This window comes from Mesorhizobium sp. M1A.F.Ca.IN.022.06.1.1 (assembly GCF_003952605.1).
In the GTDB taxonomy this organism is placed as follows: domain Bacteria; phylum Pseudomonadota; class Alphaproteobacteria; order Rhizobiales; family Rhizobiaceae; genus Mesorhizobium.
Genome location: NZ_CP034455.1, coordinates 3,451,628 through 3,507,599 on the forward strand (window position 1 = coordinate 3,451,628; position 55,972 = coordinate 3,507,599).

Below are 55,972 nucleotides of genomic sequence, written 5' to 3' on the forward strand. Positions count from 1 at the left end.
TTCCCCGGCATGACGCTCGTCGGCGTGGTCGACGCCGATCTCGGCCTCGCCAATGGCGATCCGCGCGCCGCCGAGCGCACCTTCCAGCTGCTCAGCCAGGTGACCGGGCGCGCGGGCCGCACCGGCAAGAAGAGCCTCGGCCTGCTGCAGACCTACCAGCCCGACCATCCGGTGATGCGGGCGATCGTCTCCGGCGATTCGGAAGCCTTCTACGAGCGCGAAATCGCGGAGCGGGAGCGCGCCGCGCTGCCACCGTTCGGCCGGCTCGCCGGCATCATCGTCAGTGCCGCGACACGCGCCGAGGCCGAAACCCATGCGCGGGGCTTGCGGCGCGCGGCACCTACAGCCTCCGATCTCTTCGTGCTCGGACCGGCCGAGGCGCCGCTGTCGCTGATCGGCGGCCGCCACCGCTTCCGCTTGCTTGTCCAGGGCGGGCGGCGCGCGGACATGCAAGGGTTTATTCGAGCCATGCTGGCGGAGGGGCCGAAGCTGCGCGGCTCCGTCAGGGTGCAGGTCGACATCGACCCGCAGAGCTTCCTATAAGCGAGAAAGACAGTCCCAACGGAGTGCTCGCTTTATGAAAACCCTCGGCCTTATCGGCGGCATGAGCTGGGAATCGACGGCGATCTACTACCGACTGCTCAACGAGATCGTGCGCGAGCGGCTGGGCGGGCTGCATTCGGCCGAGCTGTTGCTCTGGTCGTTCGACTTCGCCGAGATCGCCGAACGCCAGCATGCCGGCGACTGGGACGGCGCCGGTGTCCTTCTGGTAAAAGCAGCGCGCAAGCTGGAGGCCGGCGGCGCCGAGGGCTTGATGATTTGCACCAACACGATGCACAAACTCGCCGACACGGTGCAAGCGGCCATCTCGATTCCCATTATCCATATCGCCGACGCAACTGGACACGCTGTTGTCGCCGCAGGCGTGAAGCGCCCGGCGCTGCTGGCGACACGCTTCACCATGGAACAGGATTTCTATAAAGGGCGGCTCGCCGACAAATACGGCCTGCAGCCGGTCGTGCCCGCCCAGGCCGGCCGCGACATGGTGCACCGGATTATCTATGATGAGCTCTGCCAAGGCGTCGTCAAAGCCGACTCGAAGTCCGCCTACGTCGAGGAAGTCGGCCGTCTGCGGCGCGACGAAAAGATCGACGGCCTCATCATGGGCTGCACCGAGATCACCATACTGATCGGCCAGGGCGATTTCGACATGCCGGTGTTCGACACCACGCGCATCCATGCCGAGGCAGCGATCGACTTCGCATTGTCCTGATCGGGCGCTGTTCTGTCGCTTCTTCTCTTGCGGTCTTTTCAAATGTGCCGGCCGACATCTGGCGCGCGGATTTTCCTCGGCTAGAATGCCGGCAATTTCAGAACAAGACTTTACGAGGGGATCAGATGGAGTTCGCGTTTCCGTGGCCGGCGAGCCAGGGCGAGTGGCTGGCATGGTCGAGCGCCGTCGTGACGCTGCTCATCGGCCTCGTCCTCTTCCTGGCGCCGAATCTCGCCTTCCGCATCCTGCGCCTGCAGGCAAAGCCGGAGAAAGCGGCGGCGATCGCCGAAGGGCGCGGCCGCATGTCGGGCTTCTATCTCGGCGTCAGCCTGTGTTGCATCCTGCTCGCGCAGCCGCTGCTCTATATGGCGCTCGGCTTCTCATGGCTGTTCACCGCTTTCGGTCGGCTTTTGTCGATGATGTCGGACGGCGCCAATACACCTTTCAACTGGGCTTCCATCGTGGTTGAATTGGCCCTGGCGGCGCTGCCGCTTGCCTTCGCCTTCGGCTTCGTACCGTGAATTCGTGACTAATCCGCCGCTCAGGCTCGGCCTTCGCCGCCTGATGCGACAAAAGTGCCTGAAAACCATGCCGGACGATGCATTGCGGTCTCAAAAGGCCTGTGCTAGACGGCAATCGACTTTCGGCCGGGGATAGCGGAAGCCATCCCTCCGTGCTTGGAAAAATCGTAGTAAGGTCAAAGATTTAGCCAGAGTTTTCGCTCGCGCCAACAATCTGCGGCCTGTCAGACAAGAGAAAAGACGGTCCGTGGCCCAATCGTCATCGCCAATCTCAGCTGTCGCAGAGCGCTATGCAAGCTCGTTGTTCGAGCTCGCGCTGCAGGAAAATTCGGTCGCCCAGGTCGAGGCCGACCTCAACGATTTCGAGGCGATGCTGAACGGCAGCGCCGACCTTGCCCGGCTCATCAACAGCCCGGTGTTCTCCAGCGACGATCAGGCCAAGGCGATCGGGGCGATCATCTCCAGAGCCAACATCACCGGCCTCGTCGGCAATTTCCTGCGCGTCGTCGCCCGCAACCGCCGCCTGTTCGCCGTGCCCGGCATGATCAAGGCGTTCCGCCAGATTGCCGCCGACCACCGTGGCGAGGCGTCCGCCGAAGTCACCTCCGCGCATGCGCTGACGGATGCGCAGCAGGCCGAACTCAAGGCGACGCTGACCGGCATCGCCGGCAAGGATGTGGCCATCGCCATGACCGTCGACCCGTCGCTGCTCGGCGGCTTGATCGTCAAGATGGGCTCGCGCCAGATCGATACGTCGCTCAAAACCAAACTCAATTCGCTCAAGCTTGCACTGAAAGAGGTCGGCTGATGGACATCCGCGCCGCGGAAATTTCCGCAATTCTGAAAGACCAGATCAAGAATTTCGGCAAGGAGGCCGAGGTCTCCGAAGTCGGCCAGGTTCTGTCCGTCGGTGACGGCATTGCCCGCGTCTACGGGCTCGACAACGTCCAGGCCGGCGAGATGGTCGAATTCCCGGGCGGCATCCGCGGCATGGCGCTGAACCTCGAAGCCGACAATGTCGGCGTCGTCATCTTCGGCAACGACCGCGACATCAAGGAAGGCGACACCGTCAAGCGCACCGGCGCCATCGTCGACGTTCCGGTCGGTCCCGGCCTGCTCGGCCGCGTGGTCGACGCGCTCGGCAATCCGATCGACGGCAAGGGCCCGATCCAGGCGACCGAACGCCGCCGCGTCGACGTCAAGGCACCCGGCATCATTCCGCGCAAGTCGGTGCATGAGCCGATGTCGACCGGCCTCAAGGCCATCGACGCGCTTATCCCGGTCGGCCGCGGCCAGCGCGAGCTGGTCATCGGCGACCGTCAGACCGGCAAGACCGCCATCATCCTCGACACGATGCTGAACCAGAAGTCGGTGCACGACAACGGCCCGGAGAAGGAGAAGCTCTACTGCGTCTACGTCGCTGTCGGCCAGAAGCGCTCGACCGTCGCGCAGTTCGTCAAGGTGCTCGAGGAGCGCGGCGCGCTCGACTACTCCATCATCATCGCCGCCACCGCGTCGGATCCGGCGCCGATGCAGTTCCTGGCGCCGTTCGCCGGCTGCACCATGGGCGAATATTTCCGCGACAATGGCATGCATGCCCTCATCAGCTATGACGACCTGTCGAAGCAGGCCGTCGCCTACCGCCAGATGTCGCTGCTGCTGCGCCGCCCGCCGGGTCGCGAAGCCTATCCGGGCGACGTGTTCTACCTGCATTCGCGCCTGCTGGAGCGCGCCGCGAAGCTCAATGACGATAATGGCAACGGCTCGCTGACAGCGCTGCCCATCATCGAGACGCAGGCCAACGACGTGTCGGCATACATCCCGACCAACGTGATCTCGATCACCGACGGCCAGATCTTCCTCGAGACCAACCTGTTCTTCCAGGGCATCCGCCCGGCGGTGAACGTCGGTCTGTCGGTGTCGCGCGTCGGCTCCTCGGCGCAGGTCAAGGCGATGAAGCAGGTCGCCGGCTCGATCAAGGGCGAGCTCGCGCAGTACCGCGAAATGGCGGCCTTCGCGCAGTTCGGCTCCGACCTCGACGCCGCCACCCAGCGTCTGCTCAATCGCGGTTCGCGCCTGACGGAGCTCCTGAAGCAGCCGCAGTTCTCGCCGCTCAAGACCGAAGAGCAGGTCGCGGTGATCTTCGCCGGCGTCAATGGCTATCTCGACAAGCTGGCGCTGAATCAGGTCGGCAAGTTCGAGCATGGCCTGCTCAGCCACATGCGCTCGGCCGGCAAGGACGTGCTCGACGGCATCCGCAAGGAGAAGGCGCTGTCGGACGACCTGCGCGGCAAGCTCAAGGCCGAGATCGACGCCTTCGCCAAGACCTTCGCTTAACGAGCAGCCGGACGCACGGGATCAGGTTTGAAGCATGCCTTCATTAAAAGACCTTCGTAACCGTATCGCCTCGGTCAAGGCGACGCAGAAGATCACCAAGGCGATGCAGATGGTCGCCGCGGCGAAGCTGCGTCGCGCGCAGGAAGCGGCGGAAGCGGCGCGTCCCTATTCCGAGCGGATGGGGGCGGTGCTGGCCAACATCACCCAGGCGATCGGCGGCGGCGGCGATGCGCCGGCGCTGATGACCGGCACCGGCAGGGACGACGTGCATCTGCTCATCGTCTGCACCGCCGAGCGCGGCCTGTGCGGCGGCTTCAACTCCCAGATCGCGCGCCTGGCCCGCGAGCATATTCGTAAGCTTCTCGCCGACGGCAAGCAGGTCAAGATCATCTGCGTCGGCAAGAAGGGTTTTGACATCCTGCGCCGCGAGTACGGCTCGCTGATCCTCGAGCGCGTCGACTTGCGCGAGGTCAAGACGCTCGGCTTCGTCAATGCCGATGCGATTGCGCGCAAGGTGATCAACCTGTTCAACCAGGGCGGCTTCGACGTCTGCACGCTGTTCTATTCGCAGTTCAAGTCGGTGATCAGCCAGATTCCGACGGCGCAGCAGATCATCCCGGCGGCCCCGGCTTCCGCCGCTGCCGAGACGAGCAACGGCGCCACGGCCGTCTACGAATACGAGCCGGAGCCGGGCGAGATCCTCTCCGACCTCATCCCGCGCAACATCGCGGTGCAGATCTTCCGCGCGCTGCTGGAAAACGCGGCCGGCGAGATGGGCGCCAAGATGAGCGCGATGGACAATGCGACGCGCAACGCCGGCGATATGATCAACAGGCTGTCGATCACCTACAATCGCCAGCGGCAGGCGCAGATCACCAAGGAACTCATCGAAATCATTTCGGGCGCCGAGGCGCTCTAGGCGCGCCCCGCCGCCGAGGCCATCGACCTCGCGGCAGACGGCGTGAGCAACAGACAGACGAAAAGGGCAAAGACGATGGCGAAAGCAGCTACCCCGAAGACCGCCGCCAAGGCGGCACCGGCCCCCAAGGCGGCAAAGGCTCCGGCAGCAGCCGCGAATGCCGCTCCGGCCAAGAAGGCGGCCGCTCCGGCCAAGGCAGCGGCTCCGGCGAAGGCGGCCAGCGTTGCGGCGAAGCGGGTCGGCGCCGCCGGCAAGGTGCGCCAGGTCATCGGCGCCGTCGTCGACGTCCAGTTCGAAGATCATTTGCCGGCCATTCTGAATGCGCTGGAAACCGACAATGTCGGCAACCGCCTCGTCCTCGAAGTCGCCCAGCATCTCGGCGAGAACACCGTGCGGTGCATCGCCATGGACTCGACCGAAGGTCTCGTGCGCGGCCAGGATGTCTATGACACCGGCGGACCGATTTCGGTGCCGGTCGGCCCGGGCATGCTCGGCCGCATCATCAACGTCATCGGCGAGCCGGTCGACGAGGCCGGCCCGGTCGACGCCGTCGAAATGCGCGCCATCCACCAGCCGGCCCCGGCCTATGTCGACCAGTCGACGGAAGCGCAGATCCTGGTCACCGGCATCAAGGTTCTCGACCTGCTGGCGCCTTACGCCCGCGGCGGCAAGATCGGCCTGTTCGGCGGCGCCGGCGTCGGCAAGACCGTTCTGATCCAGGAACTGATCAACAACGTCGCCAAGGCTCACGGTGGTTTCTCGGTGTTCGCCGGTGTCGGCGAGCGCACCCGCGAAGGCAACGACCTCTATCACGAGTTTATCGAATCGGGCGTCAACAAGAAGGGCGGCGGCCAGGGTTCCAAGGCCGCGCTGGTGTACGGCCAGATGAACGAGCCGCCGGGCGCGCGCGCCCGCGTCGGCCTGACCGGCCTCACCGTCGCCGAGTATTTCCGCGACCAGGGCCAGGACGTGCTGTTCTTCGTCGACAACATCTTCCGCTTCACCCAGGCGGGATCGGAAGTGTCGGCGCTGCTCGGCCGCATCCCCTCGGCCGTGGGCTATCAGCCGACGCTCGCCACCGACATGGGCGCGCTGCAGGAGCGCATCACGACCACGACCAAGGGCTCGATCACCTCGGTGCAGGCCATCTACGTTCCGGCCGACGACTTGACCGATCCGGCGCCGGCCACCTCCTTCGCCCACCTCGACGCCACGACCGTGCTCAACCGCGCGATCTCGGAAAAGGGCATCTACCCGGCCGTTGATCCGCTCGACTCGACCTCGCGCATGCTCGACCCGATGGTCGTCGGCGAGGAGCACTACCAGGTCGCCCGCCAGGTGCAGTCGATCCTGCAGCGCTACAAGTCGCTGCAGGACATCATCGCCATCCTTGGCATGGACGAGCTGTCGGAAGAGGACAAGCAGACCGTTGCCCGCGCCCGCAAGATCGAGCGCTTCCTGTCGCAGCCGTTCTTCGTCGCCGAAGTGTTCACGGGCTCGCCGGGCAAGCTGGTCGACCTCGCCGACACCATCAAGGGCTTCAAGGGCCTTTGCGCCGGCGACTACGACCACCTGCCCGAAGCCGCCTTCTACATGGTTGGCGGCATCGAGGAAGCGGTCGAGAAGGCGCAGCGCCTGGCGGCTGAAGCGGCGTAAAGAAGCGAATAGCGAATAGGGAGTAGCGAATAGGGATCAGTGGGCCGGCCGAGTTTTTCACTACTCGCTACTCGCTATTCCCTACTCGCTAGATTGGCATGGCTGAAGCTTTCAAGTTCGAACTGGTCTCGCCGGAGCGGCTGCTCGTTTCCGAGCAGGTCGAGTCCGTCGTCATCCCGGGCGCCGAAGGCGAAATGACCGTGATGGCGCAGCACGCTCCGGTCATGACCACGATCAAGCCTGGCGTCGTCACGGTGAAAACAGCGGCAGGCAAGGAAGAGCGCTACGTCGTGTTCGGCGGCTTCGCCGACATCCTGCCCTCCGGCTGCACGCTGCTGGCCGAATCGGCGGTCGCCGTCGGCGACATCGATCGCGCTGATCTCGCCCGCCGTATCCAGGAAGCCAGGGAAGACGCTGCCGACGCCATGGACGACGAGGCCCGCAGCAAGGCAGAGCAGTTTCTCAGCCAGCTCACCACGTTGGAAGGCGCGCTGCTGCCGGCCTGACGGCGGCATCTTAGGATGGACTGAAAGAGAGCGGGCTTGCCCCCGCGGGCTTGCCCCGCTTTTTTGTTTGCCTCGTTTGCCCGTTTTCTCGTTTGGGAGACAGTTCGCCTGCTTGTCAGGGTGTCTTGCGGTTTCATGCAAACGGCGAGCCGCTCTATCTTCTTGTTTGGGTGATCGACCCCGACACGAGTTCGGCAGGCGACGACACGCCGGAAATCGTCGTGCCGCCTGATGAATATTTCATGCTCGGCGACAATCGCGACAATTTGGCCGACAGCCGCTTCACCGGCACGGTGCCGTACGGCAATCTCGTTGGCAAGGCAGTGCGCCTGTTCTGGACGGGGCCTACTCTGCCGCACGGCAGGTCGTGAACGAGTCGGGCGAGTAGTCTCGGTTCAGAGACGCGCTACTCGGCCAGCCGGGGCGGTTCCTTGCCGATGCCGAGCGCCGCGAGAGCCAGCTTCGGACCGCCCTGCTTGAAATGGACGAGATGCGTCGCGACAAACTCGATCAATTTCTGTCGCTCCGGATGATCTTTGGCAAAGCCGGCGAGGTCGAACACGGCCTCGGCCATTGTTGCCGCCGGCAGATTGCGGCCGAACAGGTTGCTGAGGGCGTCGTCGAGCGGGTCGGTGAAATGACCCTCGGGCAAGCTGCCACCGCGCGCGGAGCATGCGGCGATCCAGGCGGCGACAACCAGCGACAGATGTTCCGGCAGCAGGCCCGCCTCCAGCCGGGCAAGCGCGGAAGCGACGATGCGCTGCGGCAGCTTCTGGCTGCCATCATTAGCGATTTGCGCGGTGCGATGAGCAAGCGCGGTGTTGGAGAAGCGCTGGGCGAGCTCGGCGGTGTAGGCGGCGGTATCAAGGCCTGCATCCTGGGGCAGCGTCGGCACGGCTTCGGCCCACAATGCGTCGACAAACCGTCGGATCGACGGGTCGGCGAAGGCGCGGTCGACGGTCGCGTGGCCGCTGAGCAGCCCTAGATAGGCGATGCCGGAATGCGCGCCGTTGAGCAGTCTCAGCTTCATGTCCTCGAAGGGACCGACATGCTCGACCATGGTGACGCCGAATTTCTCCCAGGCCGGCCGCCCGGTGGGGAAACGATCCTCAATCACCCATTGGCAGAACGGCTCGGTCATCACCGGCCAGGCATCCTCGAGACCAAGCTCGCCGGCGATGCGGGCGCGGTGGGAGTCGGTGGTCGCCGGCACGATGCGGTCGACCATGGAAGACGGGAAGGCCACTTCGTTGGCGACATGGCGGGCGAGTTCGGTATCGTCCTGTCGAGCGAGCCCGGCATCGCCCTGTCGAGCAAGTCGTAAGTCGCGCAGCTTGGCAAACTCGAGCAACAGCTTGTGCAGCGTGGCGCCGTTGGCCGGAAGGTTGTCGCAGCACAGCACCGTGAAGGGCGGCGTGCCGGCGGCGCGGCGGCGCGCAAGCGCCTCGGCCAGAAAACCATGCGCCGTCCTGGGCGATCCGGGGTTTCCCAGATCGTGGACGATATCGGGATGAGTTTCGTCGAGGCTGCCGTCGGCGGCCCTCAGATAGGCCTTTTCGGTGATGGTCAGCGTGACGATGCGGGTGCGCGGATCGGTGAGCGCGGTAAGCACGGCGTCCGGATCTTCGGGCGCCACCAGCAACGACACGATCGAGCCGATGATCTGCAACTGCTCGCCGGCGCTTTCCCTCACCGCCAGCGTGTAGAGACCGTCCTGCGGCGACAGCGCATCGCGTGTATCGGGACTGCGCAGCGAGACGCCAATGATGCCCCAACCTGTATCGCCATCCGCCAGGACGGCGTCGACATAGGCCGCCTGATGAGCGCGATGGAAGGCGCCGACGCCGAGATGGACGATGCCGGGCGTCACGGCGCCGCGATCGTAGCGGGGTACGGCGATTGCGCCCGGCAGCTGCGCGATCGAGGCGTTCGACAGACGGCTGTTCATTGGTTTGAAGTCTCCGATTGGCGCGTCGAGCCTGGCAGGAATGGCGGCAGCGGCGTAGCACCCGCCGCTGCCCGGTACAATGGCCGGGCCTTATGCAAAAGTCATCATACAACTGGCTGGTTTTTGTATGTTGACAATGTTGTTTGCTAATCCACCAATGGGGCAGCCTGGGAGGAGCGAAGTGGCTGCATTGACTGATCCGGACCTGTTGTTCGCGCCGGAAACGCGAACGCTGGCTCGCGCCCTTCATGCAGGGGTCAAGGACCTGCCGATCGTCAGCCCGCATGGCCACACGGACCCGCGCTGGTATGCGCTCAACGAGCCCTTTCCCGACCCCGCGCAGCTCCTGATCGTCCCGGACCACTACATTTTCCGCATGCTGTTCAGCCAGGGCGTGCCGCTGGAAAAGCTCGGCGTGCCGACGCTCGACGGAGCGCCGGTCGAGACCGACGGCAGAACGATCTGGCGGCGCTTTGCCGAGCATTACTATCTCTTCCGCGGCACGCCGACCCGGCTCTGGCTCGACCATGTGTTCGAGCACCTGTTCGGCATCGACGAACCGCTCAACGCCAGCACCGCTGATCGGTGCTACGACACGATCGCCGCGCTTCTTCAGCGCGCCGACTATCGGCCGCGGGCGCTGTTCGAGCGCTTCAACATCGAGGTGATCGCCACCACCGAAGGGGCGCTCGACGATCTCAAATGGCATCGGATGATCCGTGACAGCGGTTGGCAGGGCCGCGTCGTTACCGCCTACCGGCCGGACGCCGTGGTCGATCCCGATTTCGAAGGGTTTCTAGCCAATCTCGATCGCCTGGGCGAAATCACCGGATGCGACACCGGCACATGGGCCGGCTATCTCGAGGCGCACCGAAAACGCCGCGCCTATTTCAAGGAATTCGGCGCCACCTCGTCCGATCACGGCCATCCGACCGCCGACACCGCCAATCTTTCCGACACGGCGGCGCAGGAACTGTTCGACAGCATCCGCCGCGGCTCGGAAGACGAGCGCGAGCGAAAACTGTTCCGCGCCCAGATGCTGACCGAGATGGCCAAGATGAGCCGCGACGACGGGCTGGTAATGCAGATCCATCCCGGGTCGTGGCGCAATCATTCGCCGGCTGTTTTCCAGAAATTCGGCCGCGACAAGGGCTTCGATATCCCGACCCGGACCGACTATGTGACGGCGCTGAAGCCGCTGCTCGACTGCGTCGGGCTGGAGCGTGACCTGACGATCATCCTGTTCACGCTCGACGAGACGAGCTATGCGCGCGAGCTGGCGCCGCTCGCCGGCGTCTATCCGGCGCTGAAGCTTGGGCCGGCCTGGTGGTTCCACGACAGCCCGGAAGGCATGCGCCGCTTCCGCGAAATGACCACCGAGACGGCGGGCTTCTACAATACGGTCGGCTTCAACGACGACACGCGCGCCTTTCCATCGATCCCGGCGCGCCACGACGTCGCGCGGCGTGTCGACTGCGCCTTCCTGGCGCGGCTCGTCGCCGAACATCGGCTGCGCGAGGAGGAAGCGCATGAGCTGGCGCGCGAGCTTGCCTACACGCTTGCCAAGAAGGCGTACCGGCTCTGAGCCGGGCGCCAGGATTTGAAGGGCATGAAGTTCGGCAAGATCACGGTCTGGGAAGCGATACGCTCGAACTGGCCGTTCTAAGGCGCGGGTATCGTGGTTCTGGCGCTGGTGACGTATATTCCCGCGATCTCGCTGTGGTTGCCAAGTGTCTTCAAGTAGGCGTCCTCAAATAGGGCGTTCAGATAGAGGAGTGCGACGGTGGCCGGGCCCATGACGGATCTCAGGGTCGAACGGAAGCCGAAGCTGTCGGAAACGGTGGTCGCGGCGATCCGCAAGCAGCTGTTGGCGGGCGAGATCCCGCCCGGGCACAAGCTGCCGACCGAAGGGCAGCTCACGGAAACCTTTGGCGTCAGCCGCACCGTCATTCGCGAGGCGCTGGCAAAGCTTGCCGCCGACGGTCTCGTCGAGGCGCGGCAGGGCGCCGGCGTCTTCGTAACCGAACACATCTCCACCACGCTCGGCGTTTTAGCCGCCGATATGGGCGCCAAGGATTCGATCGCGCTCAACGTGCTCGAGGTGCGGCTGGCGATCGAGATCGAATCGGCCGGCCTTGCCGCCATCCGCCGCAACGCGGCGCAAGAGGCGGCGATCCAGGAGGCTTTCTTCGAGTTCGAGCGGCTTCTGCTCGCCAGCCAGCCGACCGGTCCGGCGGATCTCGCCTTCCATAGGGCAATCGCCAGCGCCACCAATAACCCGTTCTATGTCGAGATGCTCGACGTGCTCGGCCGCCGCGCCATCCCCTGCGACGTCACCTCGCCCTGGTCGGCCGAGCTCGTCCAGTCCGACGAGTACCAGCGCGGCCTGCAGCGCGAGCATCTGGTGATCCTCAACGCGATTTCGGCGGGCGACGCCAACGCCGCGCGCGAGGCGATGCGGGCACATCTCACCTCCAGCCAGCAGCGCTACCGCGAGCGCCTGCAGGCGCGGCAGGCCTATTACGCAAAGTCCGTGGCGGCTGCGTCGACCGGATAATCATTCGAGCAAGGTAGAGATGGACCAGACACACACCGGCGCTTTCATCTGGGCCATGGCCGGCGACAATGTCGACCATATCGACGTCGACCAGGTGGCGATGGACCAGCTCAAGTGAGCGAGCTTTTCGCCTTCAGCCTTGCGGGAAATCGCATCCTCGTAACCGGCGCCAACACCGGCATCGGCCAAGGCATTGCAGTGTCGGTCGCGCGCGCCGGCGGCGCCGTCATCGGCGTCGGGCGCTCGGCGATGGATGAAACCGCGGAGAAGATCGCGGCCATTGGTGGCCAGTTCGAAACCGTGGCCGCCGATCTCGGCGATTCTGCTGCGGCTGCCGTCATGCTCGACCGGATATGGGACGAGAAGGGACCGCTCGACGGCTTGGTCAACAATGCCGGCATCATACGACGCGCCGACGCGGTCGATCTGACCGAAGCCGACTGGGACGAGGTGATGGACATCAATTTGAAGACGGTCTTCCGGCTTTGCCAGAGTTTTGCCAGACGCGTGCTGGCCGAGCCCGGGCGGCGCGGCAAGATCGTCAACATAGGCTCGGTGCTGAGCTTCCAGGGCGGCATCCGCGTCGCCTCCTACACCGCTTCGAAACATGGTGTGCTTGGCCTCACGAGGCTGCTCGCCTGCGAATGGGCGGCGAAAGGCATAAACGTCAACGGCATCGCGCCGGGCTATATCGAAACCAACAACACCGAAGCCTTGCGCGCCGACCCCGACCGCAGCGCCGCCATCCTCGGACGCATTCCCGCGGGGCGCTGGGGCCGGCCGGACGACATCGGCGACGCGGCCGTTTTCCTGCTCGCGCCCGCGTCGGACTACATGCATGGCGCGGTGATGCCGGTGGACGGCGGCTGGCTGGCGCGGTGACCATTCTGCCAATTCGAACGGAAGTTAAGCGATGACGCCTCTCTTTTCACATGCCGGCGAAAAAGCCTGGGAGCCGACGCCCGACGGCAACAGACGGCGCGTGCTGGTGCACACGGCCGAACTGATGATGGTCGAATTCGCCTTTGACAAGGGCGGCCTCGGCGCGCTGCATTCGCATCCGCACGTCCAGGCAAGCTATGTCGCCGAAGGCCGCTTCGAAGTCACCATCGACGACAAGTCAGAGATCCTGGCAGCGGGAAGCAGCTTCATCGTGCCGTCCAACCTGGTGCACGGCGTCAGGGCGCTGGAAGCGGGGCGGCTGGTCGACAGTTTTGCGCCTTATCGGGCCGACTTCCTATAGCGATATTCCTGTTGCCAAAGAAAAACCCGCGCCGTGAGGCGCGGGTTTGTTGCCTGGGCGCAGGTGGCGCCGCCGCGGTACTCAAACATTGCCGCAGGACGACAACGGTGCCGCAACATGGTGAAGATAGGTTTAACGAAGAGGACTGGCACTCTGCCGGCATATCGGCCAAAGAGACGGCGCGCCGCAGCTTTGGCAACGGATGAACTAAGCCGGCGGGAGCGGAAGTCGGAAATGGACGTCGCACGAAAATCAGAAGCCTTTTTGCGCAAGGCCATCAGGCGGCCGATCAGAGAGGTTCGGCGCTTGGCGCTGGATGTGAAGCGGCTGTGGCGGCTTTGGTTTGCTGGACGCTCGGCGCCTTACAAGAAGATATTCATTGCCGGTTGCGCGCGCAGCGGCACGACGCTGACCCAGCGCCTGATGGGGTGTTTCGAGGACACCTTCGTCCATCGAGCCGAAGCGAAATACACCCAGCTGGATATGTTGGACCGCTCCGAATCCAACCTTGTCGTCAAGCGCACGGATCGGGGTCATATGCATCTGGCGAAATTGCCCGCCGCCATTGGCCTGATCTATTGCGTTCGCCATCCTTTCGACGTGCTCACCAGCTCGCATCCGGAAGGCAGGGCGGAGCGCCGGTTCCATGTCACCTCCGAACGCTGGCTGGCCGAGTACGAGGCCTTGCTGCGGCTGAGAAAGGCGCAGCCGGAGCGCGCGATCGTCTATGTCCGTTACGAGGACATGATCGCTCGGCCGGACGAGGTCCAGGAGAGGATCGCGCGAGCATTCGACCTCAGGCCGCGTATCCGCTTCAGCGAGGATGCCGGCAACCCGATACGGGCAACATCGCTCAAGAAGTGGGAACGGAACGAGGAATACTTGCCTATCTCAAAGCCCTGCCCGCCGCCTTCCTCGCCCGGCTGAGAGGGTTCTGTGACGAGTTCGGCTATGACATGCCGGAGTGGGCAAACGCATGACGTCGATGCTCGGCCTTTCAGCCGAACGGCGAGGACCGTTGATTACGCCCGATATGCTGCCGGGCGATGAGGGAGCCAGCATAAACGGCCCATCGCTGGTGAGGATGCCGGCGTGGGCGACCGGCCGGCTCGCAACGTATCACCTCTATTTCGCGCATCACAACGGCACCTACATCCGCCTAGCCTATTCAGATACGCTGCAGGGTCCTTGGAGCGTTCACCCGGGCGGCGTGCTTTCGCTTGGCGAATGTCCTTTTCTGAGGGATCACATCGCCTCTCCCGACGTGCATGTCGACGAGCAGACCCGACGCATCGTCATGTATTTTCACGGCCCCGAGCGACATGGCCGCGAGCAGACGACCTTTGCGGCGACATCGGTCGACGGCCTTTGCTTCAACCCCAGTCCCCAGGCGCTAGGGCCGTTCTATGCGCGGATCTTTCGGCATGACGGCTGGTGGTATGGGCTTTTGGGCACCGGCAGTATCAGGCTTCGCCGATCTATCGATGGTCTTTCCGGTTTCGAGGAAGGGCCGGTCGTGCTGCCGGGCTCGAGCCGGGTTCGGCCGCGGCATGTGGCGGTGCAGAAGAACGGGGATTCGCTGATTGTCTATTATACGCGCAAGGGCGACGCGCCGGAGCGCGTGATTTACGGCAGCATCGACCTTTCCAAGGACTGGCGGCGCTGGGTCGTGCGCGGCAGGACCGAATTGCTGAGACCCGGCACCGACTACGAGGGCGCCGGCCTGCCGGTTCGCCGCAGCAAGGCGGGCGTGGCAAGAAGCAAGGAGAACGGGCTGCGCGATCCGGCCATTTTCGAGGAGGATGGCCGGACCTGGCTGCTCTATGCCATTGCGGGCGAGAGCGGCATCGCGCTGGCCGAAATCCGACCGGGGGAACCCCGGGCTGCCGGGCTGCGAAAATTGATTGCGGATCTATGGAGCCGGCTTGGAGTCTAACGCGCCCTGCCTTTGCTAACCTCGGCTCAGTGGGCACTGCCGACCGCCTTGCCCTGCCATCTCGGTATCGCCGGGTTGCGGCGCAGGGAGGAGCCGACACCTCCGGCAGAGACGGCGGCGCCGGCAGGCAAAAACGGCGTACAGCACGGGTTGCGATGGCGTTCGGGCGATCCGCGCCTTAAGAACGTGACCTCAGCCGAAACCGGGAATCACTCTCAAATGCAAAACGCGATGGCGGGGCGGGCATCGGTGGCGGGCATTGCGGCGGAGGGGCGCGATCCGAAGCGGCGCGTGCTGAAGGACGTGTTCGGCTTCGACGATTTTCGACCCGGTCAGGCCGAGGTGATAGAGGCGCTGCTGTGCGGCCGGCACGTGCTGGCGGTCATGCCGACCGGCGCCGGCAAGTCGCTCTGCTACCAGGTTCCGGCGCTGGTCCTTGGCGGGCTCACCATCGTCGTCTCGCCGCTGGTGGCGCTGATGCAGGACCAGGTCGCGGCGCTGCGGCTCGCCGGCGTCGCCGCCGATACGATCAACTCCTCGCTCGATCGCGATGCCAATGTCGCGGCGTGGCGCCGCGTCGCCTCGGGCCAGACGCGTCTGCTCTATCTGGCGCCGGAGCGGCTGATGACCGAGCGGATGCTCGACGCGTTGGCCAGGCTCCACATCCGGCTGATCGCCGTCGACGAGGCGCATTGCATCTCGCAATGGGGGCCAGCCTTTCGGCGCGAATATGAGGACCTTGCGCGGCTGCGGGACCTCTTTCCGAAAGTGCCGATGATCGCGCTGACCGCGACCGCGGACGAAACGACGCGCACCGACATTTCGGCGCGGCTGTTTGCCGAGCGTGTCGACACGCTGGTGCTGGGCTTCGACCGGCCGAACATCAAGCTTGCCATCGAGCCGAAGCAGGACAGCAAGCGCCAGCTGCTGCGTTTCGTCGAACGCCATGCGGGACAGAGCGGCATCGTTTATTGCCTGTCGCGCAGGAAGACAGAGGAGATGGCGGCCTTCCTCGAAAAGAACGGCGTCACCGCGCTCGCTTACCATGCCGGCATGAGCAAGGAGGCGCGGGACGCGAACCAAAACGCTTTCATGACGCTGTCCGGCGTGGTCATCGTGGCGACCATCGCCTTCGGCATGGGCATCGACAAGCCGGACGTCGCCTATGTCTTCCACACCGACCTGCCGGCGAGCCTCGAGGCCTATTACCAGGAGATCGGCCGTGCCGGCCGCGACGGGCGGCCGGCCGAGGCGCATATGCTCTACGGCCTCGGCGACATCCGCACGCGGCGCCTGTTCATCGACGACGAGGATGCCTCGCCGGAGCACAGGCGGCGCTCGCATGGCCGGCTGGACACGCTGATCGGCTATTGTGAGACGGCGCAATGCCGGCGCCAGGTCCTGCTTGGCTATTTCGGCGAAGGCGCCTCGCCTTGCGGCAATTGTGACAACTGCCTCAGCCAGGCGCCGCGCGCGGACGGAAGCATCGAGGCGCGCATCATCCTTTCGGCCGTCGCGCAAACCGGCGAGCGGTTCGGGGCCTCGCACATCGTCGACATCCTGCTCGGCCACGAGACCGAGAAAGTGCTGGCCCGAGGTCATCAAAGGCTTGCCAGCTTCGGCACCGGCGCGGCGCACAAGCGACCCGCGTGGCTGTCGCTGATCCGCCAGCTTGTGGCGGGCGGGTACCTGGTGCCGGACCCGGACGGCTATGGCGGCCTTGCCATTTCCGAGAGCGGCCGCGCGCTCGGGCGCGGCGAGATCGCCTTCGAGTATCGCGTCGAGACGCGGCACCGTTCCCTGCGCGACAAGGCGCGTTCGGCCCAGGCAGCGGCGGACGCCGAAGACCTGGACGCCGCGCTGCTCGCCACGCTCAAGGCGCTGCGGCTGCGCCTGGCGAAGGAACGCCAAGTCCCGGCCTACGTCGTTTTCTCCGATCGCACGCTGATCGCCATGGCCGAGCGCTGCCCGCGCGACCTCGCTGCCTTCGCCGAGGTGAACGGTGTCGGCGAAGCCAAGCTCAAGGAATTCGGCGAGGTCTTCTTGAGCGCGATTGCGGAGCATCAATCCGGCGGATCAGGTTGAGGCAAAATCGGCCGGCGCATCACGCTCGTCCGGCCCAACCTACAAACCGGATCACGCATTCAAACGATGATTGCCCGCAGCCGACGCGCAACGCCCGCTCTCAAGTTGCGCCCTGGATGGCCCCGACCATGGTTCTCACAGCGTCCAAGGGCTGCAAGCCGGCCTCGCGCACCAGCGTGCACGCTGGCGCTCATGCTCGGCCGGTCATTTTCGGGCGATGGTGCCGCGGCCCTGCGGGCGCTCGTTGCGCATCGCCGAAGGTGAGCCGTTGAAATGTGAACGGCGCCGATCGGTGGTTCCGCGCCGTTCCTGTGGAAACATTCCTGTTGCAATCTTCGAGGCAAACAGCTCGAATAAAGTCTTTCCGGGGGAACAAGAATTGTGAACAAGGGTGTGGTACGGCTTATTCCAAAGCCGAGGGCCTCAATATTCATCTGTGGTTGCGGTCATACCGGGTCGACCTTGCTCGCCCGGATATTGGCAGCGCATCCGGATGTCTTCAGTGTTCCGCGGGAGACAAGCGCTTTCGTCTCGGACAAAGGCGCCAGATGGACTAAGCTAAGCTTGCTTTTGCTTGAGGCGGCGATTTCGCGCCGGAGCGTCTGGGTCGAGAAAACCCCCGGGCATATTCATTACACCCGTCAGATACGCGAGACGATCCCGGACGCCCGTTTCATTGTGGTGACGCGCGATGGCCGTGATGTCGTGGCATCGCTCGGGCAGCGCTACGAGGGCGATTTCGACAGAGCTTTCCAAAGGTGGGTCGCCGACAGCAGGGCCTCGATGCTCTGCATCGAGAGGGGCGGGGCCATGTTGTGGCGCTACGAGGACTTTATCGAGTCGCCTGCGCTCTCCATCGAACGGCTATGCCGCTTCATGGATGTGGCCTTCGATGCTGCCATCCTGGACTATCACCGGCATCCGGTCGTCTGGGGAAGGGCAAGAAGAGTTCGCACGGCGCATTCGGCTCGCCGTTCGACGCAGGTCAACCAACCGATCACCGACTACAGGGGCGGCTGGCGATCGAAGCTGCCTGCGGAATTCGCCTCGCGTTTCGAGGCAGGTGAGGCCCAGGAGCTGATGACCTATTTCGGATATCGCTGAGGGCGACTGTCGCGCTCCTTCGCCAAGGCTTCGGAGGCTATCTCGCTCGCTCTTAAGGGATTTGAGGCTTGTCCTGCGAAAGCGCGCAGCTCGAAGCAGGATGGCGGAGAGGGAGGGATTCGAACCCCCGATACCCTTGCGAGTATGCCGCATTTCGAGTGCGGTGCATTCGACCACTCTGCCACCTCTCCGCGAGGTCATGGTCGGCCGTTGCCGGCGCGGCGCACTAGATAACGGCTGACCGCCGCAGTTACAAGGCCCTAGTCGACCGATTTCCCGCTTCTTGAAAAAGCGTCGGCGAGGCGACGGACCGGCGCGCGGCCCGCGGCATGCTCAGGAGCAAGGGCCGCTCGCCTTGACTTCCTTGCGACCTTCGGTTAGGGACAGCCCGCATCCGGCGTGGGGCTTCTCCGCGCCGCTTGTTTTTTGAACCCGCAGACTGACAAAAAGACGGCCGAACCGCCTGAAGCGGTTCATCGAGGCCGACCGAACAGCGAAAGGCAAAAAATGTTCGCAGTCATCAAAACGGGCGGCAAGCAGTATCGCGTCGCCGCCAACGATCTGCTCAAGATCGAGAAAGTCGAAGCCAAGGTCGGCGAGATCGTCGAGATCGGCACTGTTCTCGCGCATGGCGAGGGTGAGAATGTCACCTTCGGCGCGCCGTTCGTCGATGGCGCTCTGGTCACGGCGGAAGTCGTCGAGCAGGGCAAGAACCGCACCGTCATCGCTTTCAAGAAGCGCCGCCGCCAGAATTCGCGCCGCAAGATCGGCCACCGCCAGCTTCTGACCACCGTCCGGATCTCCGAGATCCTGCTGGGCGGCGCCAAGCCGTCGAAGAAGGCCACCGCCAAGGCTGAGGCCAAGGCGCCCGAAGCCAAGGCAGACGTCGCCGCCGAGGCGAAGGCCGAAGCCGCTCCGAAGGAGGCCAAGGCCAAGAAGGAAGCCAAGGCAGAGGCCGCCCCCAAGGAAGCTCCCGCCAGCGAAGAGGCCAAGGCCGCGCCGCTGTTCAAGGCACCGAAGGGCGAGCCGGACGATTTGACCGTGATCAAGGGCATCGGTCCCGTCGCGGCGAAGGATCTCGCCGAGCAGGGCATCGTCACCTTTGCGCAGCTGGCCAAGCTGACCGAGAAGGATGTCGCCAAGATCGACGAGCACATGCCGTTCAGCGCCGACCAGATCAAGGATTGGCGCGAGCAGGCCAAGGAGCTGGCGAAAAAGAAGTAAGGACGGTCGGCGATAATCGTCGCCGGTACGCACTTGAAACGGAACGCGAACGCGTTCATAAGACCATTCAAGCGCCTCAGGGCGCATCGGAGTTAGTTAGATGGCACACAAGAAAGCTGGCGGTTCGTCGCGCAACGGTCGCGATTCGCACTCCAAGCGTCTCGGCGTGAAAAAGTTCGGTGGCGAAGCCGTCGTCGCCGGCAACATCATCATTCGTCAGCGCGGCACGCAATGGCATCCGGGCACCAACGTTGGCATGGGCACGGACCACACCCTTTTTGCGCTCGAAGCCGGCGCAGTCACCTTCAACAAAAAAGCCAACGGCCGAACCTACGTCTCGGTAAACCCGATCACCAAAGCAGCGGAGTAGCCGGTTCCGCACCATAACACCGGCGCCCATCTCGGGAACCGGTGTCTGGCCAGGCCAGGAAAAGGATCAGGAGAGATGGGCTTCCATCTCTCCTTTTTCATTTTTCTTTGCCCTGGAGGACTAAAATGGTTGCCGAAGCGGAAGACACCGAAGACGAAAGTTACGCGATCGATTGCCCGGTGCTCGCCACCGAGCGCCTGGTCATGCGCGCTCCGCGCGAGAGCGATCTCGCGCAACTCGTCGCTCTGGCCGACAACCGTCACGTCGCCGAAATGCTGGCCCGCATGCCGCATCCTTACGGCGAAGCCGAGGCCCGCGCCTTCCTCGCCATGGCCTCGTCGCGCCGCGCCGGCATCGCCTATGCGCTGACGCTCGCCGGCACCGGCACTTTCGTCGGCTGCGCGGGGTTGAATACCACCGATCGCGGGCTGGAGCTGGGCTACTGGATCGGCGAGCCTTACTGGAAGCGCGGCTATGCGACCGAGGCGGCGCACGCGCTGGTCGACCTTGCCTTCCAGAAGACCTCGATCCAGGTGCTGCATGCCTCGACCAGGGTCATCAATCCGGCATCGCGCCGCGTCATCCACAAGTGCGGCTTTCAGTATGCCGGCCAGGGCATGCTGAACTCGATCGTCGCCGGCCAGGTGCCGGTCGAGCGCTACCGGCTGGACCGCAAGACCTGGACGAGCCTGCGCAACTGGGTGCACTTCTAGGCATGTTGAAATTCAGGTGAAGCCGGCCTGCAAATGACGGTTTCCTGCGCTTCCGGTGCTCGCGTACTTTCAGTACGCTCCGCTCCGGTTCTCGGAAGCCGTCATTTTCGGCTCAGCCTGACCTGAATAGCAACACGCCTAGGCGTCGGCGCTCAAAGACGACTCAGCCCAGTTCGACCCAGACCGGCAGGTGGTCCGATCCGCGCGCCTGCCGGTCGGCCCACAGGCGCTTCAGCGAGCCGGCGAGCGAAGCGCTGGTGAAGACGTAGTCGATGCATTTGTGGCGGCCCGCATCGTTGGGACGATTGGGGTCGATCCAGGTGAAGAGGCCGGAAACCTCCAGGCGCTGGGCGACATCGACGGCGAGATCGGCGGTGAGAGGCATGCCGAATTCATGGTCCGGACGTCCGGCGAGTTCGACATATTCGGGCGATCCGGGCAGCATGTTGAAGTCGCCCATGACGATGAAGGCTTCCGGATAGGGCAGGTCCGGCAGGCCGATTTCGGGAATGCCGGAAAGGCCGCCGCCTTCCAGCGCGTAGTTGAGCAGGCGCTGGCGCAGGAAACGGATCTGGCTCTGACGCTCGACGGGGCTGCGGTGGTCGAGATGGGTGGAATAGAAGCGGATGAAGCCGAGCGGCGTCTCGATCAGCGCCTCCAGCGCGCCGCGCTGGAAGTTCATCCGCTCCAGGCTGCGGCTGCGCGGCAGAAGGAGATTACGCGACAGATGAATGGGCGTCTTCGACAGCACCATATTGCCGAGCTGGAAGGTGCGGGTGACGGCGCGGCCGGCATCCAGGCGCGAGCCGATATTGACCTCGAAATTGCTGGCATAGGCGACAAAATAGTCCGGTAGCGCTTCGCCGATCTCGGCCACCATGTCGCGGTCGCCGTTGCGCGGGTTGTTGCGGGTGACTTCCTGCAGGGCGATGACATCGGCGCCGCGCACCGCGTCGGCGATGCGGCCGACATCGTATTTGCCGTCGAGGCCGATGCCATACTGGATATTGTAAGTGACAAGCTTCATTCGCGCCTCCCGGTCTCGCCCGCGAACAGTGCTACCGCGCCCCTGGCTAAAGTGCATCCGGCGCTTTAGTTGCAAACGGGCCTCGCCCTTGGCTCCACCTTGGTTTAGAGCAATCCCGCAAGCGCAATAGCAGAAACCTGAAAATCCGATGAAATTCCTCGACCAAGCCCGAGTTTACATCCGGTCCGGCGACGGTGGTGCCGGATCGATGTCGTTCCGCCGCGAGAAATTCATCGAGTTCGGCGGTCCGGACGGCGGCGACGGTGGCCGCGGCGGCGATGTCTGGGTCGAAGCCGTCGATGGCTTGAACACACTGATCGACTACCGCTACCAGCAGCATTTCAAGGCCAAGACCGGCATGCACGGCATGGGCCGCAACATGACGGGCGCCAAGGGCGCCGACGCGACGCTGAAAGTGCCGGCCGGCACCCAGGTATTCGCCGAGGACAATGAGACGCTGATCTGCGATTTGACCGAGGTCGGCCAACGCTTTCTGCTCGCCAAGGGCGGCAATGGCGGCTTCGGCAACCAGCATTTCAAGACCTCGACCAACCAGGCGCCGCGCCGCGCCAATCCCGGCCAGCCGGGCGAGGAGTTGAGCATCTGGCTGCGGCTCAAGCTGATCGCCGATGCCGGCCTCGTCGGCCTGCCCAACGCCGGCAAGTCGACCTTCCTTGCGGCCGTCACCGCCGCCAAGCCGAAGATCGCCGACTATCCCTTCACCACGCTCTATCCGGGCCTCGGCGTCACCCGCATCGACGGCCGCGAGTTCGTGCTGGCCGACATCCCCGGCCTGATCGAGGGCGCGCATGAGGGCGTCGGCATCGGCGACCGCTTCCTCGGCCATGTCGAGCGCACGCGCGTCCTGCTCCATCTCGTCTCGGCGCAGGAGGAAAATCCCGGCAAGGCCTACAAGACCGTGCGCGCCGAGCTCGCGGCCTATGGCCATGGGCTGGCCGACAAACCTGAGATCGTCGCCCTCAGCCAGGTCGACATCCTCGACGCGGACGCCCGCAAGAAGAAGGCTGCCTCGCTGAAACGCGCCGCCGGCCGCGCGCCGATGCTGTTGTCAGCCGTCACCGGCGAAGGCGTCGAGGCTGTGCAGCGCGCGCTGATGGCGGTGGTCGCCGAGGCACGCGATGCCGTTCCCGCTCCAGTCGATACGCGCTGGCGGCAAAACCCATGAAATCGCTGAAATCATACCGGCGCATAACCGTGAAGATCGGCTCGGCGCTGCTCGTCGACCGCGCGACCGGCTTGAAGCGCGATTGGCTGACCTCTTTAGCCGAGGACATCGCGGTGCTCGCCAATGCCGGCGCGGAGGTGCTCGTCGTCTCCTCGGGCGCCATTGCGCTCGGCCGCACCATTCTCGGGCTCGGCAAACGCGCGCTGAAGCTCGAGGAAAGCCAGGCGGCGGCGGCCGTCGGCCAGATCGCGCTTGCGGGCGCCTGGTCGGATGCGCTGGGCAGGGACGGGCTCAAATCCGGGCAGATTCTGTTGACCCTCGGCGATACCGAGGAGCGCCGCCGCTACCTCAACGCCCGCGCAACGATCTCGACCTTGCTCAAGATGAAGGCGGTGCCGGTCATCAACGAGAACGACACGGTCGCGACCTCCGAAATCCGTTATGGCGACAACGACCGGCTGGCGGCGCGGGTGGCGACGATGATGGGCGCCGATCTTCTGGTGCTGCTTTCCGACATCGACGGACTCTATACGGCGCCGCCGGCCAAGGACCGGCAAGCCAAGTTCATTCCGGTGGTCGACCGCATCACGCCGGACATCGAGGCGATGGCGGGCGCCGCCGCTTCGGAACTCTCGCGCGGCGGCATGCGGACCAAGCTCGACGCGGGCAAGATCGCCAACGCCGCCGGCACCGCGATGATCATCACCGCCGGCACGCGCCTGTCGCCGCTGATGGCGATCGAGCGCGGCGAGCGCGCCACTTTCTTCAACCCCAGCGCCAACCCGGTGAAGGGCTACAAGACCTGGATCGCGGGACAGTTGGAGCCGGCCGGGCGGCTCACCGTCGATGCCGGCGCTGTCGGCGCGCTGAAATCGGGCAAGTCGCTGCTGCCGGCCGGCGTCAAGCTCGTCAGCGGCAATTTCTCGCGCGGCGACACGGTGGCGATCCTGTCGCCCGAGGGCCGCGAGATCGCGCGCGGGCTGGTTGCCTATGATGCCGCCGATGCCGTAAGGATCGCGGGTTTGAAGACGGCCGAGATCGAAAATGTGCTCGGCTACGAGGCTCGCTCGGCGATGATCCATCGCGACGACCTTGTGGTAAGCGGCGCCGCCAACTGAGACGCGGTCCATTGATTTATGGTCGCTACTTCTCGGGCTTCGGTGGCCATTGGGGTGGATTGCGGTATCTCTCCTGAAATTCTCGCTGCATTTTCACAAGCTCACTGCAACCGCCCATCTCGGTTTCAATGGCGGCCTTGGCTTGTCGATCTACTTCGGCCTGAGGGAGATCGCTCCCGCCTTCTGATAGCATCTCGCGGACGAGTTCGGCGGTTGTCGTTATCTTCGACCCGCCTTCGTCCAGCGTTTTCTTGAATTTCGCCTCGAGTCGTGCGCGCGGACCGCACCCGTGGGCCTCCTCAACAACGACAAAGATTTGGGAAAGCGGCATCGGTGGTGCGCCGCAATAGCGCTCGGCGAGTCCGATGGAGAACATGGAACTCATCATGGTAATAGCCTTGCCATCGGGGCTTTCGCCGGGTTCGATCTTGTCGTCGCAGTAATCGGCCGCGCGCAGCCCGGTCGGCACGAACATCGCGCCCAGAACAACGAGGATTATGGCGCCCTTGATGCTGCCCCCCAACTTTGCAGCCATTGCCGCGAGGCCCAGCCGCGTGTAAATCCACCAGCTTCACCGGAGCGGTCAAAATGTTGGACAAACACCAAGGCCAAGATGTAGCCAGTTTGATGGCACAGATAGGCGGCAAGGCGCGCGCTGCTGCCCGACCGTTGGCCGTCGCATCGACCAAGGCCAAGAACGACGCCTTGGCCGCCATGGCCGACGCCATCCTGCGCAACGAGCAGGCGATCCTAGAGGCTAACGCCATCGATATGTCGAACGGGGAGGAAGCCGGGCTGTCCGGTTCCTTCATGGACCGGCTGAAACTCAACCCCTCACGTATCAAGGCGATGGCCGACGGCATTCGCGAGATCGCGGCGCTCAAGGATCCGGTCGGCGAGGTGATTGCCGAATGGGACCGACCGAACGGCCTCCATATCGAGCGCGTGCGCACGCCGCTCGGCGTCATCGGCGTCATCTATGAAAGCCGCCCGAACGTGACGGCCGATGCCGGTGCGCTCTGCCTGAAAGCCGGCAATCCCGTGATCCTGCGCGGCGGCACGGATTCGATCAATTCGTCGTCGGCTATCCATGCCTGCATGGTCGAAGGGCTGAAGGCAGCCGGCCTGCCGCAAGACGCCATCCAATTGGTGCCGACCACCGACCGCGCCGCGGTCGGCGAGATGCTCAAGGGCCTAGCCGGCAATCTCGACGTCATCATCCCCCGCGGCGGCAAGAGCCTAGTCGGGCGCGTGCAGACCGAGGCGCGCGTGCCGGTCTTTGCCCATCTCGAAGGCATCTGCCATCTCTATGTCGATCGTTCGGCGAAGCTCGACATGGCGGTCCAGATCGCCGTCAACGCCAAGATGCGGCGCACCGGCGTGTGCGGCGCCGCCGAGACGCTGCTCGTCGACCGCGCGGTGGCGTCCACCCATCTGGTGCCGATCCTGAAGGCCCTGCGCGTGGTCGGCTGTGAGGTCCATGCCGACGCCGAGGTGATGAAAGCCTTTGCCGACGCCAGCCCGGCGACCGACGCCGACTGGGTGACGGAGTATCTCGACGCGATCATCGCGGTGAAGCTGGTCGACGGCGTGGCGGGCGCGATCGAGCATATCGAGACCTTCTCCTCGCATCACACCGAGGCGATCGTCGCCGAGGATGCGCAAGCGGTCGAAACATTCTTCAGCGAGATCGACTCGGCGATTTTGTTGCACAATGCCTCGACACAGTTCGCCGACGGCGGCGAGTTCGGCATGGGCGCCGAGATCGGCATCGCCACCGGCAAGATGCATGCGCGCGGACCGGTCGGCGTCGAGCAGCTGACCTCGTTCAAGTACTGCGTGCGCGGGTCGGGGCAAGTGAGGCCTTGATGTCGCTTGCTCTAAGAGGCTGAAGCTTGCGCCTAGGCACCCCCCTCTGGCCTGCCGGGCATCTCCCCCGCAAGAGGGAGATCAGCTGATTTTCCCGGTTTCGCCAGTCGCCAACACTGCAAGATTTGCGGCTGCGAAGGAGCTGCCAATATCCGCCCTTGCGGGGGAGATGGCCGGCAGGGCAGAGGGGGGTGCCTAGCGTCATGCTTTCCCAGCCCGAGCAGCCCGTCCCCGCGCCCTATCTCCACATGCCGCATGCCGGCAAAGGGCTGGCCGTCGGCCTGTTCGGCGGCTCGTTCAACCCGCCGCATGCGGGCCACGCGCTGGTCGCCGAGGTTGCGCTGAGAAGGCTGGCCCTCGACCAGCTCTGGTGGATCGTGACGCCCGGCAATCCGCTGAAAAGCGCGCGCGAGCTGGCGCCTCTCGCCGAGCGCGTCGCGCTGTCCGAAAGGATCGCCAGGAATCCGAAGATCAAGGTCACTGCCTTCGAGGCGGCGCAGCATGTCCGTTACACCGCCGACACGCTGGCGCTGGTCAAGGCGCGCAATCCAGGCGTCGACTTCGTCTGGATCATGGGCGCGGATTCCTTACGCGACTTCCATCGCTGGCAGCGCTGGCGCGAGATCGTGCTGACCTTCCCGATCGCGGTCATCGACCGACCGGGCGCCACGCTCTCCTTCCTGTCCTCGGTCGTCGCCAAGACCTTCGACTATGCCCGCGTCGACGAAGGCGACGCGCCGCTGCTTGCCCGCATGCGGGCGCCGGCCTGGACCTTCATCCACGGCCCGCGCTCGTCGCTTTCCTCCACCGCGATCCGCAAGGCGGCGAAGGGCTGAGGCCACCCTTCTTCCACAAGGGGCCGAGCGATGTCGCTTTTACGGCGGCCTTTCGCGTTCCGATCAGCCAAGCTGCGAGGGCATGCTGACGCAGACCCAAACCGATCCCGGACAATCGGCGCCGCTGATTGCCATTGCCAGCGTCATCGTGTCGATGGCGCTGATCGCGATCGGCAACGGGCTGATGTTCGCCTTCATTCCGGTGCGGCTCGGCGCCGATGGTTTCGATCCGACCTGGGCCGGACTGATCGTCACCGGCCTTTCGGCCGGCGGGCTCGCCGGCTGCATCCTGACCGGACCCATGGTGCGCCGGGTCGGTCATGCCCGCGCGTTCATGGTGCTTTCGGCGCTGATCGCGCTCTCCAACGTGGCGATCGGCGCCGGACCGATGCCGCTGCTGTGGATCGCGGCACGGGCGCTTTACGGCTTCGCCATATGCGGCCTCTTCATCGTCGCGCAGAGCTGGCTCAACGACGCCCTGCCGAACGCCATACGTGGCCGGGTGATGGCGGTGTTCTACGTCGCCTATATCGCCGGATTGGGGGTCGGTTATGCGACGCTCGCCGCGATCGACATCCAGACGGCGGCGGCGCCGCTGATCGGCATCGCGTTCACCGCGCTGTCCATCCTGCCGGTGGGCATGACGCGGCTTGCCCAGCCGCCCGCGCCGCAGGCCGCTTCGGTGGCGCTCGGCCAAGCGTGGAGGATCTCGCCAGTCGGCGTCGTCGGCATGCTGGCGGTGGGCGGCCTGTCGATGATCATTTCCGGTTTTGCGCCGATCCACGCCACCGCCAAGGGGTACAGCCAGGCAGAGGTGGCGCTGCTCTTGTCGGCGATGCCGGTCGGCACGCTGATCCTGCAGATACCGCTCGGCTGGCTCTCGGACCGTACCGACCGCCGCTATGTGCTGGCGGGCACGGCGGCGCTGGCGGTGGCGGCGAGCCTGCTCGCCATCGCCTTCGATGGCGGCGCGCTGATGGCCCTGGTGGCGATCTACCTGATCTGGGACGGTGCATCGGAATCGATCTATTCGCTGTCCAGCGCCCACGCCGCCGACCGCGCCAGGAAGGAAGAGCTGCTGGCGCTGTCGAGTTCGCTGCTCTTTGCCTGGTCGCTGTCCGGCTTCATCGTACCCGGCATCGTGACGGCGCTTTCCGCCGTCTTCGGCACCGGGACCTTCATCTATGTCGGCATCGCCATCGCTTCCGCGTTTTGCCTGTTCGTGCTGTGGCGGGTGTTTGCGGCGCGACCGATGCCCGCTGCCGCAACCGGCAGCTTCGCGCCGATGTCGGCGCAGACGCCCCTGCCGGTGGAGCTCGCCTTCGCGTCGGAGGAGCCGACAAAGCCGGCCAAGGCCTGACGAGATTATTGCTTGCGGACTTCCGGGGACGGTATCTCGGGCGGCGGCAGGGGGATCGAAATGCCCTCGTTGTCGAAGGCCAGCTTGGCGCGTTTGGTCAAGTCGATCTGGGTGGCGAAATAGTCGGCCGCGGAAGTCCAGTAGCGCAGGGTCAGTGAAACCGTGCTCTCGCCAAGCCCTGCGATGAAGGCGATCGGCGCCGGCTCGCGCCGGATGCGCTTCTCGGCATTGGCGATGGCAAGCAGCGTCTTCTGCCCGCGGTCGATGTCGTTCCATGAACCGATGCTCAAGCTGATATCGGTGCGCCTGACGCCGTTGCGGGTGAAATTCCGTACCGGCTGGTTCCACAGCGTCTGGTTGGGCGCCAGAATGTAGATGCCTTCGACAGTGCGCAGCTTGGTCGCGAACAGGCCGATCTCCTCGATCGAGCCGGCGATCGCACCGACCTCCACATATTCGCCGATGCGGAAGGGCCTCAGCGCAAGCAGCATGATGCCGGCGGCGATGTTCTGCAGCGTACCTTGCAGTGCAAGGCCGATCGCCAGACCGGCAGCGCCGATCGCGGCGATGATCGAAGCCGTCTGCACGCCAAACTGGCCGAGCACCATGATAACGACAAGGATCAGGATGCCGTAGCGGACGACCTGGGAGAAGAAGTGGCGCAGCGTCTCGTCAAAGCCGTGAATATGACCGAGCCCGGCATAGATCGATCGCTCGGCAAGGCCGGCAACGAGGTAGCCGACAACCAGAAGGATCACAGCACCGATTGCCGAGAAGGAATAGGAGACTATCAGCGAGCTGAGCTGCGCAAGCCCGGCCTGAATCGTGATGAGGGCGCTCTGCGGGTCGATTGGCATGGTTGGGAATCCCCTTTGTCCGGTGTGCCGATAACCCATGCGGCGCGCAGGGGTTCCGCTCTTTTCAGCCTTCCGAGGGCCTGTCCGGCCTGCCGAGGCCGCCCTGAGAGCGCGCCCGTCTTGAAACTGCAATGGAACTCTGCCTATCTAAGCAGGGTCACCTGATTTGCCGGGTGATTTGGTTGTTCTTATTGGGAAAGGAAACACACTGAGAACAGCACTGCGGAAGAAGGCCGATATCGTGCCTTCGCCGGCCGGGATCAGCGGAAGCGATGCTGCCTCCCTCGCCATCAAGACAGTCCTTGCCAGTCTGGAAGACTCCAAGGCCGAAAACATCGTCTCAATCGACATCCAGGGTAAATCGAGCCTCGGCGACTATATGGTCGTCGCATCGGGCCGATCGCACCGCCATGTCTCGGCGGTCGCCGACCATCTCCTCAAGGCGCTCAAGGATGCCGGTCTCGGCATGGCGCGCGTCGAAGGGCTGGCCAGCGCCGACTGGGTCCTGATCGATTCCGGCGACATCATCGTCCATGTCTTCCGTCCCGAAGTCCGCGAATTCTACAATCTCGAAAAGATGTGGCAGGCGCCGGATCTCGAGGAAGAGACCTTGCACTGAGCCGTATCGCGGGCCGTGACCGTTCCGGTCCGGCGCCGATCGAGAGCTCGCCGAGGCGAGGATGAAGATCACCGTTCATGCCGTGGGCCGGATGAAGACCGGCCCCGAGAGAGAGCTCGCCGACCGCTATTTCGAGCGCTTCGCCAAGAGTGGGCCCGCGGTCGGGCTGGAATTTGCCGGCGTTGTCGAGACATCCGAGAGCCGCGGCCAGAGCGCCGACGAACGTCGCCGCGAGGAGGGCCAGAAGCTGCAGGGTCAGCTGCAGCAAGGCAACGTGCTGTTCCTGCTCGACGAACGCGGCAAGGCGCTGTCCTCGGAGGACCTGGCGGCCCGCATCGGCCAGTTGCGCGACAGCGGCCGCAAGGCGCTGGTCATCGCGATCGGCGGCGCGGACGGCCATCACAAATCCTTGCGCGAAGAGGCCGATCTGGTGTTGTCGTTCGGAGCGCTGACCTGGCCGCATCAGCTGGTGCGCGTCATGCTCGGCGAACAGCTCTATCGCATCGCCACCATCCTTGCCGGGCATCCCTATCACCGCTCGTGAGTCATCGTTCGCGCTGTGACCCCGAAAGCTGGGGATCACGTCCGCTTGCACCGATTTCCGCCTCAATGAACCGACATCACGGTTGTTGCGGGTGCTCCAACATGGTTGATGGTTCGTTAACGAAGCGGCGGATAGAGTCGAGGCCTGATGTCTGAAGGCTGGAATTCGAGAACGCGCGCCTGGCGCAGCCGCTGCGGTTTGACACTTGTCGCCGCGCTGATCGCGCTCGGGCCGGCTATGGCCGCGGAAAATTCGCTCGATGTCGCGCCGGACCCTGACAAGAGCCGGGTCGAATACGAGCAGGTCTCCAAGGAAATCTCCTTGTCCTCCGAGCGGCTGGCCAAGCTTGCCGCCGACGTCGCGACGGTGAAGAAGGACCATGCCTCGATCAGTGCGGCGCTGATCCAGTCGGCGATGACCGAGCAGAAGCTCGGCCAGGACATCGAGGACATCGGCGCCAAATTGGAAGGACTGAAGGCCGAGCAAGAGAAGCTGCACGCTTCGCTGGTGGCGCGGCGCGACGTACTTGCCGAGGTGCTCGGCGCGCTGCAACGCATGGGGCTCAATCCGCCACCGGCGATCCTGGTCAAGCCGGAGGACGCGTTGTCGTCGGTGCGCAGTGCCATCCTGCTCGGCGCCGTGGTGCCGGAATTGCGCCAGCAGACCGACAGGCTGCTCGCCGATCTCAAGGAACAGACCCGGGTGACGGCCTCGATCGAGGCCGAACGCGCGCGGCTTACCGCTGCAGTCACCGAGCAGACGGCGGAAAAGAAACGACTGACCATGCTGCTCGAGGCCAAGCAGAAGCTGCAGGCCGATACCGAAGCGGCCCTGGCAGCAGAGCGGCAGCGCTCGCAGCAGCTGGCGGACAAGGCCAGCAGCCTCAAGGACCTCATCGCCTCGCTCGAGGCCGACAAGGCGCGCAAGGCGGCCGACCAGGCCAAGGCGGCCGATCGGAAATCGGCGGACGCCGACACGACCGCATCGACGGCGGAACCCGCCGCGCCGCCGGTGCCGGAGGGCAATCGTTTAACCGCTTCCGCCCCGTTCGCGGCGCTCCAGGGCCAGATCGCGCTGCCGGTCATCGGCAAGATCAAACGGCGCTTCGGCACCGACGACGGCAATGGCGCAATGATGCAGGGAGACATGGTTGCGACACAATCGGGGGCCATCGTCACCGCGCCGGCGGATGGAAACGTTCTTTATGCGGGGCCGTTTCGCTCCTATGGTCAACTCTTGATCCTCAATGCGGGCGATGGGTATCATGTCGTCCTGGCGGGGATGAGCAGAATCAGCGTCGCGACCGGACAGTCGGTGCTCGCAGGAGAGCCGATCGGCGCGATGGGAGAGGCCCGGGTGGCTAGCACCTCGGCCTCGCAGAATGGAAATGCGACGCCGGAGCTCTATGTTGAGTTCCGCAAGGATGGAAAACCCGTCGATCCGAACCCCTGGTGGGCGGACCGATTTTCTGGAAGGACGTGAAATGATGCGGAAATTGTCGCTTCTGTTTGCCGGCGCGCTGATGGGCGCATCGGCAATGAGCCTGGTCTACGGCGCACCCGGCTCGGCGGCGAATGCTGCGGGTTCCGAGACCTACAAGCAGCTGGCGATCTTCGGCGACATATTCGAGCGCGTGCGCGCGCAATATGTGACGCCCCCGGACGACAAGTCGCTGGTCGAGAACGCCATCAACGGCATGCTCGCTTCGCTCGACCCGCATTCCTCCTACATGAACGCCGAGCAGGCGCAGGATATGCGCGTGCAGACCAAAGGCGAGTTCGGCGGCCTCGGCATCGAGGTCACGATGGAGAACGACCTGGTCAAGGTGATCACGCCGATCGATGACACGCCGGCCGCAAAGGCGGGCGTGCTTGCCGGCGACTATATCGCCAAGATCGACGGTGAGGAGGTGCGCGGCCTCACCCTCAACGATGCGGTCGAGAAGATGCGCGGACCGGTCAATACGCCGATCAAGCTCACCATCCTGCGCCAGGGCGCCGACAAGCCGATCGAGCTCACGGTCGTGCGCGACATCATCAAGGTCAAGGCGGTGAAGTACCGGGTCGAGAATGACATCGGCTACATGAAGATCACCTCCTTCACCGAGAAGACCTATGACGATCTCGAGAACGCCATCGAGAACATCAAGAAGCAGGTGCCCAACGACAAGCTGAAGGGCTATGTACTCGACCTGCGCCTCAATCCGGGCGGCCTGCTCGACCAGGCGGTGAGCGTGTCGGACGCCTTCCTGAAGCGCGGCGAGATCGTCTCGACCCGCGGCCGCGATCCGAAGGACGTTACCCGCTTCGACGCCAAGCCGAAGCAGAACGACGACATCGGCGGCAAGCCGCTGATCGTGCTGGTCAATGGCGGCTCGGCAAGCGCGTCCGAGATCGTCGCCGGCGCGCTGCAGGATCTGCGCCGCGCCACCGTCGTCGGCACGCAGTCGTTCGGCAAGGGTTCGGTGCAGACCATCATCCCGCTCGGCGAGAACGGCGCGCTCAGGCTCACCACCGCGCTCTATTACACGCCGTCGGGCAAGTCGATCCAGGGCAAGGGCATCACGCCCGACATCAAGGTCGAGCAGCCGCTGCCGCCGGACCTGCAGGGCAGGGACCTGACCCGCGGCGAATCGGACCTCAAGGGCCACATCAAGGGGGCCGACGAGAGCTCGACCGGCTCGGGCTCGGCCGCCTATGTGCCGCCGGAGCCGAAGGACGACCTGCAGCTGATCTATGCCGAACAGCTGCTGCGCGGCCAAAAGACCGATCCGGCCTTCCCGCCGAACCCGGACAAGGCTGTGCTGAACCAGTAAAGACGGGGAGGGCCGGGGCAGATCACTCTGGCCGGCCGACCGAAGCGATGCAATGCTGCCGGGACCGCGAGGTTCCGGCAGTTTGATTCGGGGACAGGGTGGTTCGGCAACGGGCGCTGCGTCGCCTAAGGTTTTGAATTTGCGCGTGAGCGCTGACGATTCGATCAGCTGCGCTGATCCGATCAGCCGCGTCACGGGCCTGGGGATGCGGCTTGGCTGACATCGGCAAGGACATCGAACGCCCGCTCGGACAGACGCTCCGGCCAGAGCGCCCTGCCTCGCGCACCTTCGGCGCCGGCACGCTTGGCGCGGCGGTCGCCGTCCTCACTGTAGTGGGTATTTCCGGTGCGATCGCGTTGCGTGAAAAACCTTTCCGCAAACCGCAAGAGACGGCCGTTTCGACGCCGAAGGTAATCGTGGCGCCGGCTCCCGCGCCGGCACCGGCGCCGACGCCGGCACCGGCCGAGGTGGCGGCGGCGAAGCCCAATGCGAGCACGCCGATGAAGAGCGATGGCCCGCAAATCATCCATCTCCAGTCTGAAGAGGGCGATGGTCCGCCGAAGGCCGGTATCGTCATCCGCGATCCTTCCACACTCAGCCAGAATCTCAAGGTCGCGCATATTCCCGACAGGGCGCTGATCGAGGCGAGCGACAGCGGCCCGCTGCCGGTGCGCTCCGCCGATGGCCGGCGACCGTTCGACGTCTATGCGCGGCCCTGGTCCGGCGCGCGCGGCGCGCGCGTGGCGATCGTCATCGGCGGGCTCGCCGTCTCCCAGACCGGCACGCAGGCGGCGATCGCCAAATTGCCGGCCGAGGTGACGCTGGCTTTCGCGCCGCAGGGCAACAGCATCGACCGCTGGATGAAGGCGGCGCGCCAGAGCGGACATGAGATCGTCATGCAGATACCGCTCGAGCCGTTCGATTATCCCAGCGTCAATCCGGGACGCAACACGCTGACGGTCGCTGCGAGTCCGGACGAGAACCTGAAGAGCCTGCGCTGGGCGCTGTCGAGGACGACCAACTATACCGGCGTCATGAACTATATGGGCGCGCGTTTCTCGGCTGATGCAAACGCGATGGGACCGTTCATGGCCGAGCTCGGCAAGCGCGGCCTTGCCTATGTCGACGACGGCTCCTCCGCGCGAAGCCTGGCGCCCAACCTCGCGCTGAAGGATGGCGTTCCTTTCGTCGCCGGCGACATGGCGATCGATGCTGTGCAGGACCGCGGCGAAATCCTCAAGAAGCTGGACAGCCTCGAGGCGACGGCACGCGCCAAGGGCAGCGCCGTCGGCATCGGCTCGGCCTTCGATATCACCGTCGACACGGTTGCGTCCTGGGTGGCAGAAGCGAAGAAGCGCGGCATCGAGATCGTGCCGATTTCGGCGGTGGCGATCGATCCGCAAAAAGGCTGACGCCGACCCTTTCGCCTGAATGCATCTCCAAAACGGCTGGAAATCTCAACGATGGCCAAAAAGATCGATCCTGAAACGCTGCCCTATCGCCCCTGCGTCGGGCTGATGATCCTCAACCCGGCCGGGCTGGTCTGGGTCGGTCATCGCATCGCCGAGCCGGACAGCGAATTCTCCGGCACCACGAAACTCTGGCAGATGCCGCAGGGCGGCATCGACGAGGGCGAGGAGCCGCTCCCGGCGGCGGAGCGGGAGCTTTACGAGGAGACCGGTATGCGCAGCGTGTCGCTGCTTGCCGAAGCGCCGCACTGGATCAATTACGACCTGCCGCCGCATCTGGTCGGCGTCGCCTTCAAGGGCCGCTATCGCGGCCAAACGCAGAAATGGTTCGCCTACCGCTTCGAGGGCGACGAGAGCGAGATTGAGATCAATCCGCCGCCGGGCGGCCACAAGGCCGAATTCGACCAATGGGCATGGCGGCCGATGCGGGAGCTGCCCGACCTGATCGTGCCGTTCAAGCGCAAGGTCTACGAGCAGGTGGTGGCCGCGTTCCAGCATCTTGCTCGCTAGGCGATGGCAGGCGCGCTTCCAACTAAGTTCGGTTAGCGAAGAGGTTGGCACCGTAGTCGAGATCATGCTTTGTTGATGCAGATGCGCCGCAGGCAAAGAGGCAAACATGAACGACGCGCGACAAGCGCACTTCGCCGGCGTCGAGAAGCAAGCAGCTCCGCAACAAGTGTGACCCGTCTTTGTCTGACGCAATTGCCCCGATGACCGGCACCAAAACGTCTTTGCCGCAAACGACCGCCACCAGCGGCTTTATGCCCAGCGAAACCGCAGCCGGCGCGATCCTGACCATCGATCTTGGCGCCATCCGCGAGAACTACCGGCGGCTGAAGGCGCGGCTGGCGGGCGTGCGCTGCGCCGGCGTGCTCAAGGCCGACGGCTATGGCCTCGGCGCAGCGCGCGTGGCATCGGCGCTGATGAAGGAAGGCTGCGAGATCTTCTTCGTCGCGCTGCTCGGCGAGGGCATCGCGCTGCGCAAGGCGCTTGGACCCGGACATGAGATCTTTGTGCTCAACGGCCTGCCGCCGGGCTCCGAGCCGGAAGCGATCGCGACTGGGCTTCATCCTGTCATCAACAGCACCGCTCAGTTGAGGGCGTGGCGTGAAGCGGCGCTTGCCGCCGGCCGAAAGCTGCCGGCCGCTGTTCAGGTCGACAGCGGCATGTCACGGCTCGGTATGCCGACGGCTGACGTCGAGGCGCTCGCGGCGGATGCTTTCGGCGGCATCGACATCCGCCTGGTGATGAGCCATCTCGCCTGCGCCGACGAGCCGCGCAATCCTGCCAACGAAGCGCAGCGGCTCGCGTTTGAGCGGCTGCGCGGGATGCTGCCCAAGGCGCCGGCCTCGCTTGCCAATTCGTCCGGCATCTTTCTCGGATCGGCCTACCACCACGACCTCGCGCGGCCGGGCGCGGCGCTCTACGGCATCAACCCAACGCCGGGCGAGGCGAACCCGATGATGCCGGTGGTCCGGCTGCAGGCGAAGGTGGCTCAGACGCGCAACGTCGAAGACGGCGCCGGCGTCGGCTACGGCCACACCCATCATGCGCGCGGACCGCTCAGGCTGGCGACAATCTCGCTCGGCTATGCCGATGGCTGGCACCGGCGCGCGGCGTCGGCCGCTTGGTTTGAGGGCGTGCGGCTGCCTTTCGTCGGGCGGGTATCGATGGATTCCATTGTCCTCGACATTTCAGCGCTTCCGGTCGATCAACTGGGCGAGGGCGACCTCGTCGAGCTCATCGGGCCGTCGCAAAGCCTCGACGACGCGGCCGCACATGCCGGAACCATCGGCTACGAGGTGCTGGCCAGCTTGGGTGCGCGCTTTCACCGCCGCTACATCGGCGGGTGAAAGGGGCGGCTTGCTTGACAAGCCGATGCATCTCGGCAAGGGTCGAGGCATGAGCAACCTCGCCCATAGCAGAACCTTTTTCAGGGTTTGCCCCATCGCGGGAGCGTAGCCCCGGCGCGGTCGTGTTGGCGACCGCCGAGCCGGGGCATTTGAATTCCTGACATCGTCATCGAGCCAGCCAGCCTTTCGCGGCTGTCGGCTCTTCGTCGCCGCCTTTGAGCGGGCTGCAGCGCGCGTCGGTTCGTCGACGTGCAAATCCAGGAGGTTTGCCATGAATGCCACAACCCAATCGCGTTCCCGAAACACGATCGTCGTCAGCGACGCGGACCACGACCGGCTCAGCGGCCTTGCCAGAGCCTTTCTCGAGCGGACGCCCGAGATGGCCGAGGACCTGCTCGCCGAGATGGACCGCGCGCGGATCGCCGCCGAAGCGGCGATGCCAGCCGACGTCGTGCGGATGGGCACGACGGTGACGCTTCACGACGGGGAAGGAAGCGTTCAGCGCGTCACGCTAGTCTATCCCGCCGAGGCCGACATCGCCGAAAAACGCATCTCGGTGCTGACGCCGCTCGGAACCGCGCTGATCGGCGCGCGTGCCGGCCGGGCAGTCTCCTGGCGAAGCCGCGACGGCCGGGTGCTTTCGGCGACCATCCACGCGGTCGAGCAATCCGCGTCGCGGAGAGTGCCATGACCAGGACCATCTATCGCCTCACGCCGAAGGATCTCGCGGTTCTCGAAGCGATGCTGATGCGCCGGCGCGCCTTTGCCGACGCGATCGTGCCGATGCTCGAACGCAAGCTCGCCGAGAGCAACATCATCCCGGCCGGCATGGTCGAGCCCGACATCGCCACGCTGAACAGCCGGGTAGTCTTCCGGATCAACGACGGAGCCCCGGAGACGAGGACGTTGATGCTGGGCGACGCCTCCGCTCCTGTCGGATTCGGCCTGCCGCTCGGCACCTGGCGCGGCCTCTGCCTGCTCGGCATGAGGGCGGGCCAGTCGGTAGTGGCCGAGCGCCCCGACGGCAGCCGCGAGCGCATCCTCCTCGAGGATGTGGCCTACCAGCCGGAGGCCAAGCATCAGGCGGCTCGGACTGCCGGACGGCGACCCCGTAGCCCGAGGCTGGTGTACAGCGCCGCAGGCGATCGTTGGCCCCTTGGCGGGGGCGGCAAAATCCGGCAGACAGAAGGCGACGATCCCGGCCCTTCGGAGGCATGATCGGTTTGAGGGAGCATAGAATGAAAGTCCTAGTGCTGGGCGGCGGTGTGATCGGGATCACCACCGCCTACTTCCTTGCCGAGGCCGGCCACGAAGTCACGGTGATCGACCGGCAGCAGGGCCCGGCGCTGGAGACCAGCTTCGCCAATGCCGGCGAAGTGTCGCCGGGCTATGCCTCGCCATGGGCCGGGCCCGGCATTCCCGTGAAAGCCGTCAAATGGCTGTTGATGAAATACGGACCGCTGGTGGTGCGGCCGGCCTTCGATCCGCATATGTGGACATGGCTCTTGAAGATGCTGCGCAACTGCACGGCCGAGCGCTATGCGCTGAACAAGTCGCGCATGGTGCCCTTGGCCGAGTACAGCCGCGACACGCTGAAGGCGCTACGCGCTACGATCGGCATCAGCTATGACGAGCGAGCCAAGGGCACGCTGCAGCTCTTCCGCAAGCAGAAGCAACTCGACGGCACCGGCGGCGATGTCGAGGTGCTGAAAAAATATGGCGTTCCCTACGAGCTCCTCGACCGGGACGGCTGCATCGCGGCCGAGCCGGCGCTGGCCGGTGTGCGGGAAAAATTCGTCGGTGGGCTGAGGCTGCCCGGCGACGAGACCGGCGACTGCAAGATGTTCACCGACAAGCTGGCCGAGCTTTGCGTGGCGCGCGGCGTCGCCTTCGAATACGGCACGAGCATCCGGCGCGTCGTCAGGAACCGAAACCGCGTCGTCCAGGTCGGCACCGACAAGGGCTGGCGAACGGCGGAGGCTTATGTGATGGCGCTTGGCAGCTATTCGGCTCCCTTCATGCGCAAGATGAAACGGCCGATCCCCGTCTATCCGGTCAAAGGCTATTCCATCACGGTGCCGATAACGGACGCGGCGGCGGCGCCGGTGTCGACCATCATGGACGAGACTTACAAGGTGGCGATCACCAGGCTCGGCGACCGCATCCGCGTCGGCGGCACCGCGGAGATTTCGGGCTTCGACCTTCGTCTGCATGAATCGCGCCGCCGCACGCTCGAGCACTCCGTCGGCGACCTGTTTCCGGGCGGCGGCGATCTCAAGGCGGCGAGTTTCTGGTGTGGCTTGCGGCCGATGACGCCCGACGGGCCGCCGCTGGTCGGGCGCAGCGAATTGTCCAACCTCTATCTCAACACCGGCCACGGCACACTGGGCTGGACCATGGCCTGCGGCTCGGCGAAAGTGCTTGCCGATATCATTTCCAACCGGGTGCCGGAGATCAACGCGCTCGACCTCAGCCCGGACCGCTACATCAAGGCTTGATTTAAAAGGCCTGTTTCACCCACCCATTGCTGAACAGCAGCCGGTAAGCCCAGCCGATCGTGACATTGGTGGCGACCGGCTGCGAATGGGCGAGATAGTCGTCGTAGACCGACTTCATGCGGCGGTAGAAGGCAGGATCGAGCACCATCATGCCGTTTTCCGAGTCGTGGACGAAGCTGCGATTGTTGAGGTTGACCGAGGAGATCGTCACCAGGCGCTGATCGATCATCATGATCTTGGAATGCAGCACCACGTCGGGCGCCTTGAATTCGCGGATGTTGATGCGGTCGCCATATTTCTCCACGAATAGCTTGTTGAGCGCGGTGAGGAAGCGGCCGCCTATGTCGCCCTTGAGATCGATGCGCCCGACGACGTCGATCTTGACGCCGCGGGCCAGCGCCCGATCGAACGCTCTCGCGATACTGGGCGTGAGGTTGAGATAGGGATTGACGATCTCGATGCGATGCTCGGCGGTGTCGATCAGTCCGACGAAGTAGTTTTCCAGTGCATGCCCGTCCGCGTAAGGCACGGAAATGAAGTGCCGCACCACGCCTTGCGGATGGCCACCGGAACGAACCGGAATGGAAAACGGCCGTGACAGATTGGTGTCGGCATCGCGCAGCCAGACGGTCGAGAAATGCGCGGCCAGCGTTTCGACCGTCGCCCGGTCGGCGATCTCGATGTCGAAGTCGCTCCAGTTGGAATAGTAGTTGAGCGAGAAGCCGTCGGTCTTGCCGTATTGCTGCAGCTGAGGGTAGCGCGACAGGTCGATCGGCTTATGAAACAGGAACCCGTCATGGATGTTGCGGCCGCCGATGATGACGCGCGAGCGGCCGGGTTCCTCGGCCAGGGTCGCCAGCATCTTGATGTGATGGGTCTTGTGCAGCTGTGAGAGCTGCTCGTCGATCGGCGCGCCGTGATCGGCCTGCCAGCGATATTCCTGCAATTGGACATTGGGAAACTCCGCCGCCAGCCGATGCAGCAGGGCGTCGTCCTTGTCGCGCTCCAGCACGTCGGTGACCAGGATGCGTACCTTGGTGCCGAGCGCCGCGTGGTGGCGGATCAGCCGCTCCATGATGCGGCCGGAAAAGTCCGCCTTGAACTCCAGCGACGACAGATAGATCAGCTTGAGTCTCGGCGCGTTGGAGAAATCGAGCGGCAGTTCGGGATCGGCCTTGTCGAAGGCGCTGTCGGGCAGCGTCTTGCCGAGCAGCGCCTCGACCTTGGAATTGAAGCCGTCGCGCGATTTGCGCAGCAAGGTCGGCGACCTGAGCGGCAGCGCGCAGGTCTGCGACAGCCAGCGACCGGCATAAAAGGCGCGGTCGAGCGCTTCGAGCCCGGCCGGATCTGGCACCGGACAACGATCATAGCGGCTGTCGAGTGCCGTGATCCATGGGTCGGCGGCCTCCTCGCGCAGGATGGTCAGCTTCGCGCCGGACGGCGCGAGGCTGGAGCTGACGGTGAGATCGCAACGGGTGAGCGCTTCGCTTGGAAACAGGCTGGCAGATGTCTCGGTCGCCGGCAGGCTGAGATGGAACGCGGCACCTTTGGCAATTGTCCGCGACCGGCCCGAGATGCGCATCGCCAGCGATCCGTCGCAGCTGCCGCCGATCACGACCGTTTGCCGGCCGACCTGGCGGAGCACGATCTCGACCGAGCGCGCCTGCAGGCCGGAGAAGCTGAAGCTCTTGGGTGCGGACGGCCTGGCGGCAGCGTCGAGATAGAGCGTCTGGCGCGACATGCGCCAGCGACCGGTGAAATGGCCTTCGCCCGGTTTGCCTGGTGCCAGCGGCTGCTCCGTGCTGTCGAGCGGCTTCGCCAGCCGTTGCAGCGCCGGATAAGTTGCCTGGAAACGATCATTGTGGACGTCGCGCCAGTCACGGCCGAAGCGGCCGGTACCATTGGTGCGGTCGAGCGCATCGATTCGGCTTTGGGCCAGCAACGCCTCGAATCGCTTTTCATAGGCGGCACTGCCATTGTCCGCGAAGTAACCGGCGCTGGCGATCTCGGCGCCGCTTCGATCCGCCGAGATGGGCGGACGCGCGCAGGCTTCGTCTCCCGGAAAGAAGGCGCAGGCGGAACGGCCCGGCATGCCGGCGCATCCGGCGAGCGCGGTCAGCGCCAGGCCAAGCAGCAGCCTTGTCACGACGGCTCCCGGTCTCACCCGGTCGCCCCGTTCATGACCTTGAGCTGGGCGGGGTCGCGCGGCGGCATGAAGCCCTGCGGAAAGACCTTGCAGACCGGAAGCGCGAAGGTGGCTATCAAGAGCTCGGCCTCGCCGCGCATCTTCCTTGGCGCCGTCTTGTCGCCGCGGATCGTCCTTGCCGAAGCGATCAGCGCGCCGTCGCAATCGCAATGATTGTGGCGGGCGATATAGCAGGCATCGTGGATCCGGCAGGCGGCATCGAGCCGGTCGACCGGGGTGGCCGAGAGATCGCCGGTACGGGTTCCGGGACCGCAATAATTGCCGAAGACGAAAGGCGAGGGGCGGGCCATCGCATTGCGGATCGACTTCGGCAGTTCCGCTTCGGGAACCCTGGCCCACGGATTGGCGCAGCCGGAGAGGCAAAGCAGCGGCAGGATGGCAAGAATGGCTCGCATGTCTGCGCCGGCTTTCCCAGATTCCCCCTCGCCTGCCATGGCATGGCGAAGTACTGGTGCCACACTGGCCGATTTTGTGGCAAGCGCAAGGCAGGTCGGCTCCGCCTTCGGTTCGGCCAGTTTCAGCAACGACAGGCTGGCGCGACTCCCGGACGGCTATCCCGTGCGGATGGCTGACATGGATTTCCACCTCGGCGACGGCGATGTCAGCTTCTACGGCCACGCCAGGATCGCGATTTCGATACGCGACCGCCACTACGGCTTAGTCAACTGCGGGCTCATGGGCAACAGCGCCGAGGAAGCCGGCCGGATGTGGGCGCCGTTCGCCGCTGAGGCCGACAGGTTGTGAATTCTTTCGTCCTCGATGCGCCTTGAAGGCGGTTCCAAAGCGGGTCGGCCTTTTTGGGCGGCATTAGACGAACAACCCCTTTTCCCGCTCCACTGCCTTGGTGATGAAATTGGCGACGAGCTGGACCCGGCGCAGCGGCCTCACCGATTCGTGATAGACCAACCAGTAGGCGCCGCGGATGGGCGCGACGATGTCGACCGGCACCAGTTCCGGCATCGAGCGGGCGACGAAGGTGTGGAGGATGCCGATGCCGGCGCCCGAGCGCACCGCCTCCGCCTGGCCAAGTGCTGACGAGATGGCGAAGCTGGTGCGCCAGTCCGGGCTGAACTCCGCGGCATAGTCGAGCGAAGGGCTGACGATGAGGTCGGGCACATAGCCGATCAGCGTGTGCCGATCGAGCTCGGCTGCTGTCTTCGGCAGGCCGTTGGCTTCCGCATAGGTGCGGGAGGCGAACAGGCCGAGCGTATAGTCGACCAGCTTTCCCGCCACCAATCGCCCTTCGGTCGGCCGCTCGACGGTAATCGCAATGTCGGCCTCGCGCCGCGACAGGGAGAAGGAGCGCGGCACCGGCACCAGCTGGATGGTCAGCTCGCGGTGGAGCGCCGTCAGCTCGCCCAAACGCTTGGCGAGGAAGGCGACACCGAACCCGTCGGGAGCGCCGATGCGCACCGTGCCGGAGACGTCGTCGCCCTCGCCGGCGATGGTCGAGCGCGCGGCGATCATGTCGCTCTCCATGCGCTCGGCAATGTCGAGGAAGCGCTCGCCGGCCGGTGTCAGCTCGCTGCCGGTGGTCAGGCGGCGGAAGAGTTTCGTCCGCAGCGCTTCCTCGAGCGCCGCGAGCCGTCGCGAGACGGTGGCGTGGTTGAGCTCCAGACGTTTTGCCGCGCCGAGGATCTGGCCGGCGCGCGCCACGGCGAGGAAGATGCGGACATCATCCCAGTTCATGGGGATGGTCCAGGTTAGTCGCCAGCGCTGCGTTCCCGCCCACCCCCCTCTGTCCTGCCGGACATCTCCCCCGCAAGGGGGGAGATCGGATGTCGCGTTCGCTTTCGCCAATCGCCAGCGGTGCAGGATGAGCCCCGGCGATGAAACTGCCAATCTCCCCCCATGCGCGGGAGATGTCCGGCAGGACAGAGGGGGTGTGAAGGAACTCAATCTTCGATCCTTTCAATGACCGGATCATCATCACCTTTTGCGGCAATTAATGCACGTCCGACTGCCGCTGTCTATTTCGCGCACAACGGTTGCGTTCTAGCTCGCGTTGCCATTGCGGACGCAAAGGCGGACAATGCCTCATCACCAAAACAGGGAGAGAACCCATGATCGAGTACGGTCATTTCATTGGCGGCAAGCGTGTCGCCGGCAACAGCGGCCGCAAGCAGGACGTCATGCAGCCGATGGACGGCTCGGTGCGCGCAACGGTGGCGCTGGCCTCGGCGCAGGAACTGCGCGCCGCGGTCGAGAACGCCAAGGCCGCGCAGATCAAGTGGGGCGCCACCAACCCGCAGCGCCGCGTGCGCGTGCTGATGAAGTTTCTCGAACTGGTCCAGCGCGACTATGACGAGCTGGCCGACATCCTGGCGCGCGAGCATGGCAAGACCATTGCCGACGCGCGCGGCGACATCCAGCGTGGCCTCGAAGTGGTCGAGGTCTGCATCGGCGCGCCGCATATGATGAAGGGCGAGTTCACCGACGGCGCCGGTCCGGGCATCGACACCTATTCGATGCGCCAGCCGCTCGGCGTCGTCGCCGGCATCACGCCGTTCAACTTCCCGGCGATGATCCCGCTGTGGAAGATCGCGCCGGCGATCGCCTGCGGCAACGCCTTCATCCTGAAGCCTTCGGAGCGCGACCCGGGCGTGCCGATCCGCATCGCCGAGCTGTTCATCGAGGCCGGCCTGCCGGAAGGCGTGCTGAACGTGGTCAACGGCGACAAGGAAGTGGTCGACGCCATCCTCGACGATCCGGACATCAAAGCCGTCGGCTTCGTCGGGTCAACGCCGATTGCGCAGTACATCTATGCGCGCGGCTGCGCGGCGGGAAAACGCGTGCAGTGCTTCGGCGGCGCCAAGAACCACATGATCATCATGCCCGACGCCGACATGGACCAGACGGTCGACGCGCTGGTCGGCGCCGGCTACGGCTCGGCCGGCGAGCGCTGCATGGCGATCTCGGTGGCCGTGCCGGTCGGCAACGACACCGCGAACCGGCTGATGGAAAAGCTGGTACCGCGCGTCGAAAGCCTGAAGGTCGGTCCGTCGACCGACTCCTCGGCCGATTTCGGCCCGCTGGTGACACGCCAAGCCCTGGAACGCGTCAAGGGCTATGTCGATATCGGTGTCAAGGAAGGCGCCAAGCTGGTTGTCGATGGCCGCGGCTTCAAGATGCAGGGCTACGAGAACGGCTACTACATGGGCGGCTGCCTGTTCGACAACGTGACGCCGGAGATGCGCATCTACAAGGAAGAGATCTTCGGGCCGGTGCTTTCGGTGGTGCGCGCGCCGACCTATGAGAACGCCATCAACCTCGCCAACGACCACGAGATGGGCAACGGCGTCGCCATCTTCACCCGCGACGGCGACGCCGCGCGTGACTTTGCTTCCAGGGTCCAGGTCGGCATGGTCGGCGTCAACGTGCCGATCCCGGTGCCGATCGCCTACTACACCTTCGGCGGCTGGAAGGCGTCGTCCTTCGGCGACCTCAACCAGCACGGCCCGGACGCGTTCCGCTTCTACACCAAGACCAAGACGGTCACCTCGCGCTGGCCGTCCGGCATCAAGGACGGCGCCGAGTTCGTCATCCCGACGATGAACTGACCGGACGGTTTTTTTCGAGAGCCTCGTGAGAAAGCGCGGTTTGCACCCGCGCTTTCTGTTTGGGGCCTTGCAGAGGAGGCTGGTTGTCCTTCACCTCATCGATATTTGGCGTAGCTTGTCGTCTCGCCCGGTCGTCGCTTGCAACTTCAGATGCATGATTTGCGACGAGACACGTCGAGGCTGCATCCGCACCTCCTAATGATTCCATGGAACCAACAGGCCGCCATTCGCCTTAGGCTGTATTCCTGCCATGCGTGCAGGCCAATCAAACAGCGCCGGTGGCAGCCGGGGTTCTCGTCTGGCGCGAGGAGGTGTCGGATGACACGATTTCTTATGGCGACGATGTGCCTTGCGGCGGCAGCGCTGTCGGTCGGCCAGGCCAATGCGGCAGCACAATGCGCACCACGCGCCGACATCATCAAGGCGCTCGGCGACAAGTTCCACGAAAGCGAGGCAGGGCGCGGGCTGATCAATCCGAACGTCGTGCTCGAGATCTTTGTCTCCGACCAAGGCAGTTGGACCGTTCTTGCCTCCGATACCAAGGGGCAGAGCTGCATCCTGTCCGTTGGCGAAGGCTGGGACAGCCCGACGATCACGGCAGCCGTGCCGGGAGCCTAACACTCACTGGCGCCACGGCTCGTTCAGTGAAAGCCGCGCCGGCGCCCGCATCAACGCCCGCTTGTCTACCGGGCGCAGCTTCACCATATCGAATGCAGGGAGTGATAAATCTCCCTGCGACAGACCGGAAACCAGAAGGAGTGACGTGATGGCGACGTCGAGTCCGGCCTGGAGCGTTCCGGCACACTGAGGCGGCCGAATGTGCCTCTTTTGCCGGAATGCCACGGCGAAGGAGGTGCCCATGGCACGCAGATTTTCGTTCCGAGTGGTGAAGGCGGCAGTCGCCGGCGCCGTCATGGCTTTGCCCGCAGTCCCGGTGCAGGCGCAAGTCCTCTGCGGGGGCCATGACGATCTGGTCGCGGGGCTGGCAGAGACGTTCGAAGAGAAGCGGCTGGGCTATGGCCTGGGTGGAGACGTCGCCATCTTCGAGGTGTTTGTGTCGGCGAGCGGAACCTGGACCATCTTGATGACCGACGTTAAGGGCCAGAGTTGCATCCTGGCGGCCGGCGAGGGATGGGAGCACACGCTGGCCACCGCGGTCCGGCACCCGGGCGGGTGAACTGCGTAACCGGACAGTTCAGTTAAGCCGGAACCGCTCCGGTCAGCGCGTCGCGGCCGCCTCGGCGTGGTGGCGCAGCAGCGCCATCAATTTCTTGGCGTCCTTGGCGGCGGCTTCCTCGTCGCCGTCGAGGATCGAGCGGATCAGCGCGACGTGGTGCTCGGCCGATTCGGCGAGCCCGGTATCCGCCTTGTAGCGGAACCAGAAGCGCCGGCTGTGCGTCTGCAAGGGCGCCGCCACGCGCGCCGCGAATGGATTGTCGGCGGCGATCGCCAGCGCCTCGTCAAGTTGCTTGTCGGCCTGAATGAAGGAAAGCACGTTGCCGGAGATCACTGCCTTCTGCATGGCAAGGGCTGCTTCGTGAAACAGGTCGGCCGCCTCGCGGGTGACGAAACGGGCGGCCGAGCGGGCAAGCACCACCTCGATGCCGCGCCTGGCATCGATAACGCGCAGCCAGTCGCCGGGGTGGAGCGGAGCGACCGCGATGCCGGCGCGTGGTCTGACGTCGAGCAAGCCCTCCCAGGCCAGCCTTTGGATCGCTTCGCGCACCGGGGTACGGCCGAAGCCGAGCCGCTCGATCAGTGCACCTTCGGTGACGAAGCTTGAAGGCGCCAGTTCAAGAGTGACGATCATGTGCTCCAGCACACGATAGGCCCTGGTCGCAACCGGCTCGAAGGTTGCGCTCGTGTCGTTGGATATCAATGCGGATATCAATGGGCCAGCTCCTGATATATTTTTCATATATCATAGCGGATTCAGCATTGACAGCCCGCGTCTTAATAAATATACCGCTGATATATCAGACGGAGAGATAGCCATGTGGGCCGGAGTTTTCCCTGCAGTCACGACCAAATTCACCCCCGACGACCGCCTCGATCATGCCGAAATGGAGCGTTGTTTCTCCTTGCAGATGGAGGCCGGCTGCGACGGCATCATCGTCTGCGGCTCGCTCGGCGAAGGGCCAATGCTGTCGCATGACGAGAAGATCGAAGTGCTGAAGACGGCGCAGAAGGTCGCCGGGACAAAGCCGGTGCTTCTGACCGTCAACGAACCCGGCACCCGCGAGGCGGCAAGCATCGCATGCCGCGCAGCCAAGGAAGGCGCCAACGGCCTGATGGTGGTGCCGAGCCCGATCTACCACACCAATGCCGAAGAGACGGTCGCCGCACTTCGCGCCGTCGCGGAGGCCGGCGACCTGCCTGTCATGATCTACTCCAACCGGCTCGCCTATCGCGTCGACGTCACTGTCGACCTGATGGAGGAGCTGGCGTCCGACAAGCGCTTCGTCGCAATCAAGGAATCGTCGGACGACATCCGCCGCTCGACCGAGATCATCAATCGCCTCGGCGACCGCTACGACCTCTTCACCGGCGTCGACAACCTCGCCTTCGAGGCGCTGTCGGTCGGCGCCATCGGCTGGGTGGCGGGCCTTGTCACGGCCTTCCCGCGTGAGACCGTCGCCATCTACCAGTTGATGAGAAAAGGTCGCCGCGAAGAAGCGCTGAAGATTTACCGCTGGTTCAGGCCACTGCTCGACCTCGATGTCTCGACCTACCTGGTCCAAAACATCAAGCTTGCCGAAGTGCTGGCGATCGGTACCAATGACCGCGTTCGCATGCCGCGCCAGCCGCTGTCGGGCGAGCGCCGGAAGGCGGTTGAAAAGATCGTCAGGGATGCGCTGGCCGCGCGGCCGGAACTGCCGGCGTTCTGATAGCCTTCTGCTCCCGTTCACGCGGAGCAGATGGCGGCAGACAGACGAGGGACAGCGCCAGCGTGCAAGGAAATGCCAAGCCGACCGAAGAGGGGCGCCGCCCTTCATCCGCCCGTCGGGCGCCTTCTCCCCGTGACCGGGGAGAAGGAGAAGATATCGCCATCATCGGCGGCGGCATCATCGGCATTTGCGCCGCCACCTTGCTCGCGGAGGCGGGACGCAGCGTCACCATTTTCGATCGGACGGGCATTTGCGAGGAGACGAGCTCCGGCAACGCTGCCGCCTTCGCCTTCTCCGACGTGCTGCCGCTGGCGCATAAGGGGATGATCAGGCAGTTGCCGAAATGGCTTGCCGATCCGCTGGGGCCTCTTGCCATCCCGCCGGCCTATCTGCCTAAACTTCTTCCCTGGCTGTTCCGCTTCTGGCGCGCGGGCGCCGCCAGGCACTTCGAGGCGAGCCTTGCGGCGCAGGCCGGCATGATGAAGCTCGCCGAAGCCGAATGGATGGGTTTGCTCGACCGCTCTGGCACGCGGCCGATGCTGCATGAGGACGGCTCGCTCGAACTCTACGAAAGCGAGGCCGAGTTCCGCGCCTCGCTGTCCGGCTGGAGGGCGCGCGAACGTTTCGGCATAGGCTTCCGCCATGTCGAGGGTGAGGGGATGGCGGCGCTGCAGCCGGGTCTTTCGCCGCGCTTCGTCAAGGGCACCTTCGTGCCGGGGTGGAAGACAGTCGCCGATCCGAAACTGCTCGGCAAGGCGATCTGGGCCTATGCGGAGCGGCTCGGCGCGCGCTTCGAGCACGCGCGCGTCGAGCGTATCGGGACCGGAACAAACGGCGTCACGCTTATGCTTGCGGACGGCACGGCCCGAAAAGCGAAGCAGCTCGTGATCGCCGCCGGCGCCTGGTCGCATCTGCTGGCCAAAGATATCGGCGACCGCATCCCGCTGGAGACCGAGCGCGGTTACAACACCACGCTGCCGGTGTCGGCCTTCGACGTGAAGCGGCAGCTGATCTTTTCCGGGCACGGCTTCGTCATCACGCCGCTGGAAACCGGCTTGCGCGTCGGCGGCGCCGTCGAGCTCGGAGGCATCGAACGAGCGCCGAATTTCGCGCGCTCGAAGGCGATGCTGGAAAAAGCCAAGCGTTTCCTGCCCGGGCTCGATCCGTCGGGCGGCCGCGAGTGGATGGGCTTCCGGCCATCGCTGCCGGATTCGCTGCCGGTCATCGGCAGGGCGCGGGCGCCGAACATCGTCTACGCTTTCGGCCACGGCCATCTCGGCCTGACCCAGGCGGCAGCGACCGGCCGCTCGATCCGAGATCTCCTTCTCGGGCAGGAGCCGCCGATCGATCTCACTCCTTTCCGCCCGCAACGGTTCTGACAATTCGCCAGAATTCTGATATTTCAGGGAGCCATCATGGCCAAGACATCCTTCTTCTGCATCGACGGCCACACCTGCGGCAATCCGGTGAGGCTGGTTGCCGGCGGCGGCCCACTGCTAGAAGGCGCGACGATGATGGAACGGCGGGCGCATTTCCTCGCCGAATATGACTGGATCCGGACCGGGCTGATGTTCGAGCCGCGCGGTCATGACGTGATGTCCGGCTCGATCCTCTATCCGCCGACGCGCGAGGACTGCGATATCGCGATCCTCTTCATCGAAACCTCGGGCTGCCTGCCGATGTGCGGCCACGGCACCATCGGCACCGTGACGATGGCGATCGAGCATGGGCTGGTGAGGCCGAAGACGCCGGGCGTGCTCAGGCTCGACACGCCGGCCGGCCTAGTCGTCGCCGAATACAAACAGGTCGGCGAATATGTCGAGGAGGTGCGCATCACCAACGTGCCGTCCTTCCTTTACGCCGAAGGGCTGTCGGTGGAGTGCCCGGTGCTTGGCGAGATCAGCGTCGACGTCGCTTATGGCGGCAATTTCTATGCCATCGTCGAGCCGCAGGAGAACTACCGCGACATGGCCGACCATTCGGCCGCCGACCTCATCGCCTGGAGCCCGCTTGTGCGCCAGCGCCTGAACGAGAAATACTCGTTCGTTCACCCGGAAAATCCGGGCATCAACCGGCTGTCGCACATGCTGTGGACCGGCAAGCCGAGAGATGCCGAGGCCGATGCCCGCAATGCCGTATTCTATGGCGACAAGGCGATCGACCGCTCGCCTTGCGGCACCGGCACCTCGGCGCGCATGGCGCAGCTCCACGCCAAGGGTAGGCTCGAGGTCGGCGACAGTTTTGTCCATGAGTCGATCATCGGCTCGCTGTTCAAGGGCAGGGTCGAAAAGGAGGTCAGCGTCGCCGGCAAACCAGCCATCATCCCCTCGATCGGCGGCTGGGCGCGCATGACCGGACTGAACACCATCTTCATCGACGACCGCGATCCGTTCGCGCACGGGTTCATCGTCACCTGATCGCTCCCGTTCGGCGTCAGGCCGCCTCGTCGTTCGTCGAAACCTGACTACCGAACCAATCGGCAAAGGTGATTTCGGCCGCCGTTCGCCTCGCCGTCACATGACCGTCATACCGAGCAGAATCCTGACTTGGCGGAATGCGCGGGACGGCAAATCGAGCGCTGCCGCTGACGCAAGGATCTTCTCATCAATTTATTTTGACGGCGATTTCTTCGAAACGACGCGCATGATACGGCTTAATCGTCAAAGACATTGCGTTGTGCCAATGATAGGGTCCGCGATAGTCCAGGGGCCGGGTGCGAGAAAGCGGGCAATCGGGCAGCGTGCTTCCAAACCACGCGCGGCGATTGAAAAATCACGTTGCAATCCGGGCTTGAAACTTTACGACTAGGGGCAATACGAAAAGGAATGCGTCCTCGAAGGCGACATTCCAGGGGAGCCGCTTAAATATGCAGTATTTCGTCCAGCAGCTTATCAACGGGCTGACGCTGGGATCTATCTACGGGCTGATCGCGATCGGCTACACGATGGTCTACGGCATCATCGGCATGATCAATTTCGCCCATGGCGATATCTTCATGGTGGGCGCCTTCACGGCCCTCATCGTCTTCCTGATCCTCGGCGCGATGTTCTATTCGGTGCCGGTGGTGGTGGCGCTCCTGATCATGATGATCGTGGGCATGCTGCTCACCAGTCTTTACAACTGGACGATCGAGAAGGTGGCCTACAGGCCGCTGCGCGGATCGTTCCGGCTCGCGCCGCTGATCACCGCCATCGGCATGTCGATCGCCCTGTCCAACTTCGTGCAGGTCACGCAAGGGCCGCGCAACAAGCCGATCCCGCCGCTGGTCAGCCAGGTCTATACGATCGACGGCATCAGCGTCTCGCTGAAGCAGATCATCATCGTGCTCGTCACTGCCGTGCTGCTGGCGATCTTCTGGTATCTCGTCAACAGGACGGCATTGGGGCGGGCGCAGCGCGCCTGCGAGCAGGACCGCAAGATGGCGGCGCTGCTTGGCGTCGACGTCGACCGCACTATCTCCATCACCTTCATCATGGGCGCAGCGCTTGCCGCGGTCGCCGGGACGCTTTTCTTGATGTATTATGGCGTGGTGGTCTTCTCAGACGGTTTCGTGCCGGGCGTGAAGGCCTTCACGGCGGCGGTGCTTGGCGGCATCGGCTCGCTGCCGGGCGCAGTGCTCGGCGGGCTTTTGATCGGCTTCATCGAGAGCATGTGGTCGGCCTATTTCTCGATCGACTACAAGGACGTCGCGGCCTTCTCGATCCTGGCGATCGTGCTCATCTTCCTGCCCTCCGGCATCCTGGGCCGGCCTGAAGTCGAAAAGGTCTGATCCTCATGGCCGTTACCGTTTCTCCGGAGCGCGACGTCGTCGCTACTCCCATCCAGCGCGCGTTCCGCGAAGCGCTCTACGCCGGCGCCATCGCGCTCGGCCTGTTCGTGCTGTTCATCGGTCTCAGGACCGATCAGAACATCAACAACGAGCTGATCCTGGTGCAGCGCTGGGGCCTGCTCGCCCTGGTGGTTCTCGCCGTTGTCGTCGGGCGCTTCCTCTATGTTGCCTATGCGGTTCCGGCGCTCGAACGATCAAGGGCTGAAAGGGCCAAGGCGCCTGCAGTCGCCGTGGAGCCCGGCTTCGTGCGGCGAAACTTCAACAAGATCGGCGCCACGGTGCTGATCCTCTATCCAGTGGCGATGGTGCTCCTGTTCGGCTTCCAGGGCTCGCTCAAATGGGTCGACAATTTCGGCATCCAGATCCTGATCTATGTGATGCTGGCCTGGGGCCTCAACATCGTCATCGGGCTAGCCGGCCTGCTCGACCTCGGCTATGTCGCCTTTTACGCCGTTGGCGCCTATGCCTATGCGCTGCTCGGCACGCATTTTGGCCTGTCGTTTTGGATCCTGCTGCCTGCCGCCGGCGCCATGGCCGCCTTCTGGGGCGTCATGCTCGGCTTCCCGGTGCTGCGGCTGCGCGGCGACTATCTGGCGATCGTCACGCTCGCCTTCGGCGAGATCATCCGTCTGGTGCTGATCAACTGGCGTGAGGTGACCAACGGCTCGGCCGGCATTTCCGGCATCCCGAAGGTCTCCTTCTTCGGGCTCATGTCGTTCAACGTCTCGGCCCCGAACTACATCGCCAAGGTGCTGGGCATCGCCCAGTCGGGCGCCTACTACAAGATCTTCCTCTATTATCTCATCCTGGCGCTCTGCTTCCTCACCGCCTTCGTCACCATCAGGCTCCGCCGCCTGCCGGTGGGCCGCGCCTGGGAAGCGCTGCGCGAGGACGAGATCGCCTGCCGCTCGCTCGGCATCAATACCACCACCACCAAGCTGACGGCGTTCGCTACCGGCGCCATGTTCGGCGGCTTCGCCGGCTCGTTCTTCGCCGCGCGCCAGGGCTTCGTCAGCCCGGAATCCTTCGTCTTCCTTGAATCGGCGATCATCCTGGCCATCGTCGTGCTCGGCGGCATGGGCTCGTTGGGCGGTATCGCGGTGGCGGCGCTGGTGATGATCGGCGGCACCGAGATCCTGCGCGAGCTGGGCTTCCTCAAGGTGGTGTTCGGTCCGGACTTCACGCCGGAGCTCTACCGCATGCTATTGTTCGGCGTTGCGATGGTGATCGTCATGCTGTGGAAGCCGCGCGGCTTCGTCGGCAGTCGAGAACCAACAGCCTTCCTCAAGGAGCGAAAAGCGGTCTCAGGCTCCTTCACCAAGGAGGGCCACGGCTGATGAACGCGCAAGTTTCCATGAACGACTTCATCCTGCAGGTCGAGCATCTGTCGATGAAGTTCGGCGGCCTGATCGCCATCGGCGACCTGTCGTTCCAGGCCAAGCGCGGCGAGATCACCGCGCTGATCGGACCGAACGGCGCCGGCAAGACGACCGTGTTCAATTGCATCACCGGCTTCTACAAACCTTCGGAAGGCATGATCACGCTCAGCCGGCGCGACGGCTCGAACTATTTGCTCGAGCGCCTGCCCAATCACGAGATCCCCGCGCGCGCCAAGGTAGCGCGCACCTTCCAGAACATCCGCCTGTTCTCGGGCATGACGCTGCTGGAGAACCTCCTGGTCGCCCAGCACAACAAGCTGATGAAGGCCTCGGGCTATACCTTCCTCGGCCTGTTCGGCTTCTCCAGCTACCGGCAGGCCTCGGCTGAATCGATCGATCTCGCCAAGCACTGGCTGGAAAAGGCCAATCTCGTCGACCGCGCCGACGATCCGGCCGGCGACCTGCCCTATGGCGCGCAACGGCGGCTGGAGATCGCGCGCGCCATGTGCACCGGACCTGAGCTTTTGTGCCTCGACGAGCCGGCCGCCGGTCTCAATCCGAAGGAATCGGCCTCGCTCAATGAACTGCTGATGGACATCAAGGACAACACCGGCACGTCGATCCTGCTCATCGAGCACGACATGTCGGTGGTCATGCAGATCTCCGATCACGTCGTGGTGCTGGAGTACGGCCGCAAGATCTCCGACGGCAGCCCGCAGTCGGTCCGGACCGATCCGCGCGTGATCGCCGCGTATCTCGGCGTCGACGACGAGGAAGTGGAAGAGGTGCTGACCGAAGTCGGCGACGAGGATGTCATCGAGCAGCTCGATACCGGGCCTGATGCGGCGCACGGGCCGGGCAGTTCCGCCTCGATGATGGCGGGGCCGGTTTCCGACACTGTCGAACACGCGGACGAGGGCGAACGGGTCATGGTATCGAGAGGCGCCTCGAAAGCGGCTCAGGTCGATGCCAAAGCCAAAGCGCCAAGAAAGTCGTCCGAGCGGGCCACGGGCAAGCCGGCCGCGAAATCCTCGACAGCCAAGCCGCGCGGAGGGCATAAGTAATGGCCGGCACAACGCTGCTCGATATCAAGGGCGTGCAGACCTATTACGGCAACATCCGTGCGCTGAACGGTGTCGACGTCACCGTCAACCAAGGTGAGATCGTGGCGCTGATCGGGGCCAATGGCGCCGGCAAGTCGACGTTGATGATGACGATCTTCGGCGCGCCGCGTGCGCGCAGCGGCTCCATCACCTTTGCCGGCAACGACATCACGCAGTTGCCGACGCACGAGATCGCGCGGATGCGCATCGCCCAGTCGCCTGAGGGACGCCGCATCTTTCCGCGCATGACGGTGATGGAAAACCTGCAGATGGGCGCCAGCCTCGACAACCTAAAACATTTTGACGAGGATGCCGAGAAGGTGTTTGCGCTGTTCCCGCGGCTGAAGGAGCGCATCGGCCAGCGCGGCGGCACGCTCTCGGGCGGCGAGCAGCAGATGCTGTCGATCGGCCGTGCGCTGATGGCCCGGCCGAAGCTGCTCCTGCTCGACGAGCCGTCGCTGGGATTGGCGCCGCTGATCGTCAAGCAGATCTTCGATGCAATCCGCGAATTGAACCGGACCCAAGGGCTGACCGTGTTCCTAGTCGAGCAGAACGCTTTCGGCGCGCTGAAGCTCGCCAATCGCGGCTACGTCATGGTCAACGGCAATGTGACGATGAGCGGCACCGGCAAGGAGCTGCTCGCCAATCCGGAAGTGCGCGCCGCCTATCTCGAAGGCGGCCACCACTGAGTTCAGGAGACTTCATCATGCAGGGCATTCTCTACGAGGAAGCCTCGATCTGGCAGTTCCTGTTCGTCACCTGCCTGCTCGGCGGATGGGCGGCGTGGATGACCGGCAAGGCGAGCGCGCAGACTTGGCGCAGCTTCTTTCAGCTGTTCCTCTATATGCTCGGACTCGGCATCGGCATAAGGTTCATCCACCACGCGCTGTTCGACGGCACGATGTTTTCGCTGCACTACTATATCGTCGACACTATCGTGCTAATGATACTGGGCTTCCTTGGTTATCAATACACGCGCACGAACCAGATGGTCACTCAGTATAATTGGCTCTACGAAAGAGCCTCCTTATTGAGCTGGAAACCAAAGGGTTGACGTTCATGATCAACGCCGTTCCGGGGAATGAATTTGGCGTGACAAGTGCCTGAAAATCGGCATTCTATGCTTTCTGCGATAAGGGTGGGCATCGCATGAAAGTATCATCCACGCCCACTCCGTAAATGGGAGCGTTTCAATGAAAAAATCACTCTTGTCCGCCGTGGCGCTGACCGCGTTCATCGCGTTCAGCGGCAGCGCGTGGGCCGACATTCTGATCGGCGTCGCCGGTCCGATCACCGGTCCGAACGCGGCCTTCGGCGCGCAGCTGCAGAAGGGCGCCGAACAGGCGGTCGCCGACATCAACGCGGCTGGCGGAGTCCTCGGCCAGCAGCTTAAGCTGAGCGTGGGTGACGACGTGTCGGATCCGAAGCAGGGCATCTCGGTCGCCAACAAGTTTGTCGCCGACGGCATCAAGTTCGTCGATGGCCACTTCAATTCGGGCGTCTCAATTCCTGCGTCGGAAGTCTATGCCGAGAATGGCATCCTCGAAATCACGCCGGCCGCGACCAATCCCAAGTTCACCGAACGCGGCATGTGGAATACGTTCCGCACCTGCGGACGCGACGACCAACAGGGCAAGGTTGCCGGCGACTATGTCGCCAAGAACTTCAAGGACGCCAAGATCGCGCTCATCCATGACAAGACCCCTTATGGCCAGGGCCTTGCCGACGAAACCAAGAAGGCGCTCAACGCCAATGGCGTCAACGAAGCCATGTATGAAGGCATCAATGTCGGCGACAAGGACTTCTCGGCGCTCATCGCCAAGATGAAGGAAGCCGGTATCTCCGTCGTCTACTATGGCGGCCTGCATACGGAAGCCGGCCTCATCATCCGCCAGCTCGCCGACCAGGGCCTCAAGGCCCAGTTCATGTCGGGCGACGGCATCGTGTCGAACGAGCTCGCCTCGATCGCCGGCGACGCCGTCCAAGGCACGCTGATGACGTTCGCGCCGGATCCGCGCAAGAACCCGAACGCCAAGGAGCTCGTGGAGAAGTTCCGCGCTGCCGGTTTCGAACCGGAGGCCTACACGCTCTACTCCTACGCCGCGATCCAGATCATCGCTGCGGCCATCACGAAGACCGGCTCCGCCGACGATGCGCAGAAAGTCGCCGAGACGATCAAGTCGGGCGGCCCCTGGAAGACCGCCATCGGCGACATTGGTTATGACTCCAAGGGCGACATCACCCGCCCGGACTACGTCATGTACACCTGGAAGAAGGGCGAAGACGGCAAGTACTCCTACTTCGAGCAATAAGCCGGCAAAGAAGATCCGACTTTCCGAGATGCCCGGCGCTGAGCGCCGGGCATTTTTTGTTTGGCTGGGCATCCAGCCTGCCATCATGTCCCCGCCAGGTTCGTCGGCGTTGTCGTCCAGGCGCTCGGAGGCCGTTGGGAGGTTTTGGCGCAAACAAGAGATTTAAATCGATTGAAGTGTCGCGCTATTTTGTTTGCGCTGCAGCATTTTCACGCTAATCATTGCGCCGGTTCACCTCACCTTCCGCTACTG

Annotated in this window: 54 protein-coding genes, 1 tRNA gene and 2 pseudogenes (1 of these 57 only partly in view); 48 read left to right on the plus strand and 9 right to left on the minus strand. The window is 64.4% G+C overall.

The window, feature by feature from the left end; all coding sequences use genetic code 11:
• The 9 genes and pseudogenes from EJ078_RS16465 to lepB form a co-directional block, all read left to right on the plus strand.
• Positions 1-543, plus strand: the final stretch of a protein-coding gene (locus tag EJ078_RS16465; RefSeq protein ID WP_067324959.1) for a primosomal protein N'. It extends 1,641 nt beyond the left edge of the window; 543 of the gene's 2,184 nt are visible here — the last part of the coding sequence; the start codon falls outside the window, past its left edge; the stop codon is at positions 541-543.
• Positions 544-577: 34 nt separating this feature from the next.
• The gene (locus EJ078_RS16470; protein ID WP_127214112.1) at positions 578-1,273 is read left to right on the plus strand and encodes an aspartate/glutamate racemase family protein; all 696 of its coding nucleotides are present in this window, start codon (positions 578-580) and stop codon (positions 1,271-1,273) included.
• A 125-nt stretch (positions 1,274-1,398) separates the two neighbouring features.
• Positions 1,399-1,794, plus strand: coding sequence for a DUF4345 family protein (locus EJ078_RS16475; RefSeq protein WP_067324963.1), 396 nt, complete (start codon positions 1,399-1,401; stop codon positions 1,792-1,794).
• Positions 1,795-2,041: 247 nt separating this feature from the next.
• A complete protein-coding gene (locus tag EJ078_RS16480) occupies positions 2,042-2,602 on the plus strand; it encodes a F0F1 ATP synthase subunit delta (RefSeq protein ID WP_067324965.1) in 561 nt (186 codons plus the stop codon).
• A complete protein-coding gene (gene atpA, locus EJ078_RS16485; RefSeq protein ID WP_067001528.1) occupies positions 2,602-4,131 on the plus strand; it encodes a F0F1 ATP synthase subunit alpha in 1,530 nt (509 codons plus the stop codon). The genes EJ078_RS16480 and atpA overlap by 1 nt, the downstream gene beginning before the upstream one ends.
• Before the next feature lie 34 nt (positions 4,132-4,165).
• Positions 4,166-5,050 (plus strand): F0F1 ATP synthase subunit gamma, encoded by an 885-nt coding sequence (locus EJ078_RS16490; RefSeq protein ID WP_067001531.1) that lies wholly within the window; start codon positions 4,166-4,168, stop codon positions 5,048-5,050.
• A gap of 75 nt (positions 5,051-5,125) precedes the next feature.
• The gene (atpD, locus tag EJ078_RS16495; RefSeq protein WP_067002177.1) at positions 5,126-6,706 is read left to right on the plus strand and encodes a F0F1 ATP synthase subunit beta; all 1,581 of its coding nucleotides are present in this window, start codon (positions 5,126-5,128) and stop codon (positions 6,704-6,706) included.
• A 98-nt stretch (positions 6,707-6,804) separates the two neighbouring features.
• Positions 6,805-7,212 (plus strand): F0F1 ATP synthase subunit epsilon, encoded by a 408-nt coding sequence (locus tag EJ078_RS16500; RefSeq protein ID WP_208720740.1) that lies wholly within the window; start codon positions 6,805-6,807, stop codon positions 7,210-7,212.
• A gap of 188 nt (positions 7,213-7,400) precedes the next feature.
• Positions 7,401-7,583: pseudogene (gene lepB / locus EJ078_RS16505) on the plus strand (signal peptidase I); the annotation flags it as partial.
• Positions 7,584-7,618: 35 nt separating this feature from the next.
• Here lepB and EJ078_RS16510 read toward each other — a convergent pair.
• Positions 7,619-9,160: a mannitol dehydrogenase family protein gene (locus EJ078_RS16510; protein WP_127214114.1), complete on the minus strand. Its 1,542-nt coding sequence runs from the start codon at positions 9,158-9,160 to the stop codon at positions 7,619-7,621.
• A gap of 181 nt (positions 9,161-9,341) precedes the next feature.
• Here EJ078_RS16510 and uxaC point away from each other — a divergent pair, with 181 nt between their 5' ends.
• The 8 genes from uxaC to EJ078_RS16550 all read left to right on the plus strand — a co-directional run bounded on the left by uxaC (position 9,342) and on the right by EJ078_RS16550 (position 18,085).
• Positions 9,342-10,745, plus strand: coding sequence for a glucuronate isomerase (uxaC, locus tag EJ078_RS16515; RefSeq protein WP_127214116.1), 1,404 nt, complete (start codon positions 9,342-9,344; stop codon positions 10,743-10,745).
• A 210-nt stretch (positions 10,746-10,955) separates the two neighbouring features.
• Entirely contained in the window at positions 10,956-11,717 is a 762-nt protein-coding gene (locus EJ078_RS16520; protein ID WP_082953895.1) for a FadR/GntR family transcriptional regulator, read from the plus strand.
• Positions 11,718-11,831: 114 nt separating this feature from the next.
• Complete coding sequence (gene kduD, locus EJ078_RS16525; RefSeq protein WP_127214118.1) at positions 11,832-12,599, plus strand: 2-dehydro-3-deoxy-D-gluconate 5-dehydrogenase KduD; 768 nt, start codon at positions 11,832-11,834, stop codon at positions 12,597-12,599.
• A gap of 31 nt (positions 12,600-12,630) precedes the next feature.
• Positions 12,631-12,960: a cupin domain-containing protein gene (locus tag EJ078_RS16530; RefSeq protein ID WP_127214120.1), complete on the plus strand. Its 330-nt coding sequence runs from the start codon at positions 12,631-12,633 to the stop codon at positions 12,958-12,960.
• Between the two features lie 234 nt (positions 12,961-13,194).
• Entirely contained in the window at positions 13,195-13,887 is a 693-nt protein-coding gene (locus EJ078_RS16535) for a sulfotransferase (protein ID WP_245458851.1), read from the plus strand.
• Between the two features lie 49 nt (positions 13,888-13,936).
• Positions 13,937-14,896: a hypothetical protein gene (locus tag EJ078_RS16540; protein WP_208720741.1), complete on the plus strand. Its 960-nt coding sequence runs from the start codon at positions 13,937-13,939 to the stop codon at positions 14,894-14,896.
• Between the two features lie 219 nt (positions 14,897-15,115).
• Positions 15,116-16,981, plus strand: a complete 1,866-nt coding sequence (gene recQ, locus EJ078_RS16545) for a DNA helicase RecQ (RefSeq protein ID WP_245458853.1) — start codon at positions 15,116-15,118, stop codon at positions 16,979-16,981.
• Positions 16,982-17,362: 381 nt separating this feature from the next.
• The gene (locus tag EJ078_RS16550) at positions 17,363-18,085 is read left to right on the plus strand and encodes a sulfotransferase (RefSeq protein WP_164746618.1); all 723 of its coding nucleotides are present in this window, start codon (positions 17,363-17,365) and stop codon (positions 18,083-18,085) included.
• Positions 18,086-18,186: 101 nt separating this feature from the next.
• On the opposite strand, the gene EJ078_RS16555 is transcribed toward EJ078_RS16550, so the two are convergent.
• Positions 18,187-18,276: transfer RNA gene (locus tag EJ078_RS16555), tRNA-Ser, on the minus strand.
• A 316-nt stretch (positions 18,277-18,592) separates the two neighbouring features.
• On the opposite strand from EJ078_RS16555, the gene rplU reads away from it, so the two are divergent.
• The 3 genes from rplU (at position 18,593) to EJ078_RS16570 (ending at position 20,392) form a co-directional block, all read left to right on the plus strand.
• Positions 18,593-19,309 (plus strand): 50S ribosomal protein L21, encoded by a 717-nt coding sequence (gene rplU, locus EJ078_RS16560; protein ID WP_067001574.1) that lies wholly within the window; start codon positions 18,593-18,595, stop codon positions 19,307-19,309.
• A 100-nt stretch (positions 19,310-19,409) separates the two neighbouring features.
• Positions 19,410-19,679: a 50S ribosomal protein L27 gene (gene rpmA / locus EJ078_RS16565; RefSeq protein WP_040991608.1), complete on the plus strand. Its 270-nt coding sequence runs from the start codon at positions 19,410-19,412 to the stop codon at positions 19,677-19,679.
• Positions 19,680-19,804: 125 nt separating this feature from the next.
• Positions 19,805-20,392 (plus strand): GNAT family protein, encoded by a 588-nt coding sequence (locus tag EJ078_RS16570; protein WP_067001577.1) that lies wholly within the window; start codon positions 19,805-19,807, stop codon positions 20,390-20,392.
• Positions 20,393-20,555: 163 nt separating this feature from the next.
• Here EJ078_RS16570 and EJ078_RS16575 read toward each other — a convergent pair whose 3' ends face one another.
• Positions 20,556-21,419 carry an endonuclease/exonuclease/phosphatase family protein gene (locus tag EJ078_RS16575; protein WP_095824117.1) on the minus strand — a complete coding sequence of 288 codons (864 nt, stop codon included), beginning with the start codon at positions 21,417-21,419 and terminating at the stop codon, positions 20,556-20,558.
• A gap of 148 nt (positions 21,420-21,567) precedes the next feature.
• Here EJ078_RS16575 and obgE point away from each other — a divergent pair, with 148 nt between their 5' ends.
• On the plus strand, positions 21,568-22,605 hold the full coding sequence (obgE, locus tag EJ078_RS16580) for a GTPase ObgE (RefSeq protein WP_208720742.1): 1,038 nt from the start codon (positions 21,568-21,570) through the stop codon (positions 22,603-22,605).
• Complete coding sequence (gene proB / locus EJ078_RS16585) at positions 22,602-23,723, plus strand: glutamate 5-kinase (RefSeq protein ID WP_208720743.1); 1,122 nt, start codon at positions 22,602-22,604, stop codon at positions 23,721-23,723. The genes obgE and proB overlap by 4 nt, the downstream gene beginning before the upstream one ends.
• Before the next feature lie 25 nt (positions 23,724-23,748).
• Here the strand turns inward: proB and EJ078_RS16590 are convergent, their stop codons facing one another.
• Positions 23,749-24,258, minus strand: coding sequence for a hypothetical protein (locus EJ078_RS16590; RefSeq protein WP_208720744.1), 510 nt, complete (start codon positions 24,256-24,258; stop codon positions 23,749-23,751).
• Between the two features lie 53 nt (positions 24,259-24,311).
• On the opposite strand from EJ078_RS16590, the gene EJ078_RS16595 reads away from it, so the two are divergent.
• From EJ078_RS16595 to EJ078_RS16605, 3 genes are all read left to right on the plus strand, one after another.
• Positions 24,312-25,592 carry a glutamate-5-semialdehyde dehydrogenase gene (locus EJ078_RS16595; RefSeq protein WP_208720745.1) on the plus strand — a complete coding sequence of 427 codons (1,281 nt, stop codon included), beginning with the start codon at positions 24,312-24,314 and terminating at the stop codon, positions 25,590-25,592.
• 248 nt (positions 25,593-25,840) lie between these two features.
• Positions 25,841-26,428, plus strand: a complete 588-nt coding sequence (locus EJ078_RS16600) for a nicotinate-nucleotide adenylyltransferase (RefSeq protein WP_095799734.1) — start codon at positions 25,841-25,843, stop codon at positions 26,426-26,428.
• Between the two features lie 82 nt (positions 26,429-26,510).
• A complete protein-coding gene (locus EJ078_RS16605; protein ID WP_208720746.1) occupies positions 26,511-27,788 on the plus strand; it encodes an MFS transporter in 1,278 nt (425 codons plus the stop codon).
• A 5-nt stretch (positions 27,789-27,793) separates the two neighbouring features.
• Here EJ078_RS16605 and EJ078_RS16610 read toward each other — a convergent pair whose 3' ends face one another.
• Entirely contained in the window at positions 27,794-28,645 is an 852-nt protein-coding gene (locus EJ078_RS16610; protein WP_095799736.1) for a mechanosensitive ion channel domain-containing protein, read from the minus strand.
• A gap of 241 nt (positions 28,646-28,886) precedes the next feature.
• Here EJ078_RS16610 and rsfS point away from each other — a divergent pair, with 241 nt between their 5' ends.
• The 10 genes from rsfS (at position 28,887) to EJ078_RS16660 (ending at position 38,443) form a co-directional block, all read left to right on the plus strand.
• Positions 28,887-29,264 carry a ribosome silencing factor gene (rsfS, locus tag EJ078_RS16615; RefSeq protein ID WP_059189846.1) on the plus strand — a complete coding sequence of 126 codons (378 nt, stop codon included), beginning with the start codon at positions 28,887-28,889 and terminating at the stop codon, positions 29,262-29,264.
• 61 nt (positions 29,265-29,325) lie between these two features.
• Complete coding sequence (gene rlmH / locus EJ078_RS16620) at positions 29,326-29,808, plus strand: 23S rRNA (pseudouridine(1915)-N(3))-methyltransferase RlmH (RefSeq protein ID WP_095799737.1); 483 nt, start codon at positions 29,326-29,328, stop codon at positions 29,806-29,808.
• A 147-nt stretch (positions 29,809-29,955) separates the two neighbouring features.
• Positions 29,956-31,290 (plus strand): murein hydrolase activator EnvC, encoded by a 1,335-nt coding sequence (locus EJ078_RS16625; protein ID WP_127216286.1) that lies wholly within the window; start codon positions 29,956-29,958, stop codon positions 31,288-31,290.
• A gap of 1 nt (position 31,291) precedes the next feature.
• A complete protein-coding gene (locus EJ078_RS16630) occupies positions 31,292-32,623 on the plus strand; it encodes a S41 family peptidase (protein WP_067001610.1) in 1,332 nt (443 codons plus the stop codon).
• A gap of 212 nt (positions 32,624-32,835) precedes the next feature.
• A complete protein-coding gene (locus tag EJ078_RS16635) occupies positions 32,836-34,035 on the plus strand; it encodes a divergent polysaccharide deacetylase family protein (RefSeq protein WP_095824110.1) in 1,200 nt (399 codons plus the stop codon).
• Positions 34,036-34,086: 51 nt separating this feature from the next.
• On the plus strand, positions 34,087-34,602 hold the full coding sequence (locus EJ078_RS16640; protein ID WP_067319545.1) for an RNA pyrophosphohydrolase: 516 nt from the start codon (positions 34,087-34,089) through the stop codon (positions 34,600-34,602).
• Positions 34,603-34,802: 200 nt separating this feature from the next.
• Positions 34,803-35,945, plus strand: coding sequence for an alanine racemase (gene alr / locus EJ078_RS16645; protein WP_067319543.1), 1,143 nt, complete (start codon positions 34,803-34,805; stop codon positions 35,943-35,945).
• A gap of 271 nt (positions 35,946-36,216) precedes the next feature.
• Positions 36,217-36,636: a nucleoside diphosphate kinase regulator gene (gene rnk / locus EJ078_RS16650; protein ID WP_127216285.1), complete on the plus strand. Its 420-nt coding sequence runs from the start codon at positions 36,217-36,219 to the stop codon at positions 36,634-36,636.
• Positions 36,633-37,163 carry a nucleoside-diphosphate kinase gene (locus EJ078_RS16655; RefSeq protein ID WP_127216284.1) on the plus strand — a complete coding sequence of 177 codons (531 nt, stop codon included), beginning with the start codon at positions 36,633-36,635 and terminating at the stop codon, positions 37,161-37,163. Before rnk ends, EJ078_RS16655 begins: the two co-directional genes overlap by 4 nt.
• Positions 37,164-37,183: 20 nt before the next feature.
• The gene (locus EJ078_RS16660) at positions 37,184-38,443 is read left to right on the plus strand and encodes a D-amino acid dehydrogenase (RefSeq protein ID WP_127216283.1); all 1,260 of its coding nucleotides are present in this window, start codon (positions 37,184-37,186) and stop codon (positions 38,441-38,443) included.
• A gap of 1 nt (position 38,444) precedes the next feature.
• On the opposite strand, the gene EJ078_RS16665 is transcribed toward EJ078_RS16660, so the two are convergent.
• Positions 38,445-40,535, minus strand: a complete 2,091-nt coding sequence (locus tag EJ078_RS16665) for a phosphatidylserine/phosphatidylglycerophosphate/cardiolipin synthase family protein (protein ID WP_208721650.1) — start codon at positions 40,533-40,535, stop codon at positions 38,445-38,447.
• 68 nt (positions 40,536-40,603) lie between these two features.
• The gene (locus EJ078_RS16670) at positions 40,604-41,044 is read right to left on the minus strand and encodes a hypothetical protein (protein ID WP_127217467.1); all 441 of its coding nucleotides are present in this window, start codon (positions 41,042-41,044) and stop codon (positions 40,604-40,606) included.
• A 178-nt stretch (positions 41,045-41,222) separates the two neighbouring features.
• On the opposite strand from EJ078_RS16670, the gene EJ078_RS16675 reads away from it, so the two are divergent.
• Entirely contained in the window at positions 41,223-41,393 is a 171-nt protein-coding gene (locus tag EJ078_RS16675; protein WP_164750769.1) for a hypothetical protein, read from the plus strand.
• Positions 41,394-41,456: 63 nt separating this feature from the next.
• Here EJ078_RS16675 and EJ078_RS16680 read toward each other — a convergent pair whose 3' ends face one another.
• Positions 41,457-42,338: a LysR family transcriptional regulator gene (locus EJ078_RS16680; RefSeq protein WP_208720747.1), complete on the minus strand. Its 882-nt coding sequence runs from the start codon at positions 42,336-42,338 to the stop codon at positions 41,457-41,459.
• Between the two features lie 374 nt (positions 42,339-42,712).
• Here EJ078_RS16680 and EJ078_RS16685 point away from each other — a divergent pair, with 374 nt between their 5' ends.
• From EJ078_RS16685 to EJ078_RS16695, 3 genes are all read left to right on the plus strand, one after another.
• A complete protein-coding gene (locus tag EJ078_RS16685; RefSeq protein ID WP_127403733.1) occupies positions 42,713-44,209 on the plus strand; it encodes a CoA-acylating methylmalonate-semialdehyde dehydrogenase in 1,497 nt (498 codons plus the stop codon).
• Positions 44,210-44,527: 318 nt separating this feature from the next.
• Positions 44,528-44,827 carry a hypothetical protein gene (locus EJ078_RS16690; RefSeq protein ID WP_067001648.1) on the plus strand — a complete coding sequence of 100 codons (300 nt, stop codon included), beginning with the start codon at positions 44,528-44,530 and terminating at the stop codon, positions 44,825-44,827.
• A gap of 241 nt (positions 44,828-45,068) precedes the next feature.
• Positions 45,069-45,386, plus strand: a complete 318-nt coding sequence (locus tag EJ078_RS16695) for a hypothetical protein (protein WP_067319522.1) — start codon at positions 45,069-45,071, stop codon at positions 45,384-45,386.
• 42 nt (positions 45,387-45,428) lie between these two features.
• Here EJ078_RS16695 and EJ078_RS16700 read toward each other — a convergent pair whose 3' ends face one another.
• A complete protein-coding gene (locus EJ078_RS16700; protein WP_127216854.1) occupies positions 45,429-46,088 on the minus strand; it encodes a GntR family transcriptional regulator in 660 nt (219 codons plus the stop codon).
• 115 nt (positions 46,089-46,203) lie between these two features.
• On the opposite strand from EJ078_RS16700, the gene EJ078_RS16705 reads away from it, so the two are divergent.
• The 9 genes and pseudogenes from EJ078_RS16705 (at position 46,204) to EJ078_RS16745 (ending at position 55,720) form a co-directional block, all read left to right on the plus strand.
• A complete protein-coding gene (locus EJ078_RS16705; RefSeq protein WP_127403732.1) occupies positions 46,204-47,097 on the plus strand; it encodes a dihydrodipicolinate synthase family protein in 894 nt (297 codons plus the stop codon).
• A gap of 62 nt (positions 47,098-47,159) precedes the next feature.
• On the plus strand, positions 47,160-48,476 hold the full coding sequence (locus EJ078_RS16710; protein ID WP_067319517.1) for an FAD-dependent oxidoreductase: 1,317 nt from the start codon (positions 47,160-47,162) through the stop codon (positions 48,474-48,476).
• Positions 48,477-48,512: 36 nt separating this feature from the next.
• A complete protein-coding gene (locus EJ078_RS16715; RefSeq protein WP_067319515.1) occupies positions 48,513-49,514 on the plus strand; it encodes a 4-hydroxyproline epimerase in 1,002 nt (333 codons plus the stop codon).
• Between the two features lie 449 nt (positions 49,515-49,963).
• Positions 49,964-50,866, plus strand: coding sequence for a branched-chain amino acid ABC transporter permease LivH (locus EJ078_RS16720; RefSeq protein WP_067001669.1), 903 nt, complete (start codon positions 49,964-49,966; stop codon positions 50,864-50,866).
• A gap of 5 nt (positions 50,867-50,871) precedes the next feature.
• Positions 50,872-52,263 (plus strand): high-affinity branched-chain amino acid ABC transporter permease LivM, encoded by a 1,392-nt coding sequence (livM, locus tag EJ078_RS16725; protein WP_127216787.1) that lies wholly within the window; start codon positions 50,872-50,874, stop codon positions 52,261-52,263.
• Positions 52,263-53,345, plus strand: a pseudogene (locus EJ078_RS16730) (ABC transporter ATP-binding protein); the annotation flags it as partial. The gene livM and the pseudogene EJ078_RS16730, both read left to right, overlap by 1 nt.
• A gap of 23 nt (positions 53,346-53,368) precedes the next feature.
• A complete protein-coding gene (locus EJ078_RS16735; RefSeq protein ID WP_067001678.1) occupies positions 53,369-54,097 on the plus strand; it encodes an ABC transporter ATP-binding protein in 729 nt (242 codons plus the stop codon).
• A 17-nt stretch (positions 54,098-54,114) separates the two neighbouring features.
• A complete protein-coding gene (locus EJ078_RS16740) occupies positions 54,115-54,462 on the plus strand; it encodes a DUF6867 family protein (RefSeq protein ID WP_067001681.1) in 348 nt (115 codons plus the stop codon).
• Between the two features lie 139 nt (positions 54,463-54,601).
• Complete coding sequence (locus tag EJ078_RS16745; RefSeq protein ID WP_067001684.1) at positions 54,602-55,720, plus strand: branched-chain amino acid ABC transporter substrate-binding protein; 1,119 nt, start codon at positions 54,602-54,604, stop codon at positions 55,718-55,720.
• The last annotated feature ends 252 nt before the right edge of the window (positions 55,721-55,972 follow it).

Coding starts and splice junctions, on each gene's coding strand:
- obgE (WP_208720742.1), top strand. CDS start 21,568: ATGAAATTCCTCGACCAAGCCCGAGTTTACATCCGGTCCGGCGACGGT.
- EJ078_RS16630 (WP_067001610.1), top strand. CDS start 31,292: ATGATGCGGAAATTGTCGCTTCTGTTTGCCGGCGCGCTGATGGGCGCA.
- EJ078_RS16470 (WP_127214112.1), top strand. CDS start 578: ATGAAAACCCTCGGCCTTATCGGCGGCATGAGCTGGGAATCGACGGCG.
- EJ078_RS16655 (WP_127216284.1), top strand. CDS start 36,633: ATGACCAGGACCATCTATCGCCTCACGCCGAAGGATCTCGCGGTTCTC.
- EJ078_RS16665 (WP_208721650.1), bottom strand. CDS start 40,535: ATGCCGGGCCGTTCCGCCTGCGCCTTCTTTCCGGGAGACGAAGCCTGC.
- atpA (WP_067001528.1), top strand. CDS start 2,602: ATGGACATCCGCGCCGCGGAAATTTCCGCAATTCTGAAAGACCAGATC.
- EJ078_RS16720 (WP_067001669.1), top strand. CDS start 49,964: ATGCAGTATTTCGTCCAGCAGCTTATCAACGGGCTGACGCTGGGATCT.
- EJ078_RS16685 (WP_127403733.1), top strand. CDS start 42,713: ATGATCGAGTACGGTCATTTCATTGGCGGCAAGCGTGTCGCCGGCAAC.
- atpD (WP_067002177.1), top strand. CDS start 5,126: ATGGCGAAAGCAGCTACCCCGAAGACCGCCGCCAAGGCGGCACCGGCC.
- recQ (WP_245458853.1), top strand. CDS start 15,116: ATGCAAAACGCGATGGCGGGGCGGGCATCGGTGGCGGGCATTGCGGCG.
- EJ078_RS16610 (WP_095799736.1), bottom strand. CDS start 28,645: ATGCCAATCGACCCGCAGAGCGCCCTCATCACGATTCAGGCCGGGCTT.
- EJ078_RS16695 (WP_067319522.1), top strand. CDS start 45,069: ATGGCACGCAGATTTTCGTTCCGAGTGGTGAAGGCGGCAGTCGCCGGC.
- EJ078_RS16740 (WP_067001681.1), top strand. CDS start 54,115: ATGCAGGGCATTCTCTACGAGGAAGCCTCGATCTGGCAGTTCCTGTTC.
- rplU (WP_067001574.1), top strand. CDS start 18,593: ATGTTCGCAGTCATCAAAACGGGCGGCAAGCAGTATCGCGTCGCCGCC.
- EJ078_RS16690 (WP_067001648.1), top strand. CDS start 44,528: ATGACACGATTTCTTATGGCGACGATGTGCCTTGCGGCGGCAGCGCTG.
- EJ078_RS16535 (WP_245458851.1), top strand. CDS start 13,195: ATGGACGTCGCACGAAAATCAGAAGCCTTTTTGCGCAAGGCCATCAGG.
- EJ078_RS16540 (WP_208720741.1), top strand. CDS start 13,937: ATGACGTCGATGCTCGGCCTTTCAGCCGAACGGCGAGGACCGTTGATT.
- EJ078_RS16500 (WP_208720740.1), top strand. CDS start 6,805: ATGGCTGAAGCTTTCAAGTTCGAACTGGTCTCGCCGGAGCGGCTGCTC.
- alr (WP_067319543.1), top strand. CDS start 34,803: ATGACCGGCACCAAAACGTCTTTGCCGCAAACGACCGCCACCAGCGGC.
- EJ078_RS16660 (WP_127216283.1), top strand. CDS start 37,184: ATGAAAGTCCTAGTGCTGGGCGGCGGTGTGATCGGGATCACCACCGCC.
- EJ078_RS16715 (WP_067319515.1), top strand. CDS start 48,513: ATGGCCAAGACATCCTTCTTCTGCATCGACGGCCACACCTGCGGCAAT.
- EJ078_RS16490 (WP_067001531.1), top strand. CDS start 4,166: ATGCCTTCATTAAAAGACCTTCGTAACCGTATCGCCTCGGTCAAGGCG.
- proB (WP_208720743.1), top strand. CDS start 22,602: ATGAAATCGCTGAAATCATACCGGCGCATAACCGTGAAGATCGGCTCG.
- EJ078_RS16520 (WP_082953895.1), top strand. CDS start 10,956: ATGACGGATCTCAGGGTCGAACGGAAGCCGAAGCTGTCGGAAACGGTG.
- EJ078_RS16590 (WP_208720744.1), bottom strand. CDS start 24,258: ATGGCTGCAAAGTTGGGGGGCAGCATCAAGGGCGCCATAATCCTCGTT.
- EJ078_RS16675 (WP_164750769.1), top strand. CDS start 41,223: ATGGATTTCCACCTCGGCGACGGCGATGTCAGCTTCTACGGCCACGCC.
- EJ078_RS16735 (WP_067001678.1), top strand. CDS start 53,369: ATGGCCGGCACAACGCTGCTCGATATCAAGGGCGTGCAGACCTATTAC.
- EJ078_RS16745 (WP_067001684.1), top strand. CDS start 54,602: ATGAAAAAATCACTCTTGTCCGCCGTGGCGCTGACCGCGTTCATCGCG.
- EJ078_RS16600 (WP_095799734.1), top strand. CDS start 25,841: ATGCCGCATGCCGGCAAAGGGCTGGCCGTCGGCCTGTTCGGCGGCTCG.
- EJ078_RS16530 (WP_127214120.1), top strand. CDS start 12,631: ATGACGCCTCTCTTTTCACATGCCGGCGAAAAAGCCTGGGAGCCGACG.
- EJ078_RS16570 (WP_067001577.1), top strand. CDS start 19,805: ATGGTTGCCGAAGCGGAAGACACCGAAGACGAAAGTTACGCGATCGAT.
- EJ078_RS16680 (WP_208720747.1), bottom strand. CDS start 42,338: ATGAACTGGGATGATGTCCGCATCTTCCTCGCCGTGGCGCGCGCCGGC.
- EJ078_RS16575 (WP_095824117.1), bottom strand. CDS start 21,419: ATGAAGCTTGTCACTTACAATATCCAGTATGGCATCGGCCTCGACGGC.
- EJ078_RS16475 (WP_067324963.1), top strand. CDS start 1,399: ATGGAGTTCGCGTTTCCGTGGCCGGCGAGCCAGGGCGAGTGGCTGGCA.
- EJ078_RS16670 (WP_127217467.1), bottom strand. CDS start 41,044: ATGCGAGCCATTCTTGCCATCCTGCCGCTGCTTTGCCTCTCCGGCTGC.
- EJ078_RS16510 (WP_127214114.1), bottom strand. CDS start 9,160: ATGAACAGCCGTCTGTCGAACGCCTCGATCGCGCAGCTGCCGGGCGCA.
- EJ078_RS16640 (WP_067319545.1), top strand. CDS start 34,087: ATGGCCAAAAAGATCGATCCTGAAACGCTGCCCTATCGCCCCTGCGTC.
- rpmA (WP_040991608.1), top strand. CDS start 19,410: ATGGCACACAAGAAAGCTGGCGGTTCGTCGCGCAACGGTCGCGATTCG.
- EJ078_RS16625 (WP_127216286.1), top strand. CDS start 29,956: ATGTCTGAAGGCTGGAATTCGAGAACGCGCGCCTGGCGCAGCCGCTGC.
- EJ078_RS16605 (WP_208720746.1), top strand. CDS start 26,511: ATGCTGACGCAGACCCAAACCGATCCCGGACAATCGGCGCCGCTGATT.
- EJ078_RS16595 (WP_208720745.1), top strand. CDS start 24,312: ATGTTGGACAAACACCAAGGCCAAGATGTAGCCAGTTTGATGGCACAG.
- EJ078_RS16705 (WP_127403732.1), top strand. CDS start 46,204: ATGTGGGCCGGAGTTTTCCCTGCAGTCACGACCAAATTCACCCCCGAC.
- rlmH (WP_095799737.1), top strand. CDS start 29,326: ATGAAGATCACCGTTCATGCCGTGGGCCGGATGAAGACCGGCCCCGAG.
- rnk (WP_127216285.1), top strand. CDS start 36,217: ATGAATGCCACAACCCAATCGCGTTCCCGAAACACGATCGTCGTCAGC.
- livM (WP_127216787.1), top strand. CDS start 50,872: ATGGCCGTTACCGTTTCTCCGGAGCGCGACGTCGTCGCTACTCCCATC.